General features: G+C 58.4%; 41 protein-coding genes, 3 tRNA genes and 6 pseudogenes (2 of these 50 running past the window's edge). 14 read left to right on the top strand and 36 right to left on the bottom strand.

Features of this window, described 5'->3' with window-relative positions; genetic code table 11:
* On the bottom strand, positions 1-938 hold the 5' portion of the coding sequence (locus tag AB4N76_RS18440; RefSeq protein WP_460163361.1) for a peptide chain release factor 3. Its footprint begins 646 nt before the window's first position; 938 of the gene's 1,584 nt are visible here — the first part of the coding sequence; it begins with the start codon at positions 936-938; its stop codon lies off the left edge, out of view.
* Positions 939-1,427: 489 nt separating this feature from the next.
* On the opposite strand from AB4N76_RS18440, the gene AB4N76_RS18435 reads away from it, so the two are divergent.
* The 6 genes from AB4N76_RS18435 (at position 1,428) to AB4N76_RS18410 (ending at position 7,566) form a co-directional block, all read left to right on the top strand.
* The gene (locus AB4N76_RS18435; protein WP_460163360.1) at positions 1,428-2,144 is read left to right on the top strand and encodes an ABC transporter permease; all 717 of its coding nucleotides are present in this window, start codon (positions 1,428-1,430) and stop codon (positions 2,142-2,144) included.
* A gap of 20 nt (positions 2,145-2,164) precedes the next feature.
* Complete coding sequence (locus AB4N76_RS18430) at positions 2,165-3,058, top strand: glycine betaine ABC transporter substrate-binding protein (RefSeq protein ID WP_046031951.1); 894 nt, start codon at positions 2,165-2,167, stop codon at positions 3,056-3,058.
* A 12-nt stretch (positions 3,059-3,070) separates the two neighbouring features.
* Complete coding sequence (locus AB4N76_RS18425; protein ID WP_460163359.1) at positions 3,071-3,718, top strand: ABC transporter permease; 648 nt, start codon at positions 3,071-3,073, stop codon at positions 3,716-3,718.
* Position 3,719: 1 nt separating this feature from the next.
* Positions 3,720-4,877: an osmoprotectant ABC transporter ATP-binding protein OsmV gene (locus tag AB4N76_RS18420; protein WP_046031949.1), complete on the top strand. Its 1,158-nt coding sequence runs from the start codon at positions 3,720-3,722 to the stop codon at positions 4,875-4,877.
* Between the two features lie 156 nt (positions 4,878-5,033).
* Complete coding sequence (locus AB4N76_RS18415) at positions 5,034-5,789, top strand: hypothetical protein (protein WP_046031948.1); 756 nt, start codon at positions 5,034-5,036, stop codon at positions 5,787-5,789.
* A 613-nt stretch (positions 5,790-6,402) separates the two neighbouring features.
* Positions 6,403-7,566, top strand: coding sequence for a type III PLP-dependent enzyme (locus AB4N76_RS18410; protein WP_027924486.1), 1,164 nt, complete (start codon positions 6,403-6,405; stop codon positions 7,564-7,566).
* A 59-nt stretch (positions 7,567-7,625) separates the two neighbouring features.
* On the opposite strand, the gene AB4N76_RS18405 is transcribed toward AB4N76_RS18410, so the two are convergent.
* The gene (locus AB4N76_RS18405) at positions 7,626-8,393 is read right to left on the bottom strand and encodes a tetratricopeptide repeat protein (RefSeq protein ID WP_046031947.1); all 768 of its coding nucleotides are present in this window, start codon (positions 8,391-8,393) and stop codon (positions 7,626-7,628) included.
* Positions 8,390-9,070: a Fe2+-dependent dioxygenase gene (locus tag AB4N76_RS18400; RefSeq protein WP_046031946.1), complete on the bottom strand. Its 681-nt coding sequence runs from the start codon at positions 9,068-9,070 to the stop codon at positions 8,390-8,392. The genes AB4N76_RS18405 and AB4N76_RS18400 overlap by 4 nt, the downstream gene beginning before the upstream one ends.
* A 207-nt stretch (positions 9,071-9,277) precedes the next feature.
* Between AB4N76_RS18400 and AB4N76_RS18395 the strand changes: the two genes are divergently transcribed.
* The gene (locus AB4N76_RS18395) at positions 9,278-11,596 is read left to right on the top strand and encodes a TonB-dependent receptor (protein WP_046031945.1); all 2,319 of its coding nucleotides are present in this window, start codon (positions 9,278-9,280) and stop codon (positions 11,594-11,596) included.
* A 130-nt stretch (positions 11,597-11,726) separates the two neighbouring features.
* Positions 11,727-14,252: a PepSY domain-containing protein gene (locus AB4N76_RS18390; RefSeq protein WP_077430888.1), complete on the top strand. Its 2,526-nt coding sequence runs from the start codon at positions 11,727-11,729 to the stop codon at positions 14,250-14,252.
* Positions 14,253-14,378: 126 nt separating this feature from the next.
* Here the strand turns inward: AB4N76_RS18390 and AB4N76_RS18385 are convergent, their stop codons facing one another.
* The 4 genes and pseudogenes from AB4N76_RS18385 to ptsP all read right to left on the bottom strand — a co-directional run bounded on the left by AB4N76_RS18385 (position 14,379) and on the right by ptsP (position 21,620).
* Positions 14,379-15,920: an alkaline phosphatase D family protein gene (locus AB4N76_RS18385; protein WP_460163358.1), complete on the bottom strand. Its 1,542-nt coding sequence runs from the start codon at positions 15,918-15,920 to the stop codon at positions 14,379-14,381.
* A 149-nt stretch (positions 15,921-16,069) separates the two neighbouring features.
* A complete protein-coding gene (locus tag AB4N76_RS18380; RefSeq protein WP_460163357.1) occupies positions 16,070-17,809 on the bottom strand; it encodes a PTS fructose-like transporter subunit IIB in 1,740 nt (579 codons plus the stop codon).
* Positions 17,810-17,820: 11 nt separating this feature from the next.
* Positions 17,821-18,760 (bottom strand): annotated as a pseudogene (gene pfkB / locus AB4N76_RS18375) (1-phosphofructokinase).
* Positions 18,760-21,620: pseudogene (gene ptsP, locus AB4N76_RS18370) on the bottom strand (phosphoenolpyruvate--protein phosphotransferase). Before ptsP ends, pfkB begins: the two co-directional pseudogenes overlap by 1 nt.
* Before the next feature lie 290 nt (positions 21,621-21,910).
* Between ptsP and cra the strand changes: the two are divergent.
* On the top strand, positions 21,911-22,906 hold the full coding sequence (gene cra, locus AB4N76_RS18365; RefSeq protein WP_046031939.1) for a catabolite repressor/activator: 996 nt from the start codon (positions 21,911-21,913) through the stop codon (positions 22,904-22,906).
* Positions 22,907-22,909: 3 nt separating this feature from the next.
* Complete coding sequence (locus AB4N76_RS18360) at positions 22,910-23,686, top strand: TatD family hydrolase (RefSeq protein ID WP_046031938.1); 777 nt, start codon at positions 22,910-22,912, stop codon at positions 23,684-23,686.
* Here AB4N76_RS18360 and AB4N76_RS18355 read toward each other — a convergent pair whose 3' ends face one another.
* The 4 genes from AB4N76_RS18355 to ampD all read right to left on the bottom strand — a co-directional run bounded on the left by AB4N76_RS18355 (position 23,687) and on the right by ampD (position 27,932).
* The gene (locus AB4N76_RS18355; protein WP_046031937.1) at positions 23,687-24,076 is read right to left on the bottom strand and encodes a hypothetical protein; all 390 of its coding nucleotides are present in this window, start codon (positions 24,074-24,076) and stop codon (positions 23,687-23,689) included. It lies immediately after the preceding gene.
* A 167-nt stretch (positions 24,077-24,243) separates the two neighbouring features.
* The gene (locus AB4N76_RS18350; RefSeq protein WP_460164624.1) at positions 24,244-24,948 is read right to left on the bottom strand and encodes a methyl-accepting chemotaxis protein; all 705 of its coding nucleotides are present in this window, start codon (positions 24,946-24,948) and stop codon (positions 24,244-24,246) included.
* A gap of 1,590 nt (positions 24,949-26,538) precedes the next feature.
* Entirely contained in the window at positions 26,539-27,375 is an 837-nt protein-coding gene (gene ampE / locus AB4N76_RS18345) for a regulatory signaling modulator protein AmpE (RefSeq protein WP_046031935.1), read from the bottom strand.
* Complete coding sequence (ampD, locus tag AB4N76_RS18340; protein ID WP_046031934.1) at positions 27,372-27,932, bottom strand: 1,6-anhydro-N-acetylmuramyl-L-alanine amidase AmpD; 561 nt, start codon at positions 27,930-27,932, stop codon at positions 27,372-27,374. Before ampD ends, ampE begins: the two co-directional genes overlap by 4 nt.
* 239 nt (positions 27,933-28,171) lie before the next feature.
* On the opposite strand from ampD, the gene nadC reads away from it, so the two are divergent.
* Complete coding sequence (nadC, locus tag AB4N76_RS18335; RefSeq protein WP_046031933.1) at positions 28,172-29,020, top strand: carboxylating nicotinate-nucleotide diphosphorylase; 849 nt, start codon at positions 28,172-28,174, stop codon at positions 29,018-29,020.
* Between the two features lie 51 nt (positions 29,021-29,071).
* Here nadC and AB4N76_RS18330 read toward each other — a convergent pair whose 3' ends face one another.
* Positions 29,072-29,377 carry a DUF6388 family protein gene (locus AB4N76_RS18330; RefSeq protein WP_046031932.1) on the bottom strand — a complete coding sequence of 102 codons (306 nt, stop codon included), beginning with the start codon at positions 29,375-29,377 and terminating at the stop codon, positions 29,072-29,074.
* Between the two features lie 315 nt (positions 29,378-29,692).
* Here AB4N76_RS18330 and AB4N76_RS18325 point away from each other — a divergent pair, with 315 nt between their 5' ends.
* Positions 29,693-30,733: a hypothetical protein gene (locus tag AB4N76_RS18325; RefSeq protein WP_460163356.1), complete on the top strand. Its 1,041-nt coding sequence runs from the start codon at positions 29,693-29,695 to the stop codon at positions 30,731-30,733.
* A 9-nt stretch (positions 30,734-30,742) separates the two neighbouring features.
* Here the strand turns inward: AB4N76_RS18325 and AB4N76_RS18320 are convergent.
* The 16 genes and pseudogenes from AB4N76_RS18320 to rlmE all read right to left on the bottom strand — a co-directional run bounded on the left by AB4N76_RS18320 (position 30,743) and on the right by rlmE (position 46,253).
* A tRNA-Thr gene (locus tag AB4N76_RS18320) sits at positions 30,743-30,818 on the bottom strand.
* Between the two features lie 130 nt (positions 30,819-30,948).
* Positions 30,949-33,052: pseudogene (gene pnp, locus AB4N76_RS18315) on the bottom strand (polyribonucleotide nucleotidyltransferase).
* A 198-nt stretch (positions 33,053-33,250) separates the two neighbouring features.
* Positions 33,251-33,520: a 30S ribosomal protein S15 gene (gene rpsO, locus AB4N76_RS18310; RefSeq protein WP_003177875.1), complete on the bottom strand. Its 270-nt coding sequence runs from the start codon at positions 33,518-33,520 to the stop codon at positions 33,251-33,253.
* Positions 33,521-33,637: 117 nt separating this feature from the next.
* Positions 33,638-34,555 (bottom strand): tRNA pseudouridine(55) synthase TruB, encoded by a 918-nt coding sequence (gene truB, locus AB4N76_RS18305; protein WP_027924464.1) that lies wholly within the window; start codon positions 34,553-34,555, stop codon positions 33,638-33,640.
* A 3-nt stretch (positions 34,556-34,558) separates the two neighbouring features.
* Positions 34,559-34,960 carry a 30S ribosome-binding factor RbfA gene (gene rbfA, locus AB4N76_RS18300; protein WP_008149016.1) on the bottom strand — a complete coding sequence of 134 codons (402 nt, stop codon included), beginning with the start codon at positions 34,958-34,960 and terminating at the stop codon, positions 34,559-34,561.
* A 159-nt stretch (positions 34,961-35,119) separates the two neighbouring features.
* Positions 35,120-37,652, bottom strand: a pseudogene (gene infB / locus AB4N76_RS18295) (translation initiation factor IF-2).
* Positions 37,653-37,679: 27 nt separating this feature from the next.
* Positions 37,680-39,158: pseudogene (nusA, locus tag AB4N76_RS18290) on the bottom strand (transcription termination factor NusA).
* Between the two features lie 47 nt (positions 39,159-39,205).
* Positions 39,206-39,664, bottom strand: a complete 459-nt coding sequence (gene rimP / locus AB4N76_RS18285; RefSeq protein ID WP_010463487.1) for a ribosome maturation factor RimP — start codon at positions 39,662-39,664, stop codon at positions 39,206-39,208.
* 139 nt (positions 39,665-39,803) lie between these two features.
* A tRNA-Met gene (locus tag AB4N76_RS18280) sits at positions 39,804-39,880 on the bottom strand.
* Between the two features lie 97 nt (positions 39,881-39,977).
* Positions 39,978-40,063: transfer RNA gene (locus AB4N76_RS18275), tRNA-Leu, on the bottom strand.
* Positions 40,064-40,085: 22 nt separating this feature from the next.
* Positions 40,086-40,470, bottom strand: a pseudogene (gene secG / locus AB4N76_RS18270) (preprotein translocase subunit SecG).
* Between the two features lie 4 nt (positions 40,471-40,474).
* Positions 40,475-41,230 (bottom strand): triose-phosphate isomerase, encoded by a 756-nt coding sequence (gene tpiA / locus AB4N76_RS18265; protein ID WP_046031929.1) that lies wholly within the window; start codon positions 41,228-41,230, stop codon positions 40,475-40,477.
* Between the two features lie 66 nt (positions 41,231-41,296).
* On the bottom strand, positions 41,297-42,634 hold the full coding sequence (gene glmM, locus AB4N76_RS18260) for a phosphoglucosamine mutase (protein WP_046031928.1): 1,338 nt from the start codon (positions 42,632-42,634) through the stop codon (positions 41,297-41,299).
* A 16-nt stretch (positions 42,635-42,650) separates the two neighbouring features.
* Complete coding sequence (folP, locus tag AB4N76_RS18255; protein WP_046031927.1) at positions 42,651-43,502, bottom strand: dihydropteroate synthase; 852 nt, start codon at positions 43,500-43,502, stop codon at positions 42,651-42,653.
* Between the two features lie 8 nt (positions 43,503-43,510).
* Complete coding sequence (gene ftsH / locus AB4N76_RS18250; RefSeq protein WP_046031926.1) at positions 43,511-45,421, bottom strand: ATP-dependent zinc metalloprotease FtsH; 1,911 nt, start codon at positions 45,419-45,421, stop codon at positions 43,511-43,513.
* Between the two features lie 202 nt (positions 45,422-45,623).
* The gene (gene rlmE, locus AB4N76_RS18245) at positions 45,624-46,253 is read right to left on the bottom strand and encodes a 23S rRNA (uridine(2552)-2'-O)-methyltransferase RlmE (protein ID WP_046031925.1); all 630 of its coding nucleotides are present in this window, start codon (positions 46,251-46,253) and stop codon (positions 45,624-45,626) included.
* A gap of 101 nt (positions 46,254-46,354) precedes the next feature.
* Between rlmE and AB4N76_RS18240 the strand changes: the two genes are divergently transcribed.
* Positions 46,355-46,663, top strand: coding sequence for a YhbY family RNA-binding protein (locus AB4N76_RS18240; protein ID WP_046031924.1), 309 nt, complete (start codon positions 46,355-46,357; stop codon positions 46,661-46,663).
* Positions 46,664-46,672: 9 nt separating this feature from the next.
* Here the strand turns inward: AB4N76_RS18240 and AB4N76_RS18235 are convergent, their stop codons facing one another.
* From AB4N76_RS18235 to grpE, 8 genes are all read right to left on the bottom strand, one after another.
* A complete protein-coding gene (locus tag AB4N76_RS18235; protein WP_460164623.1) occupies positions 46,673-47,077 on the bottom strand; it encodes an MFS transporter in 405 nt (134 codons plus the stop codon).
* 28 nt (positions 47,078-47,105) lie between these two features.
* Positions 47,106-47,582 (bottom strand): transcription elongation factor GreA, encoded by a 477-nt coding sequence (gene greA, locus AB4N76_RS18230; RefSeq protein WP_046031963.1) that lies wholly within the window; start codon positions 47,580-47,582, stop codon positions 47,106-47,108.
* A gap of 2 nt (positions 47,583-47,584) precedes the next feature.
* A complete protein-coding gene (gene carB, locus AB4N76_RS18225) occupies positions 47,585-50,806 on the bottom strand; it encodes a carbamoyl-phosphate synthase large subunit (protein WP_046031922.1) in 3,222 nt (1,073 codons plus the stop codon).
* Positions 50,807-50,925: 119 nt separating this feature from the next.
* Positions 50,926-52,062, bottom strand: coding sequence for a glutamine-hydrolyzing carbamoyl-phosphate synthase small subunit (gene carA, locus AB4N76_RS18220; protein ID WP_046031921.1), 1,137 nt, complete (start codon positions 52,060-52,062; stop codon positions 50,926-50,928).
* A gap of 259 nt (positions 52,063-52,321) precedes the next feature.
* The gene (gene dapB / locus AB4N76_RS18215) at positions 52,322-53,128 is read right to left on the bottom strand and encodes a 4-hydroxy-tetrahydrodipicolinate reductase (RefSeq protein ID WP_046031920.1); all 807 of its coding nucleotides are present in this window, start codon (positions 53,126-53,128) and stop codon (positions 52,322-52,324) included.
* 9 nt (positions 53,129-53,137) lie between these two features.
* Positions 53,138-54,262, bottom strand: coding sequence for a molecular chaperone DnaJ (gene dnaJ, locus AB4N76_RS18210; protein ID WP_046031919.1), 1,125 nt, complete (start codon positions 54,260-54,262; stop codon positions 53,138-53,140).
* A 297-nt stretch (positions 54,263-54,559) separates the two neighbouring features.
* On the bottom strand, positions 54,560-56,476 hold the full coding sequence (gene dnaK, locus AB4N76_RS18205) for a molecular chaperone DnaK (RefSeq protein WP_007942898.1): 1,917 nt from the start codon (positions 56,474-56,476) through the stop codon (positions 54,560-54,562).
* A 102-nt stretch (positions 56,477-56,578) separates the two neighbouring features.
* Positions 56,579-57,145: a nucleotide exchange factor GrpE gene (gene grpE, locus AB4N76_RS18200; RefSeq protein ID WP_046031918.1), complete on the bottom strand. Its 567-nt coding sequence runs from the start codon at positions 57,143-57,145 to the stop codon at positions 56,579-56,581.
* Positions 57,146-57,385: 240 nt separating this feature from the next.
* Here grpE and recN point away from each other — a divergent pair, with 240 nt between their 5' ends.
* On the top strand, positions 57,386-57,671 hold the 5' portion of the coding sequence (gene recN / locus AB4N76_RS18195) for a DNA repair protein RecN (protein WP_046031917.1). The gene runs 1,388 nt beyond the window's last position; 286 of the gene's 1,674 nt are visible here — the first part of the coding sequence; its start codon is at positions 57,386-57,388; the stop codon falls past the right edge of the window.

Genomic DNA, 57,671 nt, shown 5'->3' with positions numbered 1-57,671 from the left:
GCAATACGGTCGCGGTGTTTCGGGTCCATGTTCGCCTGGATCTTGAAGATGAAGCCCGAGAACTTCTCTTCCACCGGTTCGACGGTGCGCTCGTTGGCCACACGGGCCAATGGCTTCGGCGCCCAGTCCACAACGGCGTCGAGCACATGGTCGACACCGAAGTTACCCAGTGCAGTACCGAAGAACACCGGCGTCAGTTGGCCGTCGAGGAACTCCTGCTGGTTGAACTCGTGGCAGGCGCCCTGCACCAGCTCAAGCTGCTCGACAAAGCGGTCGTACTCGTCACCCAAATGGGCGCGGGCTTCGTCGGAGTCGAGTTTCTCGATGATCTTGGTTTCGGTGCGCTCGTGGCCGTGGCCAGCGGTGTACACAATGATGTAGTCATCGGCGAGGTGGTACACGCCTTTGAAATCACGGTAGCAACCGATCGGCCAGGTGATCGGCGCGGCCTTGATCTTGAGGACCGCTTCGATTTCGTCGAGCAGTTCGATCGGATCGCGGATGTCACGGTCGAGTTTGTTGATGAAGCTGACAATCGGCGTGTCACGCAGACGGCAAACGTCCATCAGCGCAATGGTCCGTGGCTCTACACCCTTACCGCCGTCGAGGACCATCAAGGCCGAGTCCACCGCGGTCAGGGTGCGGTAGGTGTCTTCGGAGAAGTCTTCGTGGCCCAGGGTGTCGAGCAGGTTGACCATATGGTCGCGATAGGGGAACTGCATGACCGACGTGGTAATCGAGATACCACGCTGCTTTTCCATTTCCATCCAGTCGGAGGTGGCATGGCGGTCGGATTTTCGAGATTTCACCGTGCCCGCAATCGCAATCGCCTTGCCCATCAGCAAGAGCTTCTCGGTGATGGTGGTTTTACCGGCATCGGGGTGGGAAATAATGGCGAAAGTGCGGCGTTTCGCGACTTCGGCGGCCTGTTTGGTCATGGGAAATCGCCTGGCAGGTGATTCAAAAAAGGGCGGCGAGTATAGCTCAAAACATGACCTACGAACCACCGTTCGCCTGTAGCAGCTGCCGAGCCTGCGAGGGCTGCGTCCGGCGGCGAAGCCGTCGTAAAACCAGGCGCCGCGGTGCCTCGGGCAGATAGCGATGGATGCCTTGACGACGACTTCGTCGCCGAACGCAGCCTCGCCGGCTCGGCAGCTGCTACAGGGGCAAAACGAGATGCGGGGTGGCTAAATGCTGTTAATTATGGAACCTTTTAAAAGGTGCAGACGTCCACTCCCCTGTTACGGCACTCGTACCAGGGGCTGAAAATTCAGCCAGTTAGCCTGACGAGGCTGCGCTTATGGCTCGATCTCATGCGGTTTCATCAGCATGAAGAGCTGCTTCTCGCGAACGTTGATAATCCCGGCAGCCAGGAATGGGATTGCCACTCGGGACTGCGTTCGCCGACAAAGAAAAAGAGTCCGCCTGTGGCTATCCACTATGGCAAAGGGCTGATAGGAGGCGCGCTGGTATTCGCCCTTCTGGCCCTGCTGATCCACTGGATCGGCATCAACACGATCGAACATTACCGCGACGATTTGTTGTTTTACCTGCAAGCTCATCTGGTTCTCGTCCTCGCCTCCATGCTGGCCGCCCTCGTTGTGGGCATCCCCGCCGGCATCTTCCTCAGCCGCCCGACCATGGTTGGCCGTGCTGAACGCTTCATGCAGCTCTTCAATATCGGCAACACCGTGCCGCCTCTCGCCGTACTGGCCATCGCCCTGGGGATCCTTGGCATCGGCAGCGGCCCCGCGATCTTCGCCCTGTTCCTCGCCTCGCTGTTGCCCATCGTGCGCAATACCTATGAAGGCCTGAAAAACGTCCAGGGCTCCCTCAAGGAAGCGGCCGTCGGCATCGGCATGACCCCGACCCAAGTGTTATGGCGGGTCGAATTGCCGAACGCCGTGCCAATCATCATCGGTGGTGTGCGCGTGGCGCTGGCGATCAACGTCGGGACGGCACCGCTGGCGTTCCTGATTGGTGCCAACAGCCTGGGCAGCCTGATTTTTCCCGGCATCGCCCTGAACAATCAGCCGCAATTGCTGCTCGGCGCGGCTTGTGCCGCCCTGCTGGCCTTGCTGCTCGACGGCCTGGTGACACTCGCCAGCCGCCTCTGGCTCGAACGCGGCTTGCGCCCGTCTTAAGCCTCGGCAAAGGAATCAACATGAAAACCTCAAGCTTTTTACTAGGCTGCATCCTGCTGTTCGCAGGATTTGCCCACGCCGCTGAAAAACCGGTCATCCGCATTGGCGCCCGGGTCTTCACCGAACAAACCCTGCTCGCGGAAATCACCTCCCAATACCTGCGCAGCAAGGGTTACGACACTCAAGTCACCGGCGGTTTGGGCAGCAATCTGGCCCGCAGCGCCCATGAAAGTGGCCAACTGGACATGCTCTGGGAGTACACCGGTGTGTCGCTGGTGGCCTACAACCATGTGACGGAAAAACTCGATAGCGAACAGTCCTACGCCCGGGTGAAAGAACTCGACGCGAAAAAAGGCCTGGTCTGGCTGACGCCGTCGAAGTTCAGCAATACCTACGCCTTGGCGCTGCCAAAAAACGTCGCGGATGAATACCCGCAGATCAATACCATCAGTGAGCTGAACACGGCACTACGGGACGAGGCCAAAGCCAACCACCTGGTGGCGCTGGACACCGAGTTCGCCAACCGTTCCGACGGTCTGGGCGGCATGGTGCAGTTGTACGACATGAACCTGACCCGCAAAAACATCCGCCAGATGGACGCAGGGCTGGTCTACACCGCCCTGCGCAATGGCCAGGTGTTTGCAGGTCTGGTCTACACCACCGACGGTCGATTGAACGCCTTCAAGCTGAAACTGCTCGAAGACGACAAGCATTACTTCCCGGACTACACCGCCGCGCCGGTGGTGCGCCAAGCCTTCCTCGATGAGCACCCGCAACTGGCTGAACAGCTCAAGCCACTGGCCCGACTGTTCGACGACGAAACCATGCGCCAACTCAACGCGCGGGTCGATGTCGATCACCAAAGCCCTTCATCCGTTGCCGCAGATTTCCTGCGCCAGCACCCACTCAACTGAGGAGGAAAAGCCATGGAATTTCTGAACGCCTTTTCCCATCTCGACTGGCCGCTGGTCCTGCACCTGACCTGGCAACACATCACGCTGGTCGGCATCGCCGTGACGCTGGCGATTCTGGCAGGCGTGCCGCTGGGCATCCTGATGACCCGCTTCCCGTCGCTGGCCGGCCCGTTGCAAGCCAGCGCCACGGTGCTGCTGACCGTGCCGTCCATTGCGCTGTTTGGGCTATTGCTGCCGTTTTACTCCAAGTTCGGCCAGGGCTTGGGCCCAATGCCTGCAATCACGGCGGTATTTCTGTACTCGCTGCTGCCGATCATGCGCAACACCTACCTCGCGCTGACCAGCGTCGAGCCGGGCATCCGCGAAGCCGCGCGCGGCATCGGCATGACCTTCGGCCAGCGCCTGCGCATGGTTGAACTGCCCATCGCAGTGCCGGTGATCCTCGCCGGCGTGCGCACCGCCGTGGTCATGAACATTGGCGTCATGACCATCGCCGCGACCATCGGCGCCGGTGGCCTCGGCGTCCTCATTCTCGCTTCCATCAGCCGCAGCGACATGTCGATGCTGATCGTCGGCGCCGTGCTGGTCAGCCTGCTGGCCATCTTCGCCGACCTGCTTCTGCAATGGCTGCAACGCTCGCTGACTCCAAAGGACTCCTGAAATGATCGAACTTCAAAACCTCAGCAAGACCTTCCAAAGCAACGGCAAAGATGTGAAAGCCGTGGACTCGGTAAGCCTGACCGTCAATGAAGGCGAAATCTGCGTGTTCCTCGGGCCATCGGGTTGCGGCAAAAGCACCACGCTGAAAATGATCAACCGCCTGATCAAGCCGACCTCGGGCAAGATCCTGATCAACGGCGAAGACACCACCGACCTCGACGCGGTGACCCTGCGCCGCAACATCGGCTATGTGATCCAGCAGATCGGCCTGTTCCCCAACATGACCATCGAAGAGAACATCGTGGTGGTGCCGAAACTGCTCGGCTGGGACAAGCAGAAATGCCACGACCGCGCCCGCGAATTGATGAGCATGATCAAGCTGGAACCCAAGCAATACCTGAATCGCTACCCGCGTGAGTTGTCCGGTGGGCAGCAGCAACGGATCGGCGTGATTCGTGCGCTGGCGGCAGATGCACCGCTGTTGCTGATGGATGAACCGTTCGGCGCCGTCGACCCGATCAACCGCGAAATGATCCAGAACGAGTTCTTCGAGATGCAGCGTGCGCTGAACAAGACCGTGATCATGGTCAGCCACGACATCGACGAGGCGATCAAGCTGGGTGACAAGATTGCGATCTTCCGCGCCGGCAAGCTGTTGCAGATCGATCACCCGGACACCTTGCTCGCCCATCCCGCAGACGACTTTGTCAGCAACTTCGTCGGCCAGGACAGCACCCTCAAGCGCTTGCTGCTGGTGAAAGCCGAAGACGCCGCAGACAACGCGCCGTCGGTCAGCCCGGACACCCCGGTGGCCGAGGCGCTGGAGCTGATGGATGAACTGGACCGCCGCTATGTCGTGGTGACCTGTGCTGACAACAAGGCATTGGGATACGTCAGACGCCGCGACCTGCACCGTCAGAATGGTACTTGCGGCCAGTACCAGCGCGAGTTCAACGCGACCGCAGCGTATGACGAGCATTTACGCATCCTGCTGTCGCGCATGTACGAGTTCAATCGCTCGTGGCTGCCGGTGATGGATGCCGAGCGAGTGTTTTTGGGTGAGGTGACGCAGGAGTCGATTGCGGCTTATTTGAGTTCGGGACGTTCTCGGGGGATGAAGACCAACATCGTGTCGCCTGCCGAGGCGGTGGTAGCCTGATGATCATAAGGGGCTGTCTGACAGCCCCGTTTCTAAACTGACACTGCAATTTTTGATCAATGGATGGCCTGATTGCCTGCAATAACGGCACCTAGATACCATCCCCCGATGGGCGGAGGCCAATACTCCGTAAGTTGAGATCAAAAGGATGCTGTAGTGATCGATCAAATTGTGGCGCTGAACGCATTGCGTAAAGAACTCCCAGATGCAATTGGCTGGACGACCTTAGGCCCTTATCTGTTTCATGCACCTGCAGAGATGGTTGATGGCGAAAATCGCTATGTTTGCACTCACATCGCTATTTACAACGAATCCAATACGACGCTGACAAATGTCAAAGTTCTGTATCGCGGAAACTTTGAGTTCACGCCCAGAGTTGCCTACTCTCGCCACGAAGCCGCGGTCAAATGGCAACACAATTCGGAGGACAAGGAACTCATACTCACGGATATCCCTCCCAACGAAACGGTTGAAATATCGATCTACAATCCGTTGGAGTTCGAGGTCGCGCAGGTTTTGGTGCATGGTAAAAAAATCACCGATTTCATGACTCGCAGAGCTCTGGCCAAAGCCTATCCAATGCCGCTGCGATGGCGGATTGCTTTGCCGCTGATGATCACTTTCGCGCTTTGCCTGCTGTCATACGTCAGTTGGCAGACGTACAACATCGTCAAAAGCAACAGCGATTACGAACTTCTTTCCACCGTGCCAAAGGGTTTTCCCAGCTGCCATCCGTATGTATTTGATAACCCTCCAGACGGCTCAGGTGAAAAAAAGCTCGAACGCTTCTTGAAGCAGCAGAGCCCATGGCTGCATTTCATTTTGGCGATGAACAACGTCACTGACACAGATGAACTACGCCTCAAAGATCGGGTAGTGCTCTGCAAAGCGGTCGATAAACCACAAGACTAAGCCTCTTGCTGGAATTCTTGTGCAGGGAAGTGAAGCGATCTGTCAGCTAGGGGTCCCATTGCACCTTAATCCGGCCTCAACCTAGCAGATTGCCTTCTTTCAAGATGGCGGAAAAAAATATCAACAGTGGCACCGAAAAAATTTATCCGACAGCATCCTTTGAAACAGCAGAAACCCGCTTCATCCTACCTTTTCGCAGCCAACGTCGCCGAAGTTGACGCTATCGTAGTTACTAGCGACTTGGCGCACAAAAGCATCGAACGTGCAGGTATTTTTAACACTTCACAATTCCTCGGGAACATCCGACTGTCATCTGAGTCGGTTACAAAGAGTGATGCTCGTAACGCGCGTCAGAAGAGTGCAAAAACGCGACATTTTTTGTTGATCTCAAGCCCCTCACGCCCTAAAGTTCGCGCCGAACGTCCATGCTGGAAACGATCCATCCGGCTCAAGTACTGACGACGAGACAGCAAGGCCAAGGGAAAGCTGCACTTCCCATGGCCTTTTTGCTTTCGGCGACATGCCTTGGGAAGTAGGCGAACCAAAGTGGGGATACGGAGGACGTTCATTTGCACCCATTGATTACTAATGTTTGCCACTAGGAGTCCCAAGTATGTCGATCAATGTCGAAGACTATTTCGCGCGCGATACTTTCAACAAAATGAAGGCCTTCGCCGACAAACAGGAAACCCCGTTCGTGGTGATCGACACCGCGATGATCAGCCAGGCCTATGACGACCTGCGCGCCGGTTTCGAATTCGCCAAGGTCTACTACGCCGTCAAGGCCAACCCGGCCGTCGAAATCATCGACCTGCTCAAAGAGAAAGGTTCGAACTTCGACATCGCCTCGATCTACGAGCTCGATAAAGTGATGAACCAGGGCGTCGGCCCGGATCGCATCAGCTACGGCAACACCATCAAGAAATCCAAGGACATTCGCTACTTCTACGAGAAGGGCGTGCGTCTGTATGCCACCGACTCCGAAGCCGACCTGCGCAACATCGCCAAGGCAGCACCAGGTTCGAAAGTCTACGTGCGCATCCTCACCGAAGGCTCGACCACGGCTGACTGGCCTTTGTCGCGCAAATTCGGCTGCCAGACCGACATGGCCATGGACCTGCTGATCCTCGCTCGCGACCTGGGCCTGGTGCCGTACGGCATCTCGTTCCACGTCGGCTCGCAACAGCGCGACATCAGCGTCTGGGACGCGGCGATCGCCAAGGTCAAAGTGATCTTCGAACGCCTGAAAGAAGAAGACGGCATCCACCTGAAGCTGATCAACATGGGCGGTGGCTTCCCGGCCAACTACATCACCCGCACCAACAGCCTGGAAACCTACGCTGAAGAAATCATCCGTTTCCTCAAGGAAGACTTCGGTGACGACCTGCCGGAAATCATCCTCGAGCCGGGCCGTTCATTGATCGCCAACGCCGGCATCCTGGTCAGCGAAGTGGTGCTGGTGGCACGTAAATCCCGCACCGCCGTCGAGCGTTGGGTGTACACGGATGTGGGCAAGTTCTCCGGCCTGATCGAAACCATGGACGAAGCCATCAAGTTCCCGATCTGGACCGAGAAGAAAGGCGAGATGGAAGAAGTGGTCATCGCCGGCCCAACCTGCGACAGCGCCGACATCATGTACGAAAACTACAAGTACGGCCTGCCGCTGAACCTGGCCATTGGTGATCGTTTGTACTGGTTGTCGACCGGTGCCTACACCACCAGTTACAGCGCTGTTGAATTCAATGGCTTCCCGCCGCTGAAATCGTTTTACGTTTAAGCGCTACGCGTAGAAATGAAAAAGCCCATGACGAGTCATGGGCTTTTTTTGTGCCTGCGCTACAGAGGCGCCAGCTGTCGTTCAAGCTCGTCAATGCGTCGGTTATACGCCGGTGCCAACTCGCGAAACTTTGGGTTCACGGCGCTCATCAATGCCTTGCTCGCCACTCGCAGGAAATTCAGATTGCCGCCGGCTAATGCCTTGTGCAACCAGGTCATTGCCTCTTCGACGCCCCCCTCCTCGGCCAGTACCGCGGCATAACTGAACTGCCCGCGAAAATCCCCGCCGACCGCCGAACGGCGATACCAGTCACGCGCCAATGCCGCGTCTGCCGGGCACACTTGTCCTTGCTCCAGATAACGCCCCAGCAGGTTCATCGATTTCGCGTGACCCAATTCAGCCGCTCGGCGATAGAAGCTGAACGCCTGTGCCTGGTCTTCGATCACACCTCGCCCGGTGGCCAGCAAATTGGCGTAGTTGTACATCGCCCAATCCAGCCCACCCTGTGCCGCGACCTGGTAATGCCGAGCGGCAATCGAGGCATCCGCCACGCAGCCCCAACCGTGCTCATGACAACGACCCAGCATGTTGCGCGCCATCAAGTGCCCACCTTGAGCCGCAATCGCGAACCAGCGCGTGGCCAGCGGCTGGTCCTGTGCGATGCCATTGCCGTCCAGCAGGATTTGCCCGAGCAGTGCCTGAGCATCGAGTACGCTTTCTCGGGCGGCGATCAAAATGGCTTGAGCCGCTCGCGCCGGACTTTCCTCGAGCATGGATTTGAGTCGGTCACCGTCGAGGACTTCCTCACGGCGCAGTTGATAACTCATACCTCGACCCAACGGCGCAGCAGGTTGTGATAAGTGCCGGTGAGTCGAATCAGCGACGGGTGATCCGGCATGTCCAGCGTCAATTGCTGGATCGCCCCATCCATCTCGAACAGCAAGGCGCGCTGACTGTCTTCACGCACCAGGCTTTGGGTCCAGAAAAACGACGCGTAACGCGTGCCGCGGGTGACGGCGTTGACCTTGTGCAGGCTGGTGCCGGGATACAAAACCATGTCGCCGGCAGGCAGCTTGACGCGCTGAGTGCCGAAGGTGTCCTGGATTTCCAGTTCACCGCCGTCGTAGTCCTCGGGTTCACTGAAGAACAGCGTCGCCGACAGATCGGTGCGCACCCGCTCGATGCTGCCCTTGGGCTGGCGCACGGCGTTATCAATATGAAAATCGAAACTGCCGCCGGCGGTGTAGCAGTTCACCAACGGCGGGAAGACCTTGTGCGGTAAAGCGGCTGACATGAACTGCGGATTTTTCCACAGCCGCTCGAGCATCGCCGCACCGACCTCCTTGGCCAGCGGATGACCTTCAGGCAGTTGCAGGTTGTGCTTGGCTTTGGCCGATTGATAACCGGCAGTGATCTTGCCATCCGCCCAATCGGCCTGTTCCAGAGCCTCGCGGATACGCTGCACTTCTTCTTTCGAGAACAAGCCTGGAATGTGCAGCAGCATGGCAGGGACACCTGAAACCAAAGGGGCGCTAATGGTATTGATTCTTATTGTCCGTGTAAAACCCTCACGACGAACGAAACAGCAAAAAGCGTAAGGTTAAATTGTAAAGAATGTAAATTCCTCGCGAATAGTAACGTTTCGCAATTGATACAAATACGCGTCTACCCTATATTCCGCCGCCTCAAATCCTTGGGGAGGGGAATTCAAATGTCGCGTCAACAAACACAAGTACCGGTCAGTTCACCACGTTTGCTCGCATCGGCCATTGGCATGGCGATTACCGCCGGCTCGGCGGGGCACATGGTTTTCGCGGCGGAAAAAGCTGACGAAAAAGCACCGAGTAATGTGATTTCGCTGGGCGCTACCGCCATCACTGGCGAGGCTCAGGACGAGACTTCCTACAACGTCGAAAAAGCGTCCTCGCCCAAGTACACCGCACCACTGGTGGACACACCGCGTTCGATTACCGTCATCCCGCAACAAGTCCTGAAGGACACCGGCGCGATGAACATGCAAGACGCACTGCGCACCGTTCCGGGCATCACCTTTGGTGCCGGTGAAGGTGGCAACCCACAGGGTGACCGTCCGTTCATTCGCGGCTTCGATGCCCAGGGCGACACTTACCTGGACGGCGTGCGCGACACCGGTTCGCAGAGCCGCGAGATCTTCGCCGTTGAATCGATTGAAGTCAGCAAAGGCCCGAACTCGGCCATTGGCGGCCGTGGCGCCGCTGGCGGCAGCATCAACCTGGTGAGCAAGAAAGCGCACCTGGGAGATTCGCTCGACGGTGGCTTTACCTGGGGCTCCGACCAGACCCAGCGCTACACCTTCGACGGCAACTACCAGTTCTCCGACACCGCCGCCGGCCGTCTGAACCTGCTGACCCACGAAAGCAACGTCGCCGGCCGCCAGAGCATCGATTACGATCGTTGGGGTATCGCACCGTCCCTGGCTTTCGGCCTGGGCACCGAGACCCGAGTCAACCTCGACTACTACCACCTCGAAAGCAACGACACGCCAGACTCGGGCATTCCGTACTCCATCCCGGTCGCTGGCTCGGCTGCGCGTACCAAGGCCAATCCTGACAAGCCTAATGACGGTGGCAACAGCAGCAACTGGTATGGCCTGAACGACCGCGATTTCCGCAAGACCCGTACCGACACCGCGACCTTCTCCATCGAGCACGATCTGAACGATGCGCTGACCGTCAAGAACACCCTGCGCCACGGCACCAGCATGCAGGATTACATCCTGACCCAGCCGGACGACAGCAAGGGCAACGTCAACAATGGCAGCCTCTGGCGGCGGGCGAATACCCGTGTCAGCAACACCGAGACCACCACTAACCAGACCGATCTGTTTGGTGACGTGTACATCGCCGGGTTCAAGAACAGCTTCGCCACGGGTGTCGAGTTCACTCACGAGGAAAACGAAAAATCCTCGTACAACGTCAACACCGATACCACCCCGCGCACCGCAGCGGTGACCACTAACTGCTCTCCGGCCTTGATCGGCGCGCCAAGCGGTTTCAACTGCACCTCGCTGTCCAACCCGAACCAGAACGATCCATGGAACGGTGCAATCTCGCGTAACTACGCCGGTACCGACACCAAGGCCAACACGTACGCGCTGTATGTGTTCGACACCCTGGAATTGTCTGAGCAGTGGCTGGTGAACATGGGTCTGCGTTATGACCATTTCGACACCGACTACAAGACTTTCAACAGTTCCAGCGTGACCACGTCCAAGGGCGATGACACCAGCGAATTCGTCACCGGTCAGTTCGGCGTGGTGTACAAACCGGCTGAAAACGGCAGCATCTATGCGTCCTACGCGACGTCCGCCACGCCACCGGGCAACACCCTGGGCGAAGGTTCGGAAGGCAACCCATTGGGTGGCACACCTGATCGCAACGGCAACCTGCTGAAAAGCGATATGGAACCGGAAACCACCAAGAACTACGAAATCGGCACCAAGTGGGACCTGATGAACGATCGTCTGTCCTTGACCGCCGATATCTTCCGCACCGAGAAAGAAAACGCTCGTGTGCAAACCAACACCACGACATACGAAAACGTCGGCAAGACTCGCGTTCAAGGTGTCGAACTGTCGGCCACCGGCAAGCTCACCGATAAATGGCAGGTCTTCGCCGGTTACGCCTACATGGACAGTGAGCAAGTCGATGGTGGCCCACTGGGTGCGGCCAACGACGGTAACGAGCTGCCTAACACGCCGAAAAACAGCGCCAGCCTGTGGACGACTTATCAAGTCACGCCGAAGCTGACCATCGGTGGCGGTGCGTTCTACGTCGACGATGTGTTTGGCAGCGCTGCCAACACCACCATGGTTGATTCCTACGTTCGTTACGACGCAATGGCGGCCTACAAGCTGAGCAAAAACGTCGACCTGCAACTGAACGTGCAGAACCTGACCGACGAAACGTACTACGACAAAGCGTTCTCGACTCACTTCGCCAACCAGGCGGCCGGTCGTACTGCCTTGCTGAGCACCAACTTCCACTTCTAATAAAAGTGTGAGGAAAAAAGCCCTGCTCATTCGTGAGTGGGGCTTTTGTGTGTAAAAAAGAATGCTTCTCGACAACCCACGGCATAATGCGCGCCGTGAAGATTATTTTTGAACGAACAAGGCGAGCGACGTGTTGAAGAAAACCCTGTTCCAGTTGCACTGGTTTTTCGGCATCAGTGCCGGACTGGTCCTGGCCCTGATGGGCATCACCGGGGCCATGGTGTCGTTTCAGGATGAAATCCTGAGCGTACTGAACCCTTCTGTGTTGCAGGTCCAGAAGCAGGTCGCTGGCGTCCTGCCGCCCGCTGAGCTGGTCGAGCGCATCGAAGCCGCATCCGGCAAAAAGGTCTCGATGCTCAACGTCGAAACCGACAGCGGCCGTGCCGCCAAAGTGTTCTTCACCCCGCCGCCGGGTGAACGCCGTGGCGAAATGCGTTACTTCGACCCGTACACCGCCGACTTCATGGGCGATGCCACCGGCCAGGACTTCTTCGGCTTCATGTTGCAACTGCACCGCTTCCTCGCCATGGGCGATACCGGGCGGCAGATTACCGGGGCCTGTACGCTGATCCTGGTGTTCTTCTGCCTGTCCGGTCTTTACCTGCGCTGGCCGCGCCAGTGGAAAAGCTGGCGTGCCTGGCTGACCCTGGACTGGAAGAAAAAGGGTCGTAGCTTCAACTGGGACTTGCACTCCGTGGCCGGCACCTGGTGCCTGGTGTTTTATCTCCTGGCAGCACTGACCGGGTTGTCCTGGTCGTATGAGTGGTACAACAAGGGCCTGACCCGATTGCTGTCCGACGCGCCACAAAACGAGCGCGTGCGCAATCGCGGCCCGGCCCCCAGTGGTCCGGCGCCGACTGCCGATTACTCGGCCATCTGGAGCAGCGTCTACAGCGCCGCCGGCCCGGCACTGAGCGCTTACAACATCCGAATGCCACCCGTGGCCGGCCAGCCGGCGACCGTGTATTACCTGCTGAAAACCTCACCCCACGACCGCGCCCAGAACCAGATCACCCTCGATCCGGCGACCGGCATCGTCAAACAGCACGACCGTTACAGCGACAAGAGCCTCAAGGCGCAACTGCTGACCAGCATTTACGCACTGCACGTTGGCAGCTACTTCGGCATTGTCGGGCGGATCATCCTGACGATTGCCTCGCTGACGATGCCGTTGTTTTTCGTCACGGGCTGGTTGCTGTACCTCGATCGTCGGCGCAAGAAAAAGCAGATCAAGGACGCGCGCAAAGGTCTCGATCATCCCGACAGCGATGCGCCGGCCTGGCTGATCGGTTTCGCCAGCCAGAGCGGTTTCGCCGAGCAATTGGCGTGGCAAACGGCCGGGCAGCTGCAAGCCGCCGGGTTGCCGGTTAAGGTGCGGCCACTGGCCAGTGTCAGTGAACAGGATTTGCTCGACTCCACTAATGCGTTGTTCGTGGTCAGCACGTTCGGCGACGGCGAAGCGCCGGACAGCGCGCGCGGCTTCGAACGCAAGATGCTGGGCCGGGCGTCGAGCCTGCAGAGCCTGAACTATGCGGTACTTGGACTCGGTGATCGCCAGTATCAACACTTCTGCGGTTTCGCCCGACGCTTGCACGCCTGGCTGGGCGAGCATGGCGGCAAGACCCTGTTCGCGCCGGTGGAAGTCGACAGCGGTGACCCGTACGCCTTGCGTCACTGGCAGCAACAACTGGGCCTGCTGACCGGGCAAGCACCGGTCGACACCTGGCAAGCGCCGAGCTACGACAACTGGACACTGACCCACCGCGAATTGATGAACCCGGACAGCAGCGGCTCGCCGGTGTACTTGCTGGGCCTTACCGCCCCGTCCACCAGCAGTTGGCTGGCGGGAGATTTGGTGGAGGTGTTGCCGCGTAACTGCCCGTGGGCGATCGAGCACTTCCTCGACGGCCTGGGCATCGACGGGCGCGCCGCGGTGGTGTTCGATGGTTTGTCACAACCTTTGGAGCAAGCGCTCGCCACGCGCCAGCTACCTGAAAACAGAGCCCATCTGGTCGGCCTGCACGCTCAGGCATTGGCTGATGCGCTGGTGCCGTTGGCCATGCGCGAATACTCCATCGCCTCGATTGCTGCTGATGGCTTGCTGGAGTTGATCGTGCGCCAGGAACAGCATCCCGACGGCAGCCTGGGCATTGGCTCCGGCTGGCTGACCGAACACGTGCCAGTGGGTGGCAACGTCAGCCTGCGGGTGCGACGCAACAGCGGGTTCCATCTGCCGGCCGAGCCGGTGCCGATGATTCTGCTGGGTAACGGCACCGGCCTTGCCGGGTTGCGCAGTTTGCTCAAGGCGCGCATTGCCGACGGCCAGCAACGCCATTGGCTGCTGTTTGGCGAGCGTCATCGGGAACACGATTACCTGTGCCGCAATGAACTGGAAGAGTGGCTGATCTCAGGCGACCTGGAGCGGCTCGACCTGGCGTTTTCGCGGGATCAGGCCGAGAAGATCTACGTGCAGGATCGCCTGCGGGAGTCGGCGGATGAGCTGAAGAAATGGCTCGCCGACGGCGCCGTGATTTACATCTGCGGCAGCTTGCAGGGGATGGCATCAGGGGTCGATCACGTACTCAACGAAGTGCTCGGGATTGCAGAGGTCGATCGCCTGATCGAACAAGGCCGCTACCGCCGCGACGTTTACTGACACACCCCACTCCGTGTAGGAGCTGAGCTTGCTCGCGATGACGGTTTAACAGTCAACAATGAGGGTGACTGACAGGCCGCCATCGCGAGCAAGCTCAGCTCCTACAGGGGGGCAGGTGTACAAACATTAGACCGGCGTCACCTTCTGCTCAAACACACTCACCCCATCCAGATCCCGCAACACCACACTCATCTCCCCCGTCTGCCCATCAATATTCACCTCGCCAAAAAACTGAAAACCGGCAAACGGTGACGCGTTCTGCACGGGCGGCGCCTTTTCGAACACCACTTCAGGGCCAAAGGTTTTATCCAACTGATCAGGCCCGAAACTCCCCGCGTTCAAAGGCCCGGCGACGAACTCCCAAAACGGTTCAAAATCCTGAAACGCGGCACGATCCGGGTGGTAGTGATGCGCCGCGCAGTAATGCACGTCCGCCGTCAAAAACACGAAATTACGCACCTGCTGTGCTCGCAGGAAACCCAGCAACTCAGCGATTTCCAGCTCACGCCCCTGAGCCGGCCCCGGGTCACCATTGGCCACCGCTTCCCAGCGCGTCACACCGGGGCTGATCTCGCCGTCGGGCGCGCCAAGGCCTAACGACATGTCGGCGGCTATGACTTTCCACTGGGCGGTCGAGCCTTTCAATTCGCGCTTGAGCCAGTCCAGTTGCTCGCGCCCGAGAAAGGGTTTTGCGGCGCCGAGGTTGTCATCATTGGCACCGCGATAACTGCGCATGTCGAGTACAAATACATCGAGCATCGGCCCATAGCCGAGCTTGCGATAAATCCGCCCACCATTGTCGGCGTCCTGCCAACGCATGGGTGCATATTCGAGCCAGGCCTGCCGCCCGTGGCTCACCAGGCTGTGGATATCTTTCTCCTGATAACGCGCGTCGAGTTGCTTGCCCGGCGACCAGTTGTTCACCACTTCGTGGTCGTCCCATTGCCAGATCTGCGGCACCTCGGCATTGAAGCGACGGATGTTTTCGTCCATCAGGTTGTAGCGGTAATTGCCCCGAAAATCGTCGAGATTTTGTGCGACCTTGCTCTTGGCTTCGCTGGTGATGTTTCGCCACACCCGACCGTTTTCGGTGGTCAGTTGCACAGGGATGGGGTTGTCGGCGTAGATCGTGTCGCCGCTGTGGATAAAGAAGTCCGGCAAGCGCAAACGCATGGCTTCATAAATGCGCATACCGCCGATGTCCGGGTTGATACCGAAGCCTTGGCCGGCGGTGTCGCCACTCCAGACAAAACGAATGTCGCGGCGGGTTTGCGGCACGCTGCGCAAATGGCCGAACCAGGGTTCGCTGGCGACACCGCTTTGAGCGTCCTCGAAGGTCACGCGATAGAAAATCGCCTGATCGGCGGGCAACCCGGTGAGCTCGACACGCGCGGTGAAATCGGTGCGGGCATCGGCCAGCGGCGAGACAAATCGGCGCGGGTTGCTGAACAGGCTGCGCGTGTCCCATTCCACGACCATACGGGCCGGGCGATCGCTGCGACTCCAGACCATCGCCCGGTCACCCAGCACATCACCGGACTGCACGCCGTCGCTGAGTTGCGGACGATCCTTGACCGAAGCGATCACCGCCGGTGCCAGGCTTGGTAACAACAGCCCGGCCCCCACCGCTTGGATGACACGACGACGACCGAGGTCGAATTCGCTCATGGTGTTCTCCCTGAAACGGAAAAACATAATGGACTGTGACACACACCTGTAGGAGCAGAGCTTGCTCGCGATGTCGGTTTAACATTCAACGAAAATGCTGGCTGTTACACCGCCATCGCGAGCAAGCTCGGCGCCTACAGAAAAGGGCGTCAGGCGTTGGCGGGTTCCAGTGCCAACTCGACCGTTTCAGGCCTTTTGACCAGCGCATACGCCACCGCCGTCAACAAACTCCCGGCCACAATCGCCAGCAAGTAAAGCAGCGCATGGTTGATCGCATTCGGGATCGCCAGCACAAACAAACCACCATGCGGCGCCATCAGCTTGCAGCCGAAATACATCGACAACGCCCCGGTCAGCGCACCACCGGCAATGCTCGCCGGGATCACCCGCAACGGGTCTTTCGCGGCAAACGGAATCGCCCCTTCCGAGATGAAGCATAGCCCCAGCACCAGCGCCGCTTTACCGGCCTCGCGCTCGGTCTGGGCAAATTTGCGCCGGGCAATGAACGTGGCGATGCCCAGGCCAATCGGCGGCACCATGCCGGCGGCCATGGTCGCGGCCATCGGCGCATAGCTTTGCGAGGCCAGCAGCCCCACCGAGAACGCGTAAGCCGCTTTGTTGATCGGCCCGCCCAAGTCGACGCACATCATGCCGCCCAGCAGTACACCGAGCAGAATCGCGTTGGTGGTGCCCATGCTGTCGAGGAAATGCGTCAGCCCTTCGAGCATCCCGGCCACGGGTTTGCCCACCACGTAAATCATCACCAGTCCGGTGAACAGGCTCGCCAGCAACGGGATGATCAGGATCGGTTTCAGCGCCTCAAGGCTCTGCGGCAAACGCGCATAACGGTTGATCGCCTGCGCCGCGTAACCGGCGATGAAACCGGCAATGATCCCACCAATAAAACCGGCACCCAAAGTGCTGGCCAACAGACCACCGATCATCCCTGGCGCCAGGCCCGGCCGGTCGGCAATCGAGTAGGCGATGTAACCCGCCAGCAGCGGCACCATCAGTTTGAACGCGGTGTCGCCGCCGATCTGCATCAAGGCTGCCGCCAACGTGCCGGGCTCCTTGAACGCGGTGATGCCGAACACGAAGGACAGCGCGATCATCAAGCCGCCCGCCACCACCATCGGCAGCATGAACGACACGCCGGTCAGCAAGTGTTTATAGACGCCGGTTTTCTCTTGCTTGGCCGGGCCTTTGGAGCCGCTGGCGGCGCTTTCCTGCTGACCTTCGACCAACGCTTTGTTCAGCGTCGCTTCGGCTTGCTTCAGGGCAATGCCGGTGCCGCAACGGTAAATCTTCTTGCCGGCGAAACGCTCGGTGGCGACTTCAATATCACACGCCAACAGCACCACATCGGCCTCGGCAATCGCGGCGGCGCTCAATGGATTGCGCGCGCCGACCGAGCCCTGGGTTTCCACTTGCAGGTCATAGCCCAGACGCTTGGCCGCTTGCTGCAAGGCTTCGGCGGCCATGAACGTATGGGCGACCCCGGTGGGACACGCGGTGATCGCAACCAGTCGTGGCGCGTTTTTAGTGATAGCGACAGGCTCGACAACCGTTTCGGGGGCCACGTACACCTGAGCTTCTTCAGCGCCGCGCCGCAGCACCGCTTCAACATCCTGCAGGGCTTGCGCCGGGGTGCTTTGAAACACGCGCTTGCCGACAAACCGCGCCATATCCACCGGCGCGCTGGTCACCAGCAGGACCCACTCTGCGGCGTCGAGAGTGGCCGCCGACAATTGCCGCTCAGGATGCGTGGCATCCACCACTTCAACGCAGGTCATCCAGCCCTGACGCTGGGCCGCTGCATCGAGCAAACGGGCGCACAGCACACTGGTGACCATGCCGTTCGGGCAGGCCGTAACAATGGCTAACTTCATGACAAACCCTCTTATTGTTCTGTCAGGGGACGCACGCGTACACCCTGTTCGAGCTGCGCCAATTGCGCGGTATCGCCGATGCCGAAACCGATTTGAGTGACCGCCATCGCGGCAATCGCCGTGGCGGTGCGCAGGGTCTGCTCTGGCGTATCGGGCTTGAGCAAACCATGGAGCATGCCGGCCAACAACGAATCGCCCGCGCCCACGGTGCTGGCAACGCTGACCTTGGGGTGTGGCATGCAGCGCCGAGCCGACACTGAACCAGTTCACGCCCTCGGCACCGTGGGAAATCACCACGTGCTCGATGCCTTGCGCGTGCAAGCGGCTCGCGGCGTCGGCTTGTGCCGCGACCGACACAACCTCGCAGCCCAGCGCTTCCGCCAGCTCTTCGGTGTTGGGTTTGATCAGCCACGGACCGGCCTTGAGCGCCGCGCGCAATGCCTCGCCGCTGGTGTCGAGGGCGACGTTCAAGCCGAGTTCTTTCAAACGCACGATCAGTGCCTGCAACCACTGCGCGCTGACGCCCAGCGGCAAACTCCCTGCAACGACGACGGCGTCATGACCGGGTGCAATCTGCTCCAGGCGATCCAGCAGCGCTTGCTGCGCGGCGTCACTCACCCTCGGCCCCGGACCGTTGACGTCGGTGATGCGCCCGTCGCTTTCCGCCAGCTTGATGTTGCTGCGAATCTCGCCGGGAACGCGGATAAACGCGTCGACAAAACCGCGTTTGGCAAACAGCGTTTCGAACGCCTGCAGATTGTCTTCCCCGAGAAACCCGCTGACGGTCAACTGATGCCCAAGGTCGGCCAGCACCTGCGCCACGTTTATGCCTTTGCCAGCGGCGTGGGTGTGCATGGCGTCGCTGCGGTTGACCTGGCCGGGTTCAAGGCGCGGCAACTGGACGGTCAGGTCCAGCGCCGGGTTGAGGGTCAGGGTTAAAATCCGGGCCATTACAGAGCCTCCACTAATGCGCGCACTTCATTGGCGCTGCCCACGGCCAAGGCCTCTTGGGCGAGAATTTGCGTCTGGGCGAGGCTGAGTTCGCGAATACGCGCCTTGACCTCGGCAATGCTGCGCCCCGACACGCTGAGTTCGTCCACGCCCAGCCCGACCAGCACCGGCACCGCCAGCGGATCGGCCGCCAATTCGCCGCAGACGCCAACCCATTTGCCATGGGCATGCGCCGCACGCACGGTGATGTCGATCAGTTGCAGCACCGCCGGGTGCAAGCCGTCGGCCTGGGCGGACAAGGTCGGATGACCACGGTCGATGGCCAGGGTGTACTGGGTCAGGTCGTTGGTGCCGACGCTGAAGAAGTCGACCTCTTTGGCCAGCACCGGCGCCAGCAAGGCAGCCGACGGCACTTCGATCATGATCCCCAGTTGCAGATCGGCGACCGGGATTTCCAGGCGCAGGCGCTCGGTCATGTCCCGCGCCTGGCGCCATTCATCGACACTGCCGACCATCGGAAACATGATCCGCAGCGGACGGTTGTCGGCGGCCCGCAGCAAGGCACGCAATTGCGCTTCCATGATTTTCGGACGTTGCAGCGTCAGGCGAATGCCGCGCACGCCAAGGAACGGGTTTTCTTCTTTGGCGATGGGCCAATACGGCAGCGGTTTGTCGCCACCGACATCGAGGGTGCGCACCACCAGCGGCCGACCGGCCAGGCCGTCGAGCACGCGACGGTATTCAACTTCCTGGGTGGCCTCGTCCGGCGCCTGCGGGTGGGCCATGAAAATCAGTTCGGTGCGCAACAGGCCAATGCCTTCGGCACCCTGCTCCACCGCGCTGGTGACTCCGGCGCTCTCGCCGATATTGGCGAATACTTCGACCGCATGCCCGTCGATGGTCAGCGCCGGTTGATGACGTTGTTCAGCGGCCACTTTCAGGCGCTGTTCGCGGGTGTCGCGTTCTTCGGTGGCGCGTTGCAAGGTCAACGCATCAGCGTCTACGTGCAGGCGACCGCGCTGGCCGTCGATCAGCAACGGCGTGCCCGGCGCCAGCAGCAACACCGCCGCACCGGCACCGACCAGCGCCGGAATACCCAAGGCTCGGGCCACGATGGCGCTGTGCGCCGTCGCGCCACCGCGCGCCGTGAGAATACCGGCGACACGTGCCGGATCGAGACGCGCCACGTCGGACGGCCCGACTTCGTCCATCACCAGAATGTAAGGCTGATCAGGCTCTTTCGGCGTTTCGACGCCGCTCAGTTGCGCCAGCACGCGCCGACCGATGTCACGCAAGTCTGCCGCACGCTCGGCGAGCAAGGCGTCCTGCAACGACTCCTGTTGCCGGGCCGCCGCTTCGATCACCGCCATCCACGCCGCTTCAGCGCTTTCACCTTGCTTGAGGCGGGTGTCGACTTCATCGCTCAGTTCCGGGTCGTCGAGCATTTCCTGGTGGGTGATGAAAATTTCGCGGATGGCCTTGGACGTGCTGCGTTCAATCAAGCCTTCGATGTCTTGGCGCACCTGCGCCAGCGCCTGTTTGAGACGCTCGCGTTCAGTTGCGGCGGACTCACCGCGCAGCGCGTAATCAATGGTTTGCAGCACTTGAATATGGGCCGGGCCAATGGCAATTCCGGGCGCCGCGGCGATGGCTTGTATCAGGCTGCCGGACGCCGGGGCGAGCAGTACTTCGGCCATCTCTGCGATTTCTTCGCGCTGTTGGCTCACGGCTGGCAAAGGCTCGATTTCTTCGCCGAGGCCTTCTTCGATGGCGGCCAACAAGGCCGGCAAGGCATCGGCGGCGATGCTCGGTTCGGCAATGAATTCCAGCACCTGACCCCGATGGGCGCCGAGGCTGAGCAGTTTGCTCAGCTTTTTACCGACACCGCGCTGTCTTGGCCGTCGACGATGCGTACGCGAATTTCACCTTCAAAACTTTTCGCCAGTTGCGCGAGGATCTTCGCCGGGCGCGCATGCAAACCATGGGCGTTGGCCAGGGCGATGCGCGCGCTCGGCCAATCCGCCGGCAGTTCGCCGCCGAGGACTTCGAGCACTTTGCGACTGCTGGTGGCGCGGCCCAATTCGTGGCCGCGACCCTCAATCAGCAACGCACACAGACGTTCGAGCAAGGCCTGATGGGCTTCACCGAGGCTGGCCAGGCAGAACAGCCCGCTGAGCGGCTGGCCGAGGTAGCGTATCGGTTTGTCCGGGGTGACGAAGGCCAGGCCCGGACGCTTGACCGTTTGTTCGCTGTGCAACCACCACAAGCCGTCGCCCAGCGGCAACGCTTCGACCTGTTGCAACACGGCGGAGAAGCCGTTGCTCACGCAATCGGCCTGGCGCAACAAGCGCGCACCGCGCCAGACCAGTTCTTCGAAGTCATCGGCGGATACACCAAGACCGATCATCTGTGCATCCAGCGCCAATTCCTGCGGCGCGCCTTGCAGCAGTTTCAACAAGGCCTCGGCGGAACTCGCACGGCGCAAGGCCTGGCCCAGATCGGTTTCGCCGAGGGCGCGGGTCAACAGTTGCAACAAACGCAAATGCTCATCGGACTTGGCCGCGATACCGATCGCCAGGTAAACAATCTGGCCGTCCCCCCAATCCACGCCCTCGGGGAACTGCATCAGCCGCACGCCGGTGGAAAACACCAGGTCGCGGGTTTGCGGTGTACCGTGGGGGATGGCAATACCTTGTCCGAGAAAGGTCGAGCCCTGAGCTTCACGCGCCTGCAAACCGGCCAGATACCCCTTGGCAACCAGGCCATCGGCGACCAGATGCTCGGCCAATAGCTGTAACGCAGCGGACTTATCCACAGCCGACTGGCCCATGGAAATCTGCTCTAGGGTGAGCTCGAGCATGCTTTCTCCTTTTTGGCGTCTGATGGCGCCAGGTATTGTTTTGAATGAATCAGCTTAGGCGCTTAGCCTTCACTTTTGGCGGTATCACGGCAGAACCGGCCAAAGGTGTTTATAACGCTGAAAATACGCCTGCTGAAACGTTTAATCTAGAATACTTGGCACGTTACTCGATAATGTCCCATCCTTGAAGCCCAACTTGTCGGATGTGGTTGGACAATAGTCGTCTGCCTGATTCGGGTAGGATTGGCGAAAATGTCGGGGCAAGCTCGAAAAAACAAGGAAATCCCGAGTTGAAACTCAGTGATATCGCACAGTTGGCCGGTGTGTCCGTAACCACCGCCAGTTATGTCATCAATGGCAAGGCTGAACAGCAACGCATCAGCAGTGCTACCGTCGAACGCGTGCGCGCGGTCGTCGAACAACATGGCTTTACGCCCAATCCTCAAGCGGCCGGTCTGCGCAGTCGGCACACCCGCACCCTGGGTTTTATTCTGCCGGACCTGGAAAACCCCAGTTACGCACGAATCGCCAAATTGCTGGAACAAGGCGCCCGGGCACGCGGCTATCAATTACTGATCGCCAGTTCCGACGATGCGCCAGACAGCGAACGACAATTGCTGCAACTGTTCCGCGCCCGGCGCTGCGATGCACTGATCGTTGCCAGTTGCCTGCCGGCCGGTGACGACAGCTACCGCCAGTTGCAGGCCAAAGGCATCCCGATCATCGCCATCGACCGGGTCATGGAGCCTGAGCATTTCTGTTCGGTGATCAGTGATGACCGCGAGGCCAGCCTGCAATTGACCCGCAGTCTACTGGACCCGCAGCCCAAGCAGATCGCCTTGATCGGCGCGCGCCCCGAGTTGAGTATCAGCCAGGAGCGCTCGGCCGGCTTCAAAGAGGCACTCGAGGGGTTCAAAGGCCAAGTATTGATCGAGCATGGCGAGTCGTTCAGCCGCGAATGCGGCAAGCAGTTGATGGAAGAAATGTTGCAGCGCCTGGGGCATCTGCCTGATGCGCTGGTCACCACTTCCTACGTGCTGCTCCAGGGTGTGTTCGACGCCTTGCACGACTTCCCGTTGAAAACCCGTCCGTTGCGCCTCGGTACGTTTGGCGACACGCAGTTGCTGGACTTCCTGCCGCTGCCAGTCAACGCCATGGCACAACAACATCAACTGATTGCCGATAAAGCCCTGGCCCTGGCACTGGCCGCCATCGAGCAGTCCGATTACCAACCTGGCGTGCAAGCCATCGCACGGACCTTCAAGCAGCGCATTCACCGGGACTGAACCGTGGAGCTGATCGACAGCCACACTCATCTGGATTTTTCCGATTTCGACGAGGATCGTCAGGCGCTGCTTGCCGAAAGCCGGGCCTTGGGCGTGCGACGGATGGTCGTGCTGGGGGTGTATCAGGCCAATTGGCAGCGGGTCTGGGACCTTGTGCAAAGCGATCCCGACCTGCATGCAGCATTCGGTTTGCACCCGGTGTACCTGGAAGATCACCGGCCTGAAGATCTGCGTGAACTGGCTGACTGGCTGACGCGTCTGGCTGGCCATCGACAGGTGTGCGCCGTGGGCGAGATCGGTCTGGATTACTTCATCGAAACCCTGGATCGCGAGCGCCAGCAGGCGCTGTTCGAGGCGCAACTGCAACTGGCGGCGGACTTCCATCTTCCGGCACTGATCCACGTTCGACGCAGCCATGCGGCGGTGATTGCCACGCTTAAGCGCTTTCGGTTGAAACGTGCCGGGATCATCCATGCCTTTGCGGGCAGCAAGGAAGAAGCTCGCGAATACATCAAGCTCGGGTTCAAACTGGGTCTGGGGGGCGCCGCGACCTGGCCGCAGGCGCTGCGCATGCACCGTGTGCTCGCCGAGTTGCCACTTGACTGCGTGGTGCTGGAAACCGACTCACCGGACATGGCCCCGGTCATGTTTCCCGGTCAACGCAACAGCCCGGCGCACCTGCCCGCAATCTGTGGCGCATTGGCGCAAATCATGGCAATCAGCCCCGAGCAGTTGGCCGCCGTCAGCACGGCCAATGCCTGCGAGCTGTTCAACTGGTAATCAATCGGCGTGGGCTTTGGCGGCTTCCAGAATCAGCGTGATGTGTTGCCGGCGCCGAGCAAATTGAATGACCAGAAAGTAAGCCAGAATCGCGATCAGTGAAAAATTCAGCTGTTCGACCACGCTGAGCATCCCGATCCATTCCATAACCAATGCCACCAGAATCGCCGAACACACCGTCACCCGCGTGCTTGCCCGCAGCATGGAAAGTGAGTCCAGCGACTTGAAGCGCTTGATCTGTTTCGGATCACGCAACTGCAAGGCTTTATGGCAGTGAGTACAGGTAAACGATTCGTTGATAGCAATAGCGTTGAGTTGCCAGGCCTCGAGCACACGCGTGCTCCCGCAATGGGCGCAATGCCCCTGGACTCCAATTGTTGCGGCCGACATAACCGGGCCTCCTCAGGGCAGGTCAGAGTGATTGATCTTCCTCCATTGAAGACGAAAAATCTGAACACGCAGGAAATCAGGACCTTACCTACTCACAAAGGTAAAAGTTACTACAGATTATGCGCAAAAACTGTGGGAGCGAGCGTGCTCGCTCCCACAACTTTTACTCAAACCCTGAACGCGCTGATCAGGTGTTTGAGCTCCACCACCTGAGCGGACAATGCGCGGCTGGCATCTTCGGTCTGGTGCGCACCTTCGGCGGTCCGTTCCCCGGCCCGGTTGATCTCGACGATGTTCTGATCAATGTCGTGGGCGACGGCAGTCTGCTGCTCGACAGCGGCGGCGATCTGCTGGTTCTGGTCAACGATCATGCCGACAGCACCGAGGATGTTTTCCAGCGCCTGCTGGACCTTCTCCGACTGCCCGACCGTGCCATCGGCCACCTGATGGCTGATGCCCATGGCTTTCACCGCCGCGCCGACGCCGCTGTGAAGCTTGCTGATCATCTGCTCGATTTCTTCGGTCGATTGCTGGGTGCGCTTGGCCAGCGTGCGGACCTCATCGGCCACCACCGCAAAACCACGCCCCTGTTCCCCGGCCCGAGCGGCTTCGATGGCGGCGTTAAGGGCCAACAGATTGGTCTGCTCGGCGATGCTTTTGATCACTTCCAGTACGCGGCTGATGGACTGGCTGTCGCTGGCCAGTTGATTGATCACCAGCACCGACTGATCGATCTCGCTGGCCAATTGCGCGATGCTGCCCTGCTGGGACGCCACCAGCCCGCGACCGCTGATGGTCTCGTCGTTGACACTGTGGGCACTGCTGACTGCAGCGGCGGCACTGCGCGCCACCTCAAGGGAGGTCGCCGACATTTGGTTCATGGCAGTGGCGACCTGTTCGATCTGACTACGTTGCCCGGCCACCGCCTGGTTGCTCTGGGTAGAAACGCTTTGCACCTGCCCGGCCTGGCGCTCGACCTCGTTGACGGTCTGCCCGACGCGTTCGATCAGGTCATGGATTTTCTTCACGGTGCCGTTGAACACCTCGCCCAACTCACCGAGTTCATCACGACTTTCGGCGCGGAAGGTCACCGTCATGTCGCCTGCAGCGACCGTGTCCATCATGGCGCCAAGTCGTTTGAGGGTGGTGCGGGTGGACGCGTAAAAGCCGCCGTAAAGGTAAAAATCAATACAAACACCACTGACAACGCCACGGCCTGCAAGACCATGTGAGTGCGGTTCTGCTCCAGTCGCTGCTGCAACTGGGGAACCCAGGAACTTCAGCGTGGCTTCGTTGAGTTGGTAGGTCTGGTCCATCAGGGCAGTGACTTGATCGTAAAAACCCTGCCAGGGTGCATCGAGGGTGTCTGCCATCACCACTTTTTCTTCGAACAGCTCACTGGCTTTTTTCAGGGAGGCTTTGCTGCTATCGGCTTGAGCGGCCAGGGTTTCATGCGCCGCTTTGCTGGAGCCCAGTGCATCCTGCAATTTCAGGCTGTATTCGCCCTGGAGTTTTTCGATCTGCGCCAACAACTCATCGAACCGAGTGCTGGATGCCGAGTTGAGAAAGCCCTGCCCCAGGGAATAGGAACCCATCGCCCGGCCATCGCCCAACAGTTGGGTCACAGGCGGGGTGACGTTGGTGATCAGTTCGCTCAGTTGACGCATGTCGCTTTGGCTGTCACGGCTGAGGCCAGCCTGAGTGGCGATGATCTGGCTGAAAATCTGCGCGTTGCCCAGCAGCTTGCCGATCATTCCACTTTTGCTTTGCAGGGAGGTTTCCGATTGCTGGGCCTTGAACGCAGCGATCATTTCATCGCGCTTGCCGTCGAAAACGGTGATCTGCTCCGGATCTGTGGTCATCGCCGTCAGTCCTTGCAGGCGCGCCAGGATACTTTGCTCCAGCGTGCCGATCTTCGACTCGATATTGCCGGCCTTGCCAGACTGCCCGAGTGTGACGTTGATCTGCACCAGATTGTTCAGGGTTTCCAGGTCTCGCCGCAGCGTCAGGCCGCTGCCCAGCAGGTCGAGGCTCTGCAGTTCAACTTGTGTGCCCTGAAACTCACGATAGGAATCGCGCACCAGATAGAAGTTGGTGACTAGCATCGGCACCAAAAACAGCACACTGATCAGGCTGAACTTCATGCCGAAGCTCAGTCGATTCATCAGCGCGACGGCGGGATAGAGCAAGCTCTTCACTGGAAGTCTCCCTTTGCATTCTTATTTTTATTTGGCAGGCGCAGCTCAGCGGCAGATAGCCACTATTCAGCGCTATCCCTGTATATCTTAAATCGGCAGGTGGTTTTGTAACTTAAGGTTAACGGGAGGAGGCACAGGCCCGCAGCAGCCTGCGTGCGGCTGCGAAGCATGCACCGTGGTTTGGCAGGTTGAACGCGTCGTTTGGATACATGGTGGCTGTCCAGCCGGACGCAGGCTGCGCCAGCTGCTACAGGCATCGGTGGGTTACGGCAGGACAGTCCACAGCGCGAAACCGGCGTACCAGAGCACCGCCGCGCGCAATAGCAACTCCCAGATCCGGTCCAGATTGTTGATGCCATCCGGCCCGACGACCGGTGCAGGAATTTCACCGGCCACCAGCCCAACCTTCTCGATCAACTGGGCGGCGCTGATGTTCCAGTTCAGCAACTCATGCAACATCACCCGACTAACGGCGACAAAATTGCCGACCAGCGAAAAACTCGCCGCCAGCAACCGCACCGGCACCCAATCAAAGGCATGACGCAATTGTGCCGCGCGTTCGACCACGCCCGGGTTCTGCCCATGCTCTTCGGCCAGCGCCAACAGGCGATAACTCAGGGCCGCGACCGGTCCGAGCAGGAAGTACCAGAAAATCACCGCAAAGAAACTCTGGTAGGCCTCCCACAGCAAGTGCGCTTCGACCCGCTCCAGCAATTGCTCGCCGCTGTCGGCGCAAATATCCAGGTCCCGTTTGGCCACATGCGCGGCAGCTTGCAGGTCTTCGCGGCGCCAGGCATCGCGAAACGGACCGAGACCGGCCAGCAAGTCACCGCGTCCCAAGCTGTAAATCACCACCAGCAAATGCACCGGTAATGCCAGCAGACCGTAAGCCACCGGATCCAGCACCACCAGCAGCAAGCCCAGCAGCGCGACCGGCAACAACACCAGGATGACCAATATCAACCATGGCCGGTCGATCAGACGTGGCGTGACCTCAAGCTTGTTCAGCTCGCGCACCCAACCGCCATCACGCTGGACCCGATGACGCAGGGCCGAGAATTTCTCGATCCATACCGCCAACAGCAACACCAAAAAACTCATTGTCCTTCCTCTTTTGCCAGGGCTGCGCGATAGCGTGCCCAGTCGAACGCGGGTCCTGGATCGGTCTTGCGCCCCGGTGCAATGTCGCTATGTCCGCAAATACGCTGCGCGGTGATGCCGGGATAGGCACTTTGCAGTTGGCGGGTCAAAGCTGTCAGCGCGTGATATTGAGCATCAGTGAACGGCAGATCATCCGTGCCTTCGAGCTCGATGCCCACGGAAAAATCGTTACAGGTTTCCCGGCCCTCGAAACTTGAAACACCAGCATGCCAAGCCCGATCAAGACAAGAGACAAACTGAGTGACAGTACCGTCACGCTCAATCAGAAAGTGGGCCGACACCCGCAAGTCAGCAATACCTTCAAAATAAGGATGCTCCGTGACATCCAGACGATTCTGGAAGAATTCCTGCACTTTGCCAGTGGCGAACTGCGCTGGCGGCAAGCTGATGTTGTGGATCACCAGCAGGGAAATCTCGCCCGAGGGGCGCGCATTGTGGTTGGGTGAGAGGCATACATGCACGTCCTGACACCAACCGCTCGCGAGGTCCAACTGCATACAGGTTCCTTCAACGAAGTCTGTGTTGGCGCTCAGTATGCCGCGATAGCCCCTCGGGACGCGATCATTTGCCGCCATTGAGTCGGCGCTTCGCACTGAAATAGACGCTGCAGGCGGGCATCGACTTAGCCAGCGAATCGACCAATTGCAGCCCTCAGCGTCAACGGAGCACCTCGGACACCTTGGGTTGATTCGTGCCATGGCCCTATAATCGGGGCACTTTGTTTGTGGAGTCCGTTATGCCGAATCTACGCCTCGCCGATTTGACTGCCGAAATCGAAGCCAACGTACGCCGTGCGTTGCGTGAAGACATCGGCAGCGGCGATATCACCGCGCAGTTGATCCCGGCCGAGCGCCTGGCAAAAGCCACCATCATCACCCGTGATGCCGCCGTCATTGCCGGCACGGCGTGGGTCGATGCTGTGTTCCGGCAACTGGACCCGCGGGTTGCGGTGCATTGGCAGGTCAAGGATGGCGAGCGGGTAATACCCAATCAGATTCTGTTCCACCTGGAAGGTCCGGCGCGCTCACTGCTCACCGGCGAACGCAGTGCGCTGAACTTCCTGCAAATGCTGTCGGGCGTGGCCACGCGTGCGCAATACCTGGCGGACTTTGTCGCCAAGACTCAAGTGAAGCTGCTCGACACCCGCAAAACCCTGCCTGGCTTGCGTCTGGCGCAAAAGTACGCAGTCACCTGCGGCGGTTGCCATAACCATCGTATCGGCCTTTACGACGCCTTCCTGATCAAGGAAAACCATATCGCTGCCAGCGGTGGCATCCCGGAAGCCATTAACGCCGCCCACAAGATTGCCCCGGGTAAACCGGTGGAGATCGAAGTGGAAAGCCTGGATGAGCTCAAAGAAGCGCTGGCGGCGGGTGCCGACATCATCATGCTCGATGAATTGAGCCTGGATGACATGCGCGAAGCCGTGCGTCTGAACGCAGGCAAGGCAAAACTGGAAGCCAGTGGCGGGATCAACGAAAGCACGCTGCTGCCCATCGCCGAAACCGGGGTGGATTACATCTCGATTGGCGCGATGACCAAGGACGTGAAGGCTGTCGATCTGTCGATGCGGTTAAGCCTCTGATCGAGCCTTGTAGAACGAAAAACGCCAGCCTTGTTCAGGCTGGCGTTTTTGTCAGACCACCAGATTGTTCATCTCGCAGTACTCTTCCCACTCAACGCCCAACACCTCGGCCGCCTCCTTGTGCAGTGCCAGGCGTGCAGCCTCGTACTCTTCCGGGGTCGAGGTGTACTTGAGCGTCAATTCCCACGGCTGCAAGCCCTGGGCCTCGGCCTCGTCTTCGAACGCCCACTGGATCTGGTCTTTCTGATCATCGGCGGGCAGGTCTTTGATTTCGTCCATCAATTCAGGCGCGTCCAGCACGTACTTCTTCAGCGCTTCTGCGTGCCTGGCTTCCTGGGTCAACTCTTTAACGGTCATGTCGTTCTCGCTGATCTGGGGAATGGAAGATGGATCTGGATCATCAAGGATCTCTCTGACGCAAAAACCGGTTGAAGCCCGGTTTATCTGGCCTTCAGAACCATTCGGGGATCATCTGAAAACTGCAAAGCGGTGCTTGTGCAAGCTTCGAATATAGGACGTTTGCTTGCCGATTTATATGGACTTTTACATCAAATCTACAAAAAAAGACTGGAGGGGCCTTTCTGAAAATTATGTCTCACGTCGCAGGAACAACACGTAAAAGGTAAAGTCATAGCGATGTGCCATATAAGCACTTCACAAGGAACCCTAGTGATGTCCAGTCTTACCAAATGTTCGTCTGCCCTTCTCTCTGCTGGCACGGCCGCCCTTCTTCTTGGCAGCCTGGCGCTGTCAAATACCGCTCAAGCCTTGGAGTACAACACCGACAGCGCTTCGACTTCCGATAAATTTCTCGCTTTCCACAACTATTACGGCAAAGACGTGATGGTCAGATCCAGCGTCAGTACCGAGGATGTGGAGAAATTACAAAGAACCATAAAAACCAATACGGCTGATCTGGAAGAGCTGAAGAAAACCGTCAGTGAACAAGCGCGCCTCATCGAAGAGCTCAAGCGTAACAACGGCTCCAGTTCCAGCTCCAACGCCAGCGAAGTGACCAACCTCAAGCGTACCCTCGGCGAACACGAAACCGGCCTGAAAAATCTCGCCAAGGCAATGGACGAACTCAAACGCAACAGCGGTTCGAGCTCCAGCACCAACACCAGCGAAATGACGGACCTCAAGCGTACGGCCAGCGAACAGGAAAATGGTCTGAAAAACCTCGTGAAGACGGTGGACGACCCAAAGCGCAACAGCGGCTTAAGCACCAGTTCCAATTCCAGCGAAGTGACCGACCTCAAGCGTACCGTCAGCGAACAGCAGAACGGCCTGGTCGCCATGGCCAAGCAGTTGGACGAGCTCAAGCGCAACAGTGGCCAGAGTTCCAGCTCTAGCTCCAGCGAAGTTTCTGATCTCAAACGCAACGTCAGCGAGCAGGATAACAACCTGAAAAAGCTCGCCAGTCAGATGGACGACCTCAAACGCAGCAGCAGTTCGAGCTCGGGCTCCAGCTCCAGCTCCAGCTCCAGCTCCAGCTCCAGCGAAGTGGCCAGTCTCAAGCGCTCAGTCGACGAACAGGATAATGACCTCAAGAGACTCGCCAGCCAGGTCGAAGACCTCAAGCGCAGTGCTGGATCGAGTTCCAGCTCAAGCTCCAGCGACCTGTCCAGCCTGAAGCGGGAAGTCAGCGATCAAGACAATCAACTGAATCAGCTCAAACGCGAGGTGGATGATCTGAGCAGAAAGGTGAAATAAACGGGGGAATGGTGCCCGAGACAGGAATCGAACCTGCGACCTTCGCGTTACGAGTGCGCTGCTCTACCGGCTGAGCTACACGGGCGGTGGGCTAAACCTAGCACCGGTCGCAAGGTCCGGCAACTTGAGGCTCGCCACAGTCATTTCAACAGACAAAAAAATGCCCCGCCGTTTGCACGGCGGGGCATTTTTATTGCGCTAAGGAATTGGGCTGATTAAACGCCCGAAGCCTTGGCTGCTGCTACGTCTTTGATGGACAGCTTGATACGGCCGCGGTTGTCCACGTCCAGTACCAGTACTTCCACTTCCTGGCCTTCTTTCAGGATGTCGGTCACTTTCTCAACGCGAGCGTCGCTCAGCATCGAGATGTGAACCAGACCGTCCTTGCCTGGCAGGATGTTGACGAATGCGCCGAAGTCGACGATGCGCTCAACCTTACCTACGTAGATCTTGCCGATTTCAGCTTCAGCGGTGATACCCAGAACGCGCTGGCGTGCCGCCTCAGCCGCTTCCTTGGTTTCGCCGAAGATCTTGATCGAGCCGTCGTCTTCGATATCGATCGAAGCCTTGGTCTCTTCACAGATCGCACGAATGGTCGCGCCGCCTTTACCGATGACATCACGGATTTTGTCGGTGTCGATTTTCATCGCGATCATGGTCGGAGCGTTTTCCGACAGTTCGGTACGCGACTGGCCAATGATCTGGTTCATCTGACCGAGGATGTTCAGGCGCGCTTCCAGGGCTTGGCCCAGAGCGATCTCCATGATTTCTTCGGTGATGCCTTTGATCTTGATGTCCATCTGCAGCGCGGTAACACCCTTGGCGGTACCGGCTACTTTGAAGTCCATGTCGCCGAGGTGGTCTTCGTCACCCAGGATGTCGGTCAGGATGGCGAATTTCTCGCCTTCTTTAACCAGACCCATCGCGATACCGGCAACCGGTGCCTTCATCGGAACGCCAGCGTCCATCAGGGCCAGGGAAGCGCCGCAAACGGAAGCCATCGAGCTCGAACCGTTGGACTCGGTGATTTCCGACACAACACGAATGGTGTACGGGAACACGTCAGCGGCAGGCAGCATGGCTGCAATCGAACGACGGGCCAGACGGCCGTGACCGATTTCGCGACGACCAGCGCCACCCATGCGACCACACTCACCTACCGAGAACGGAGGGAAGTTGTAGTGCAGCATGAACGGGTCTTTTTTCTCGCCTTCCAAGGTATCCAGCAGTTGTGCGTCACGGGCGGTGCCCAGTGTTGCAACAACCAGAGCCTGGGTTTCGCCACGGGTGAACAAAGCCGAACCGTGGGTCTTAGGCAGAACACCGACTTCGATGTTCAACGGACGTACGGTCTTGGTGTCGCGGCCGTCGATACGTGGCTTGCCGTTAACGATGTTTTCGCGAACGGTGCGGTATTCGATTTCGCCGAAAGCCGCTTTGACTTCGCTGGACGAAGGTTGGCCTTCTTCACCGGACAGCTTGGCAACAACCTGGTCTTTCAGCTCACCCAGGCGAGCGTAACGGTCGGCCTTGATGGTGATGGTGTAAGCCTGGGAGATCGCGTCGCCGAACTCGGCACGGATAGCGCCCAGCAGAGCAGTGGCTTCGGCTGTGGAGCCCAGGTCCAGGTCGGCTTGGCAGCTTCGGCAGCCAGTTCTTTAACGGCGTTGATCACAACCTGGAACTCGTCGTGAGCAAACAGTACCGCGCCCAGCATCTGGTCTTCGGTCAGCTCTTTGGCTTCCGATTCAACCATCAACACGGCTTCCGAAGTACCGGCAACGACCATGTCCAGGCTCGAAGCTTTCTGTTGTTCGTAAGTCGGGTTCAGCAGGTAGCCGGTGCTTTCGTGGAACGCAACGCGGGCAGCGCCGATCGGGCCATCGAAAGGAATGCCGGAGATGGCCAGGGCAGCCGAGGTACCGATCATCGCAGCGATGTCCGGATCGGTCTTCTTGCTGGTGGAAACGACGGTGCAGACAACCTGCACTTCGTTCATGAAGCCTTCTGGGAACAGAGGACGGATCGGACGGTCGATCAGTCGGGAAGTCAGGGTTTCTTCTCGGAAGGACGGCCTTCGCGCTTGAAGAAACCGCCAGGGATCTTACCGGCAGCGTAAGTTTTTTCCTGGTAGTGAACGGACAGAGGGAAGAAGCCCTTGCCTGGATCGGCTTGCTTGGCACCGACTACGGTCACCAATACGCTGACGTCGTCGTCAACGGTGACCAATACTGCGCCGGAGGCCTGACGGGCGATACGGCCAGTCTCGAGGGTAACGGTCGACTGACCGAACTGGAATTTTTTGATTACCGGGTTCACGGTGTCCTACCTTCTTTGTGGCTCTTGGGGAACTTGTCTTCTTGCGAAATTCTTGGGCAACGCCGGGAATCGGCCCGACAGTGATTGTCCAGGGTAAAGCAGGTATCCAGATAAAACTTGAGGCTGGGAGCCTCGCCATGCGCCAGCAGGAAACCCACTGACGAACGACAGACAACCAACCTCTAGCGCAATCGCTTATTAGCGACGCAGACCCAGGCGACCGATCAGAGTCTGATAGCGACCCAGATCCTTGCCTTTCAGGTAGTCCAGCAGCTTACGACGCTGGTTTACCATGCGGATCAGACCACGACGGGAGTGGTGATCTTTACCGTTGGCCTTGAAGTGACCTTGCAGCTTGTTGATGTTGTGGGTCAGCAGTGCAACTTGCACTTCTGGCGAACCAGTGTCACCAACAGCTTGCTGGTAGTCAGCTACGATTTGAGCTTTTTCTTGAACGTCGAGAGCCATGAGGCAATCCTTTTATCAGGAAACTGTTTCAGAAAAACAGTTTCAACAGGCCAGGGACAAATCCCTGTATCTAAAAATGAGTAGTGACCGTGCCTGTTAACAGCCACCCTCGTCCGGTCATTCTGACCGAATCAGTCGACGCGGCGCGATGCGCCCGTCTTCGCTCACTTCACCGATACCGATGAAACGACCGTTGTGATCCTGTACCCGCACCATGCCGAACTTCGGTGCATCCGGGGCTCGTACCGGTTGGCCGTTAAGCCAGTAGAACGAGCTGTGCTCCGAGAACTGCAACAGCGGCCAATCCAGCAAGCCACTGTCCGATGGCATCAGGAAGCGATCAACCGCTTCATTGCCGCCTTCGGCATGTACTGCTTCCAACTCTTCGAGCGTGACCGTCTGCGCCAGCGTGAAAGGCCCGGCCTGGGTACGTCGCAATTCAGCAACGTAAGCGCCACAACCGAGTTTCTCACCGATATCCTCCACCAGGGTGCGGATATAGGTGCCTTTGCTGCAATCCACCGCAAGCCGCGCAGTATCACCCTCAAAGGCCAGCAATTCCAAGCGCGCAATAGTAACAGAACGCGGTTCGCGCTCCACTACTTCGCCTGCACGGGCCAGCTTGTACAGCGGCTGCCCATCACGCTTGAGCGCCGAGTACATCGGCGGTATCTGACTGATTTGCCCACGAAAACCGGGTAAAACAGCTTCGACATCGGCGCGACCAACGGTCACCGGACGCTCCTGCAAAACTTCACCCTCGGCATCGGCCGTGGTGGTGGTCTTGCCTAATTGCGCCAGGGTTTCGTAACCCTTGTCGGAATCGAGCAGGTACTGCGAGAACTTGGTCGCCTCACCAAAGCACAACGGCAAAACACCGGTGGCCAGCGGATCGAGACTGCCGGTGTGCCCGGCCTTCTCGGCATTGAGCAACCAGCGAACCTTTTGCAGCGCCGCGTTGGAGGTGAACCCCAGCGGTTTGTCGAGCAGAATAATACCGCTGACGTTACGACGGATACGTTTGACCTGAGCCACCGATTACTCCTTGGTGTCTTCGGCTTCAGCCGCTACCGGGTGCTGATTGTCTTCAGCGACCGCACGCTCGATCAGGGCCGACAGATGCGCGCCACGCACGACGCTTTCGTCGTAATGGAAGTGCAACTGCGGAACGCTGCGCAACTTCATTTCGCGAGCCAACTGCATGCGCAGGAAACCGGCAGCAGAGTTGAGCACCTTGATGCTTTGCGCGATGTCTTCGGCGTTGTCCTGGCCCATCACGGTGATGAAGATCTTGGCGTGACCGACGTCACGGCTGACTTCAACAGCGGTAATGGTGACCAGACCGACGCGCGGGTCTTTGACTTCACGACGGATCAGTTGTGCCAGCTCACGCTGCATCTGATCGCCGATACGTTGGGTACGGCTGTATTCTTTTGCCATGTCTTGTTACCTGTTACTGCCCCACGGTGAAACCCGAGGGGTCTGAAAGTGGCAAACGCCCGGCCTGACAAAAGCCAGACCGGGCGTTGCGTTTAGAGTCCTGACGCTGCGCCGCGCATCTGCATGCGGCGGCTCGACGTGGCCCTTGAAGTGCGCGAGTTAGAGGCTGCGAGCAACCTGAACCTTCTCGAAGACTTCGATCTTGTCACCGACTTTGACGTCGTTGTAGCTCTTCACGCCGATACCGCATTCCATGCCGGCACGTACTTCGGAAGCGTCATCCTTGAAGCGGCGCAGGGATTCCAGCTCGCCTTCGAAGATAACGATGTCTTCACGCAGTACACGGATTGGACGGTTACGGTGAACAACACCTTCGATAACCATGCAACCGGCGATCGCGCCAAACTTCGGCGAACGGAACACGTCACGCACTTCAGCAGTACCCAGGATGTTCTCGCGAACATCGCTGCCCAGCATACCGGTCAGGGCTTTCTTGACGTCTTCGATGATGTCGTAGATCACGTTGTAGTAACGCATATCCAGACCTTCCTGCTCGACGATCTTGCGAGCGCCAGCATCGGCACGCACGTTGAAGCCGAACAGTACAGCGTTGGAGGCCAGTGCCAGGTTAGCGTCGGACTCGGTGATACCACCCACGCCGCCACCCACAACACGCACTTGCACTTCGTCGTTACCCAGGCCGTTCAAGGCACCGTTCAACGCTTCCAGCGAACCACGGACGTCGGATTTGAGGACGATGTTGAGCGTCTTCTTCTCTGCCTGACCCATGTTTTCGAAGATGTTTTCAAGCTTGCCGGCGTGAGCACGGGCCAGCTTGACTTCGCGGAACTTGCCTTGACGGAACAGAGCCACTTCACGGGCTTTCTTCTCGTCCGACAGCACGCTCATCTCATCGCCAGCGTCCGGGGTACCGTCCAGGCCGAGGATCTCGACAGGGATGGAAGGACCGGCTTCTTTGATCGGCTTGCCGTTCTCGTCGAGCATGGCACGTACACGGCCGTAGTTCGAACCGACCAGCACCATGTCGCCTTGGCGCAGGGTACCGTCTTGAACCAGAACGGTTGCAACCGGGCCACGACCTTTGTCGAGACGCGATTCAACCACGACGCCGCGGCCAGGAGCCGATGGAGTCGCTTTCAGTTCCAGAACTTCAGCTTGCAGCAGAACAGCTTCGAGCAACTCGTCCACACCAGTACCGACTTCGCCGAAACCGATACGAACGGGGTGTCGCCGCCCCACTCTTCCGAGGTCACGCCGTGAACCGACAGCTCGCTACGGATGCGATCGAGATCAGCGCCCGGCTTGTCGATTTTGTTCACTGCAACAACCAGTGGAACACCGGCAGCCTTGGCGTGCTGAACGGCTTCAATGGTCTGCGGCATCACGCCGTCGTCCGCTGCAACCACCAGGATCACGATGTCGGTCGCCTTGGCACCACGGGCACGCATTGCGGTAAACGCGGCGTGACCCGGGGTGTCGAGGAAAGTGACCATGCCGCGATCAGTTTCAACGTGGTACGCACCGATGTGCTGGGTGATACCGCCGGCTTCGCCAGCAGCTACCTTCGCACGACGGATGTAGTCGAGCAGCGAGGTTTTACCGTGGTCAACGTGGCCCATGACGGTCACAACCGGTGCACGGGAGAACGTCTCACCTTCAAACTTCAGGGACTCGGCCAGGGAATCTTCCAGGGCGGTGTCGCTGACCAGGGTCACTTTGTGGCCCAGTTCTTCGGCTACCAGCTGAGCAGTTTCCTGATCAAGCACCTGGTTGATGGTCGCTGGAGTACCCAGTTTGAACATGAACTTGATGATTTCAGCAGCCTTGACCGACATCTGATTGGCGAGATCGCCAACAGTGATGGTCTCGCCAATCTGCACATCACGCACGACAGGGCCGGTTGGGCTCTGGAAACCGTGGGCGTTGCGTTTCTTCAGCTTGGCCTTGCCGCGACCACCACGACGGAAGCCATCGCTTTCTTCGTCGGTAGTACGTGGCGCAACACGTGGCGCAGGCGCTTTCTCTTTGACCGAAGCACGATGCGGAGCGTTTTTGCGCTCGCCATCACCACCGCCGCTGCGACGATTGTTATCGTCGGCACGTGGTTTGTCCGGACGGCGCTGTTCGTTCTGCTTGTTGCGAACGTCAGCAGACGGTGCTGGTGCAGCCGCTACAACCGGCGCGCTTTCACGCACAGGTTCAGCAACTGCAGCAGGCGCTGCAACAGCGTCAGTCGAACCGTTTTGCGCAGCAGCAGCAGGCTGGCGACGCGCTTCTTCTTCGGCGCGACGCTTGGCTTCTTCTTCAGCCTTCTGACGAGCAGCATTTTCTACTGCGCGACGTTCATCCAGTTCGCGTTTGCGCTCGGCTTCGATTTCTTCCGGGCTGCGTTGTACGAAAACTTTCTTTTTACGGACTTCAACGCTGATGCTCTTGCTGCCAGCAACACGCAGGGTGCTGGTGGTTTTACGCTGCAGCGTGATCTTGCGTGGTTCTTCCACTTTCGCCTTGTGGCTGCTTTTCAGTGAGTCAGCAAAGATTGCTTCTCACTGTCAGTCACACTTTCTTCGGCGGCGGTGTGCGGCAGACCTGCCTCACGCATCTGCTGCAACAGGCGCTCTACCGGTGTTTTGACCTCATCGGCCAGTTGTTTCACCGTGACTTGCGTCATGCACTTCTCTCCTCAGGCCGCGCCTAATTACTCGAACCAGTGGGCTCGGGCGGCCATGATCAACTTGCCGGCACGATCATCGTCAATGCCGTCGATGTCGAGCAGGTCGTCAATAGACTGCTCGGCCAGGTCTTCGCGGGTAATTACGCCGCGCACCGCCAGTTCCATCGCCAAATCCTTGTCCATACCCTCAAGCGAGAGCAGGTCTTCGGCCGGATGGGCGTCTGCCAGCTTTTCCTCAGTAGCGATGGCTTTGGTCAACAAACGATCCTTGGCACGAGCGCGAAGCTCGTTGACGGTTTCTTCGTCAAAGCCGTCGATGTTGAGCATTTCTTCCAACGGTACGTAGGCAATCTCTTCCAGGCTGGTGAAGCCTTCATCTACCAGCACCTGCGCCAGGTCTTCGTCGACTTCCAGCTCGTCGATGAAGTTGCGCAGGATGTCGCCGGTTTCTGCTTGCTGCTTAGCCTGGATGTCCGATTCGGTCATCACGTTCAGGGTCCAGCCAGTCAATTGGCTAGCCAGACGCACGTTCTGACCACCACGACCGATGGCCTGAGCCAGATTGTCTGCGCCAACGGCGATGTCCATTGCATGGGCATCTTCGTCAACGATAATTGCCGCAACTTCAGCCGGGGACATGGCGTTGATTACGAACTGAGCCGGGTTGTCGTCCCACAGGACGATGTCCACACGCTCACCGCCCAACTCACCCGACACTGCCTGGACGCGCGAACCGCGCATACCGATGCAAGCGCCCTGCGGGTCGATGCGTTTGTCCTTGGAGCGGACCGCGATCTTGGCGCGCGAACCCGGATCACGGGATGCAGCCATTACTTCGATCAGGCCTTCAGCAATTTCCGGCACTTCGATGCGGAACAACTCGATCAGCATTTCCGGCGCGGTGCGCGACAGGATCAACTGCGGGCCGCGGTTCTCGGTGCGGATTTCTTGAGCAGCGCACGCAGACGTACGCCAACACGGAAAGTTTCGCGAGAAATGATGTCTTCACGAGCCAGCAGCGCTTCAGCGTTGTTACCCAGGTCGACAATCACATTGTCGCGGGTCACTTTCTTCACGGTGCCGGAGATGATTTCCCCCAGGCGCTCGCGATAGGCATCAACGACTTGAGCACGCTCGGCTTCGCGAACTTTCTGCACAATGACTTGCTTGGCAGTCTGTGCAGCGATGCGACCGAACTCGATGGACTCGATCTTTTCTTCGACTACATCACCAACCTTGGCACCAGGATGCGTTTCCGCAACCTTGCTCGGCCAGGTTTCGATGGCCGGATCGTCCAGATCTGCTTCTTCGACGACCGTCCAACGACGGAATGTCTCATAAGCACCGGTGTGGCGATTGATTTCCACACGCAGATCGACTTCGTCCTCGAAACGCTTTTGGTAGCAGTGGCCAGGGCCAGCTCCAGCGCTTCAAAATTACGTTTGCCGGTACGCCCTTTTCATTGGATACCGACTCAACAACCAGCAGTACTTCTTTGCTCATCGTACGCCTCGCCTTTCGCAAGCCATTGGATCCGCGGGATCCGCGTCTCAGTCAAAACTGGGAATAATGTTGGCCTTGTCGATCATATCGATCGGCAACAGGAACTCATGGTCTTCCACCTGCACCACGACGTCCTGTTCTTCTACACCGCGCAGAAGGCCCTGAAAGTTGCGTCGTCCTTCAAAAGGCGAGCGCAGCTTGATCTTCACTTGTTCACCGGCAAATTTTGCAAACTGCTCAATAGTGAACAGAGGGCGTTCCATGCCAGGCGAGGAAACTTCAAGGGTGTATTCAACGGCGATGGGATCTTCAACATCCAGGACACCGCTGATCTGACGGCTGACAATGGCGCAATCGTCCACCAGCACGCCGCCCTCTTTATCAATATAAACGCGCAACATCGAGTGACGACCCTGAGCCGAAAACTCGATACCCCAGCATTCATAGCCCAGGGCCACGACCACCGGGGCCAACAAGGCCTGCAACTCTTCTAGCTTGCTCGACACCTGAACCCCCCTCGTGCATGTATGTGCATGCTATGCAAAATAAAAAAATGGGCGAAACGCCCATCCTTGAAACGCCGTCGAACAGCGGCGTTGAAAGTGTCCAGCTAACAAAAAGCCCCTTAAAAGGGGCTCCTTAAACTGGTTGCGGGGGCCGGATTTGAACCGACGACCTTCGGGTTATGAGCCCGACGAGCTACCAGACTGCTCCACCCCGCGACAAAGCTGGGGCGGAAGTATACGACCGATCCCCTACAGGGTCAATGTAACCTTCCACCTGCAAGAAAGCCCGCAACAGCGGGCTCTCCTGACTAATTGGTACCGAGAAGGGGACTCGAACCCCTACACCCTATGGGCACAACCACCTCAAGGTTGCGTGTCTACCAATTCCACCACCTCGGCGATACTACGTTTGAAACCCTTCTTACTTCTGCTCTTGAGCTGGAGGCACATCAGTCGCTGGAGTAGCCGACTTTTTGCTCTTGAAGCACCGGGACATCATCAGAAGCCGGTTGTTGCTTTGGAACTTCCAACACCGCTGGGTTTGGCAAACCTACTTGAGTCAGCTGGTGAGCTTTCTCTTTAGCAAAGTAACCTAACCCTAAGCTGGTTATGAAGAAACCTGCGGCAAGTATAGCAGTAAACTTACTAAGAAAGGTAGAGGAACCTTGGCTTCCGAACACAGTATTTGAAGCACCTGCTCCGAAAGACGCACCAGCATCCGCACCTTTACCCTGCTGCAGCAATACCAGAGCAACTACGCCCAATGCACCCAGCAGATGAAAAACGACTACGACTGTTTCCAGCATTTTTTCAGTTTCCCGCGGCGCGACAGATCGCACCGAACTCATCTGCATTCAGGGAAGCCCCACCAATGAGACCCCCATCGATATCCGGCATGCCGAACAGTTCGACCGCATTGGCCGCCTTCACGCTGCCGCCGTATAGAAGCCGCACACCTTGTGCGATTTCAGAATTCTTTTCCGCCAACTGCGCCCGAATGGCTGCATGCACATCCTGCGCCTGTTGCGGCGAAGCCGTCAGCCCGGTGCCAATGGCCCAGACCGGCTCGTAAGCGATCACAGCCTTTGCAAACACACCAACACCCAGCTCGTCGATAATGCTGTTCAGCTGAGCTGAGACAACTTCGATCGTTTTCCCGGCTTCACGCTGCTCAAGGGTCTCCCCTATGCACAACACCGGAATCAAGCCAGATGCCTGTGCCGCTGCGAACTTGCGAATCAGCACTGCATCCTGCTCGCCCATTATCTGGCGGCGCTCGGAGTGCCCGACAAGCACCAGGGAACAACCTGCATCCACCAACTGACTCGGCGCAACCTCACCGGTCAACGCACCTTGCTCGGATTCCACCGCAGAGTCCTGCGCGCCGACCGAGATCGACTTTCCTTGCAAGCCATCAATCACTTGATTGATATGCAGGCAGGACGGGAATACCGCTACATCAACACCGCTCGGCAAGGCCAAGTCACGAAGGCCGTTGATCAGCTCAGCGACGCTGGCGCGGGTACCGTGCATCTTCCAGTTACCAGCTACCATAGGGCGACGCATGCTGTACCTCGTCGGTCAAAGTGGGCGCAGATGTTACCCAACACAATCAAGGCTGGCAAGCCGAATTCAGGCAGAAACTTCAGTAACCAGTTTTGCCAGCTCTTCTGCGTAACCACGAACCTGCGTTTCGTCTTCGCCTTCGACCATGACACGTACCAATGGCTCTGTACCGGACTTGCGCAAGAGCACACGACCACGACCCGCCATAGCCTTGGTGACACGGTCGCTGGCTTCCTTGACCGCCGGATGATCGAGCGGGCTGGCACCACCGCCAAACCGGACATTGATCAACACCTGAGGGCACTTGCGAAGCGCTTGACGAGCCTGGGCCAGGCCCTCGGAGCGCCTTTTAAGCGCCATCAGCACCTGCAAGGCAGCAATGATCGCGTCACCTGTAGTGGTGTGATTGAAGCAGACGATATGACCCGAGTTTTCACCACCCACCAGCCAGTTACGCTCCAGCAAGTCCGCGATGACATAACGGTCACCAACATTGGCGCGAACAAAAGGAATCGACAAGTCCGCCAAGGCCAATTCCAGCCCGAGGTTACTCATCAGCGTACCAACCACGCCACCTTGCAGCTTGTCGCGCCCATGCAAATCGCGGGCGATGATGTACAGCAGCTCGTCACCATCAACAATGGCACCGGTGTGATCGACCATCAGGACACGATCACCATCACCATCAAAGGCGATACCCAGATCGGCATGCTCGGCCAATACCGCTGCCTGCAGTTGCCCCATATGAGTTGAGCCACAGTTGTCATTGATGTTCAGGCCATTGGGCTGGGCGGAAAGCACAACGACTTCAGCACCAAGCTCACGGAATACGCTAGGTGCAACCTTGTAGGTCGCGCCATGGGCACAGTCGATCACGATCTTCAGCCCAGTGAAGCTGGTGCCGGTCGGAACGCTGCTCTTGCAAAATTCGATGTAGCGACCCGATGCGTCGTTGATTCGCGAGACCTTACCGATCTTGCTCGACTCAACCACGGTCATCGGAGTATCGAGCAACTCTTCGATCATCAACTCGATTTCGTCAGGAAGCTTGGTACCTTTTCCGGAGAAGAACTTGATGCCGTTGTCGTCGTGAGGGTTGTGCGAGGCACTGATCACGATACCGGCTTCAGCATGAAATGTGCGCGTCAGGTACGCGATCGCCGGAGTTGGCATCGGCCCCAGGAGCATCACGTCAGCACCCGCCGACGTCAGGCCGGCCTCAAGCGCGGATTCAAACATGTAACCCGAGATCCGGGTGTCCTTGCCAACCAACACCTTGCAGGCGCCCATTTTGCGGAACGCCATACCAGCAGCCCAGCCTAGCTTGAGCATGAAGTCAGGAGTAATCGGGTATTCACCAACACGGCCACGAATACCGTCAGTACCAAAATATTTTTTGCTCATAAGTGCTCCATCATTCTTATTCGGCTGATTCCACTGCGGCGATCATCCGCACCACGTCCACTGTTTCGGCTACATCATGGACGCGCAATATACGCGCCCCCTTGGCCGAAGCCAGCGCCGCAAGCGCCAGACCACCGTACAGACGCTCTCCAACCGGACGATTCAAGGCTTGACCAATCATGCTCTTTCGCGAAACCCCGACCAACAGGGGCCGCCCCAAGGCATGCAAGGCTTGCATATGCTTAAACAAGCTTAGATTGTGCTGCAAGGTTTTCGCGAAGCCAAAACCCGGATCCAGAATAATTCGCTCTGGCGGGATACCCACCGATGCACACTGCTCCATGCGCCCGACGAGAAATTCGCCTACTTCTCTGGTTACGTCCTGATAATGCGGATTATCCTGCATGTCGCCCGGCTCGCCGAGCATGTGCATCAGACACACCGGCAGCCCGGTAGCCGCCGCTGCATCCAGGGCACCGTCCCGACGCAACGAACGCACATCATTGATCAACCCCGCACCCAACCGCGCAGTCTCGCGCATGACCGCTGGCGTGGAGGTATCGACAGAAATAATCACATCGAGCTCGCGATTGATTCGCTCAACGATAGGCGCTACGCGCTCCAGCTCCTCAAGCGGTGAAACCGCACGGGCACCAGGGCGGGTCGATTCGCCACCGACATCAATCAGCGTCGCACCCGCCGCCACCATCGACTCGGCATGACGCAGCGCAGCATCGAGCTGACTGTATCGACCACCATCAGAAAAGGAATCGGGTGTGACATTGAGGATACCCATGACATGCGTCTGGGCCAAATCAAGAACCCGGTTGCCGCAAGGCAACCGGGTCGAAGACGGAACTAAAGTCATTTCAAACCTTATACGTCAGCAGCCGGACCGCCGATCGGTGTTTCCGGACGCTCATCCTGCACCACCGGAGGTGTACCGGAAGTACCGGTGCCACCCGACCAGTCACGAGGCTCGCGAGGCGCACGACCCGCCATGATGTCATCGATCTGATCGGCATCGATCGTCTCGTACTTCATCAAGGCATCGGCCATTGCATCAAGCTTGTCACGGTTGTCCGTGAGGATCTGTTTGGCCGTACCGTAGCACTGGTCAATGATGCTGCGCACTTCGGAGTCAATCAGCTTGGCTGTCTCACCAGAGAAACTTGCACTCTGGCCGCCACCGCCGCGACCGAGGAATACTTCACCCTCTTCTTCGGCATACATCAATGGACCGAGTTTTTCCGACAAGCCCCACTTGGTGACCATGTTCCGCGCGATCTGGCTGGCACGCATGATGTCGTTGGACGCACCTGTGGTGACACCATCGAAACCCAAGGTCATTTCTTCAGCGATACGACCACCGTACAGCGAGCAGATCTGGCTGATCAGCGCGCGCTTGGACAGGCTGTATCGGTCTTCTTCAGGCAGGAACATGGTCACACCCAGCGCACGACCGCGCGGGATGATCGAGACTTTATAGACCGGATCATGCTCAGGCACGACACGACCAACAATTGCGTGGCCAGCTTCGTGATAAGCGGTGTTCTGCTTTTCCTTCTCGGACATGACCATGGATTTGCGCTCGGCACCCATCATGATCTTGTCTTTCGCCAGCTCGAACTCTTTCATTTCAACAATGCGCTTGCCGGCACGTGCAGCGAACAACGAAGCTTCGTTCACCAGGTTAGCCAAGTCAGCACCGGAAAAACCTGGTGTACCACGCGCGATCACCGCTGGAGCAACGTCGTCACCCATTGGCACTTTACGCATGTGCACCTTGAGAATCTGTTCGCGACCACGAATATCCGGCAGACCGACCACAACCTGACGGTCGAAGCGGCCTGGACGCAGCAACGCAGGGTCCAGTACGTCCGGACGGTTGGTTGCCGCAATAACGATGATGCCGTCATTCATTTCAAAGCCGTCCATCTCCACCAGCAACTGGTTGAGAGTCTGCTCGCGCTCATCGTGACCGCCGCCCATGCCGGCGCCACGATGGCGACCGACGGCGTCGATTTCGTCGATGAAGATGATGCATGGCGCATGTTTCTTGGCCTGCTCGAACATATCGCGAACACGGCTGGCACCGACACCAACAAACATTTCAACGAAGTCGGAACCGGAAATGGTGAAGAACGGTACTTTCGCTTCGCCGGCAATCGCCTTGGCCAGCAAGGTTTTACCGGTACCCGGAGGGCCGACCATCAGCACACCACGAGGAATACGGCCGCCCAGGCGCTGGAATTTGCCCGGATCACGGAGAAACTCGACCAGTTCGCCGACTTCTTCCTTGGCTTCGTCGCAACCGGCAACGTCAGCCAGAGTGGTTTTCACCTGATCTTCAGAGAGCAGGCGCGCCTTGCTCTTGCCGAAGCTCATCGGCCCACCCTTGCCACCGGCTCCGCCCTGCATCTGCCGCATGAAGAACATGAACACGGCGATGATCACCAGGATCGGGAAGCTTGCGACCAGGAGTTGAGTCCAGATGCTTTGCTGTTCAGGCTGCTTGCCCTCGACCACGACGTGGTTGTCCACGAGGTCGCCGATCAGACCGTTGTCCTGGATTGCCGGACGAATGGTCTTGAAGCTGTCGCCATCGGTGCGTTTACCGGTAATCACGTAGCCGTCAACCGCTACGCGCTCGACCTTGCCATCCTTGACCTGCTGGATGAAGTCGGAATAGTTGAGGGTCTGCGGCTCGTTAGGGCTGGAGAAGTTGTTCATCACTGTCACCAGGACAGCCGCGATGATCAACCACAGGATCAGATTCTTTGCCATATCGTTCAATTAACTACCCTCTGAAGCAAGCTCCGCTAATGGCGCGCGCTTCGCATGATATTCACCGGCCTAACTTACTACATTACCTACGGCTCTGGCAGGCGCCGTCTGTAACCCTTTGTGAAACACTTTCTACACAATATTCGCTAATGCTCACGGGGCGAAATACGAAAAACCTATCGCCCCGCCAAAAAACCTCGTTTTACTCACTACGCCCGCGGTAACCCCAAGCCAGCATGTATTGCTCGCGGGAACTGCCACGAGAAGAGTCTGGCTTGATCATCTGGATCTTGTCGAATTTCCGACGAGCATCCTTCAGGTAAACATCAAACCCTTCGCCCTGAAAAATCTTGATCACGAAATTACCACCCGGCTTGAGTATCCGTTCCGCCAAATCAAGCGCCAGCTCGCAAAGAAACATGGCTTTTGGCATGTCCACTTCAGGCGTACCACTCATATTGGGGGCCATATCGGAAATCACAAGGTCCACCTGCGAATTACCCACGGCTTCAAGGATCCGCGCGAGCACTTTGTCCTCGGTGAAGTCGCCCTGGATGAAAGTCACGTCCGGAATGCTGTCCATTTCCAGAATGTCCGAGGCGATCAGGCGCCCCTGACCACCGATCAGACGGCTAGTCACCTGCGACCAACCCCCGGGCGCCGCACCCAGGTCGACAACGCTCATGCCGGGACGGATCAGATTGTATTTCTCCTGGACCTCCAGAAGTTTGTAACTCGCACGCGAGCGGTAGCCATCCTTCTGCGCCTGCTTCACATAGGGATCGTTGACATGTCTTTTCAGCCAACCAAGGCTTGTCTTGGAACGCGCCATTGGGCACCTCGATGATAAGGGTCGTGATTAATTGGGCGGATCCACGAGCCCTCGGGTAAAATGGCCGCCATTTTACAGAATCCAGACGAAAGGGTCAGATTATGCCGCTCACTCAAGAGCAGAAGAAACAGTACAAATCCATTGGCCACCATCTGAAACCAGTTTTGATTGTGGCTGACAACGGTTTGACTGAAGGTGTGTTAGCCGAATTTGAACGCGCTTTGGCGGATCACGAGCTGATCAAAATCAAGCTCAACATCCTCGATCGCGAATCGCGCCTGGCGACCATTGCAGAACTCTGCAAGGTTGGCAAAGGGGATCTGGTTCAAGTCATCGGCAAGATGGCACTGATTTACCGCAAGAACTTCAGCGTCAACAAGCAGCTGTCGAACGTCCATCGCTTCAAGTGATGACAAGGGTCAAGGGTGTGCCTCGCGCACCCTGCCACTCCCTCCTGGCACCGGTTGTAACACCAGCAGCAGCCCGGAAAACCCCAACACCAGATAGCTGAACACCTGCCAACGCACCGCATCCGGCCAAGCAAAGCGCACCGCGAAAAACATCGCACACGCATACAGCGCCACCAGCAGCAGTTGCCCGCGAATATCGCGCCATAGACTGGCAAGGCCCTTGGTCTGAACCAGCACCAAAGCCTGAAAAATCACACACGCTGCGGCAAATCCCACCATCAGCGCATTCAGCATGCCTGCAATTTCGTCGATCAGCAGCGGCGCCAGGCCTAATTGACCCAGCGCCGGCGCCAGACCGATGTGTAACAGCCACAGGCCGCCAACCCACAACATCTGAGTCAGCTGCCAAACCATCGCGCCCGCACGTAGCGGGCGCAGGTCTTTAGATGTGGCGAACTTCGACAATCTCGTACTCGATGACGCCGCTTGGCGTTTTCACCGCCACCACATCACCCTCTTCCTTGGCAATCAAGGCGCGGGCCAGTGGCGATCCAACCGAAATCTTGCCCAGTTTGAAATCAGCCTCGTCTTCACCAACGATGTGGTAAGTCACGCGCTCATCCGTCTCAACGTTGGCAATCTCAACGGTGGTACCGAAAATCACTTTGCCTGTGTGAGGAATGCTCGTAACGTCGATGATGACCTGATTCTGAATCCGGCCTTCGATGTCACGAATACGCGCCTCGACCATACCCTGCTGCTCACGAGCAGCGTGGTATTCGGCGTTTTCCTTCAAGTCACCCAACTCGCGGGCCGTACCGATGTCCTGGCTGAGCTTCGGACGGACGACCTTGGTCAGGTGAGTATGTTCTTCTTCCAGGGCGCGAGCGCCCTGAACAGTCATTGGGTACTTGGTTATGCTCATGCCTTCAATCCTGCGTGTAGATCCTGCAAGCGGCGCACGGTCTTCTCGGGACCGAACTTCAGCGCTTCGCAGATAGCTTCGCCAGCAGCAATAGTCGTGGTGCAGTAGATCTTGTGCTGCAAGGCATTACGACGAATGGAGTACGAATCAGCGATCGACTGACGGCCTTCGGTGGTGTTGATGATCAGGGTGACTTCGTCATTCTTGATCATGTCGACCACGTGCGGACGACCCTCGGTCACCTTGTTCACACGACGCACTTTCAGGCCTGCGGCTTCGATCAGCTTGGCAGTACCGGCGGTGGCAACCACTTCGAAGCCCAAGTTGATCAGATCACGAGCCACGCCTGCAACCAGTGGCTTGTCGTCATCACGCACGCTGATGAATGCGGTACCGCCGGTCGGCAGCACTTCGCTGGCGCCCATCTGGGCCTTGGCGAATGCTTCGCCGAAGGTATCGCCCACGCCCATCACTTCACCGGTGGACTTCATCTCTGGGCCCAGGATCGGGTCCACGCCAGGGAATTTGGCGAATGGGAACACCGCCTCTTTCACGCTGTAGAAGTTCGGAATGATTTCTTTGGTGAAACCGATTTCTTTCAGGGTTTTACCAGCCATCACGCGAGCGGCGATCATGGCCAGGGACACACCGATGCACTTGGACACGAACGGTACGGTACGGGAAGCGCGCGGGTTGACTTCGATGACGTAGATGTCTTCGCCTTGCAGCGCCAACTGAACGTTCATCAGGCCGACAACGCCGAGTTCCAGGGCCATTTTCTTGACCTGTTCGCGCATCTCGTCCTGGATGTGAGCAGGCAGCGAGTACGGCGGCAGGGAGCACGCGGAGTCACCGGAGTGAACGCCAGCCTGCTCAATGTGCTGCATGATCGCGCCGATCACCACGTCGGTGCCGTCGCAAACCGCATCCACGTCCATTTCGATGGCGCAGTTGAGGAAGTGGTCGAGCAGCACAGGGCTGTCGTTCGACACTTTCACCGCATCACGCAGGTAGCGCTTGAGCTCTTCTTCTTCGTAGACGATTTCCATCGCGCGACCGCCCAGTACGTAGGACGGACGAACCACTAGCGGGTAACCGATCTTGGTGGCAGCACGAATCGCTTCGTCTTCGCTGCGCACGGTGGCGTTTGGCGGCTGACGCAGGTTCAGACGCTCGACCATTTGCTGGAAGCGCTCACGGTCTTCGGCGCGGTCGATGGCATCAGGGCTGGTACCGATGATTGGTACGCCGGCTTCTTCCAGGGCACGCGCCAGTTTCAGCGGGGTTTGGCCGCCATACTGGACGATCACGCCTTTGGGCTTCTCGACGCGAACGATTTCCAGCACGTCTTCCAGGGTAACCGGTTCGAAGTACAGGCGATCGGAAGTGTCGTAGTCGGTGGAAACGGTTTCCGGGTTGCAGTTGACCATGATGGTCTCGTAACCGTCTTCACGCAGGGCCAGTGCCGCGTGTACGCAGCAGTAGTCGAACTCGATACCCTGGCCGATACGGTTTGGACCGCCGCCCAGGATCATGATCTTGTCGCGGCCCGACGGCGCGGCTTCGCACTCTTCCTCGTAAGTCGAGTACATGTAGGCGGTGTCGGTGGCGAACTCGGCCGCGCAGGTGTCAACGCGCTTGTAGACCGGGTAGATTTCCAGCTTGTGACGGTGACGACGCAGCGCCTTCTCGGTCACGCCCAGCAGCTTGGCCAGACGCATGTCGGAGAAGCCTTTGCGCTTGAGGCGGAACATCAAGTCGCGATCGATGCTAGTCAGACCGAGGGTCTTGACCTTCTCTTCTTCCTTGATCAGATCTTCGATCTGTACCAGGAACCACGGATCGATCATGTTCATGCCGAAGATGTCTTCGACCGACAGGCCGGCACGGAAGGCATCAGCCACGTACCAGATGCGCTCGGCGCCCGGCACGGTCAGTTCGCGCTTGAGCACGCTCATGCTTTCCGGGTTGCCCAGGTCGAGCTTCTCGTCCAGACCGCAAACGCCAACTTCCAGCCCGCGCAGGGCTTTCTGCAGGGATTCCTGGAAAGTCCGGCCGATGGCCATGACTTCACCGACCGACTTCATTTGAGTGGTCAGGCGGGCGTCGGCTTTCGGGAATTTCTCGAAGGCAAAACGTGGCAGCTTGGTCACGACGTAGTCGATGGACGGCTCGAAGGACGCAGGCGTAGCGCCGCCGGTAATTTCGTTCGACAGTTCGTCGAGGGTGTAGCCGATCGCCAGCTTGGCAGCGATACGCGCAATCGGGAAACCAGTGGCTTTCGAGGCCAGTGCCGAAGAGCGGGATACACGCGGGTTCATCTCGATCACGACCATACGGCCAGTGTCCGGGCAGATGCCGAACTGAACGTTGGAGCCGCCGGTTTCCACGCCGATCTCACGCAGTACCGCCAACGAGGCGTTACGCATGATCTGGTATTCCTTGTCCGTCAGGGTCTGTGCTGGCGCAACAGTGATCGAGTCACCGGTGTGCACGCCCATCGGGTCAAAGTTTTCGATCGAGCAGACGATGATGCAGTTGTCCTTCTTATCGCGGACAACCTCCATCTCGTACTCTTTCCAGCCGATCAGGGATTCGTCGATCAGCAGCTCTTTGGTCGGAGACAGGTCCAGACCACGGGCGCAGATTTCTTCGAACTCTTCACGGTTGTAAGCGATACCGCCACCGGTGCCGCCCATGGTGAAGGAAGGACGAATGATGCACGGGAAGCCCAGGCGCTCGAGAACGGCGTTGGCTTCTTCCATGCTGTGGGCGATACCCGAACGCGGGCAGTCCAGGCCGATGGACTTCATCGCCTTGTCGAAGCGCGAACGGTCTTCAGCCTTGTCGATGGTGTCCGCGTTGGCGCCGATCATCTCTACGCCGAACTTCTCCAGGACGCCTTCGCGCTCCAGGTCCAGTGCGCAGTTCAGAGCGGTCTGGCCGCCCATGGTTGGCAGCAGCGCATCCGGACGCTCTTTCTCGATGATCTTGGCAACGGTCTGCCACTTGATCGGCTCGATGTAAGTCGCGTCGGCCATGTCCGGGTCGGTCATGATGGTCGCCGGGTTGGAGTTCACCAGGATGACGCGGTAACCCTCTTCGCGCAGGGCCTTACAGGCCTGGGCGCCGGAGTAGTCGAATTCGCAGGCCTGGCCGATAACGATCGGGCCAGCGCCGAGAATCAGGATGCTTTTAATGTCTGTACGTTTTGGCATGGGTTTGTCACTCAAATCCGCAGGTCAGTCGGCAAGCCGTCTTGTTCAATCTTTGAAGCCTTGAGGGGGCCGCCGGTGTCGGGACCGCCCTCAAGCCTTGCACCAATAAAGGTGAGCGATCAGCGTCGCTTGGCCATCTCATTGATGAAGCGATCAAACAATGGCGCTACGTCGTTCGGGCCAGGGCTGGCTTCCGGGTGACCCTGGAAGCTGAAGGCGCTCTTGTCGGTACGCTCGATCCCTTGCAGGGTGCCGTCGAACAGCGATTTGTGGATCGCACGGACGTTGGCTGGCAGGGTCGCTTCGTCTACCGCAAAACCGTGGTTTTGGCTGGTGATCATCACCACACCGCTGTCCAGGTCCTGGACCGGGTGGTTGGCACCGTGGTGGCCGTGACCCATTTTCAGAGTCTTGGCGCCAGAGGCCAGGGCCAGCAGTTGGTGACCAAGGCAGATACCGAAGACCGGAATCTCGGTTTCCAGCACATCCTTGATCGCCTGAATCGCGTAGTCGCACGGCTCAGGGTCACCAGGACCGTTGGACAGGAACACGCCGTCCGGCTTCATCGCCAGAACGTCTGCGGCCGGAGTTTGTGCTGGCACCACGGTCACGCGGCAACCGCGCTCGACCAGCATGCGCAGGATGTTCAGCTTGACGCCGTAGTCGTAGGCAACCACGTGGTACGGCAGCTCGGAAGCTTCGATCGTCGCGTGGCTGTCGGTTTTCAGATCCCAGACAGTCGAGCGCCATTCGTACTGTTCTTTGGTGCTGACGACTTTTGCCAGGTCCATGCCTTTCAGGCCAGGGAAACCCTGTGCGGCGGCGATGGCGGCGGCTTCGGAAATGTTGTCACCGGCCATGATGCAGCCGTTCTGTGCGCCTTTCTCACGCAGGATGCGCGTCAGGCGGCGGGTGTCGATACCGGCGATAGCCACAACGTTGTTGGCTTTCAGGTAATCGGACAGGGACATCGTGTTACGCCAGTTGCTCGCAACCAGTGGCAGGTCACGGATGACCAGGCCAGCGGACCAGACGCGGTCGGATTCGGCGTCTTCCGGCGTGGTGCCGGTGTTGCCGATGTGCGGATAGGTCAGGGTAACGATCTGTTGGGCGTAGGAAGGATCGGTAAGGATTTCCTGATAGCCGGTCATTGCGGTGTTGAACACCACCTCACCAACGGTTTGACCGTCGGCTCCAATGGCTTCGCCGCGAAAAATGCTGCCATCAGCAAGGGCGAGTATGGCTGGCTTAGTCAAGAAGACCTCCCGTAAATAAAGCCTGAAAGGGCGATCGCAGGTTGTAAAAAAGCGGAGTGACGTATGGACACGTCACCCCGCTTCTTCACTGAATTATTCTGCGCGCTTTTAGTGGACACACTAAAGCTGTAGCTTACAGAAAAAGGCATTTTTGGTCTACCGCCAATGAGCCCGAAAGGCTGGAGAATGCGACAGGACGTCGCTTGGCGGTGTAAAACCGGGCTCAAACACTGTGCTTGAACCCGATTTCGGGCACATCTTAACGCAGATCGAGCACGTCTTGCATGTCGTAAAGGCCTGGCTCACGACCATCCAGCCACAACGCCGCTCGCACCGCGCCTTTGGCGAAGGTCATGCGACTGGACGCTTTATGCGTGATTTCCAGACGCTCGCCCTCACAGGCGAACAGCACCGTGTGATCGCCAACCACGTCACCACCGCGAACAGTGGCAAAGCCGATCGTTTCACGCTCACGCGCACCGGTATGACCTTCGCGACCATAGACCGCGACCTTTTGCAGATCACGATCCAGGGCGCTGGCGATCACTTCACCCATGCGCAACGCGGTGCCTGAAGGCGCGTCGATCTTGTGTCGGTGATGCGCTTCGATGATTTCGATATCCGCCTCATCACCCAGCACGCGTGCGGCCATGTCGAGCAACTTCAGCGACAGGTTGACGCCGACACTGAAATTGGCCGCGAACACGATCGGAATCTCCTTGCCCGCCTCAGCCAGCAACTGCTTCTGCGCCACATCCAGCCCGGTAGTGCCGATTACCATGGCCTTGCCGGTCTTGCGGCAGAACGCGAGGTTTTTCAGCATGACTTCCGGGAGCGTGAAGTCGATCAACACATCGAACTCGTCAGCGACCGCGTCCAGATTGCCGGACAACGGCACACCAATACGCCCCAGCGAGGCCAGCTCACCGGCATCCACACCAATCAGCGTGCTGCCGGGGCGCACGATGGCCGCCGTCAGACCGGTCAGCGGCGCGCGCTGCTGCACGGCCTCGACCAGGATTTTGCCCATGCGCCCGGCAGCGCCCATCACAGCTATACGTCGCATGCCGACTCCTTACAAATCGCCGAAAAAGCGCTTCACGCCTTCAAACCAACCGGTGGTTTTCGGCGAATGGCTGTTGTCGTCCGCCAGGGAGCTACGGAACTCTTCCAGCAATTCACGCTGACGACGACCCAGATTGACAGGGGTTTCGACCGCGACACGGCACATCAGGTCACCCGCACCGCCGCCACGCACCGGCGCGACGCCTTTGCCGCGAACGCGGAACTGCTTGCCGGTCTGGGTCCCCTCAGGGATCTTCAGTTTGACTCGACCATCAAGGGTCGGAATCTCCAGCTCACCGCCCAACGCCGCATCGACAAAACTGATCGGCACTTCGCAGAACAGGTGTTTGCCATCACGCTGGAAGATCGCGTGCTCGCGCACATTGATCACCACGTACAGGTCGCCAGTCGGCCCACCCTGAGCGCCCGCCTCGCCTTCGCCGGACAGACGAATGCGGTCACCGGTATCGACACCGGCCGGCACTTTCACGGAAAGGGTTTTGTACTCTTCAACACGGCCTTCGCCGTTGCAGGAGTTGCACGGGTCGGAAATGATCTTGCCCTGGCCATGGCAACGCGGGCAGGTCTGCTGCACCGAGAAGAAGCCCTGCTGCATGCGGACCTGGCCGATACCGCCGCAAGTCGGGCAGGTAACTGGCGAGGAGCCTTTCTTGGCACCCGAGCCGTCGCACGGCTTGCAGTTGACCAGCGTCGGAACGCGGATGTTCACGGTGGTACCGCGCACCGCCTCTTCCAGGTTCAGTTCCAGGGTGTAACGCAGGTCGCTGCCGCGCTGGGCACCGCCACGGGAACCGCCGCGACCGCCACCGAAGAAGTCACTGAAGACATCGCCAAAGATGTCGGAGAAGTTCTGACCGCCAAAACCGGCACCGCCGCCACCCATGCTCGGGTCGACACCGGCATGACCGTACTGGTCGTAGGCCGCGCGCTTGCTGGAATCGGACAACACTTCGTAGGCTTCGTTAGCCTCTTTGAACATTTCTTCCGACGCTTTGTCATCGGGATTACGGTCCGGGTGATGCTTCATCGCCAAGCGGCGGTAGGCCTTCTTCAGGTCTGCTTCGCTTGAGCCACGCTCAACACCCAATACTTCGTAATAGTCACGCTTTGTCATAAGTCTTTGCACTCTTGAGGACGTTCGGCAAACCTCTCCTGAGCCTTGCCAAACTCGTTGAGCCCCAATACAGGCCCGGACCCAACTCACGTCAATTCAACGATCCTGGTCTTTGATTCATTGCGGTACTTGCGGCTCGAAAAGCAGGAGCATTCCCGGCCATACCAGCAGCACGCGAACGCTGTCGCATGCTGTAAAAATTCGCGTATTCCAGACACGCCAACGCGGGAGCAAGCTCCCGCGCGGCGACATCCTACCAGTCACCGCCTAAAGGCAGTCAACCGGGCGACCAACAACTTACTTGTGGTCTTTGACTTCTTCGAACTCGGCATCGACAACGTCGTCAGCCTTTTCAGCTTTTTCGTCGTGCGGTGCCGCGCCTTCAGCAGGCTGAGCCTGTTCGGCGTACATCTTCTGCGCCACTGGAGCAGAGACTTTCGACAGTTCTTCAACCTTGGCTTCGATTGCAGCTTTGTCGTCGCCTTTGACAGCGGCTTCCAGAGCAACAACAGCAGCTTCGATCGCAGTCTTCTCTTCGGCAGTCACTTTATCGCCAGCGTCAGCGACCATTTTGCGAGTCGAGTGAACCAGCGCATCGCCCTGGTTGCGAGCGGTTGCCAGCTCTTCGAACTGGCGGTCTGCGTCGACGTTGGCTTCAGCATCGCGAATCATCTGCTGAATTTCTTCCTCGGACAGACCGGAGTTGGCCTTGATCACGATCGACTGAGTCTTGCCGGTGGCCTTGTCTTTGGCGCCTACGTGCAGAATGCCGTTGGCGTCGATGTCGAAGGTCACTTCAATTTGTGGCACGCCACGTGGTGCTGGTGGAATGTCGGCCAGGTCGAACTTGCCCAAGGACTTGTTCTGAGCCGCTTGCTTACGCTCACCTTGCAGCACGTGAATGGTCACAGCGCCCTGGTTGTCATCGGCAGTCGAGAACACTTGCGATTTCTTGGTAGGAATCGTGGTGTTTTTCTCGATCAGCGCGGTCATCACGCCGCCCATGGTTTCGATACCCAGGGTCAGCGGGCTGACGTCCAGCAGCAGAACGTCTTTGACGTCACCGGCCAATACCGCGCCCTGGATAGCAGCACCCATGGCAACAGCTTCGTCCGGGTTCACGTCTTTACGAGCTTCTTTACCGAAGAACTCGGTTACCAGTTTCTGAACCAGTGGCATACGGGTCTGACCGCCTACCAGGATCACGTCGTTGATTGCGCCAACGTCGATACCGGAGTCTTTCAGAGCGATGCGGCAAGGCTCGATGGTGCGCTGAACCAGGTCTTCAACCAGTGCTTCCAACTTGGCGCGAGAAATCTTCACGTTCAAGTGCTTCGGACCGGTGGCGTCTGCAGTGATGTACGGCAGGTTCACGTCGGTCGACAGAGCAGAGGACAGCTCGATCTTGGCTTTTTCAGCGGCTTCTTTCAGGCGCTGCATGGCCAGCGGGTCACCTTTGAGGTTCATGCCGCTTTCTTTCTTGAATTCGTCAACGAGGTAGTCGATCAGACGAATGTCAAAGTCTTCACCGCCCAGGAACGTGTCACCGTTGGTGGCCAATACTTCGAACTGGTGCTCGCCATCAACTTCAGCGATTTCGATCACGGAAACGTCGAAAGTACCGCCGCCCAAGTCGTAAACGATCACGGTGTGATCGCCCTTCGCCTTGTCCATACCGTAAGCCAGTGCGGCTGCGGTTGGTTCGTTGATGATACGTTTTACGTCCAGACCCGCGATGCGGCCGGCGTCTTTGGTGGCTTGACGCTGGCTGTCGTTGAAGTAGGCCGGAACGGTGATGACCGCTTCAGTCACTGGCTCGCCGAGGTAGTCTTCGGCGGTCTTTTTCATTTTCTTCAGAATTTCAGCCGAGATTTGTGGCGGCGACATTTTCTGGCCGTTCACTTCTACCCACGCGTCGCCATTGTCAGCCTTGGCGATTTTGTAAGGGACCATCTTGATGTCTTTCTGTACGACTTCTTCGTCGAACTTACGACCGATCAGACGCTTCACCGCATACAAGGTGTTGTGCGGATTGGTCACAGCCTGACGCTTGGCCGACTGGCCAACGAGGATTTCGCCATCGTTGGCGTAAGCGATGATCGACGGCGTGGTACGCGCGCCTTCAGCGTTTTCAATAACTTTGGCTACGCCGTTTTCAAGTACGGAGACGCAGGAGTTGGTGGTCCCCAGGTCGATACCGATAATTTTGCCCATGTTCACTCTCCCGAAACTTTGGATTTGGTTGCCGCAGCAGTGGTGGCTAACTGCGGTAGCACTTAAACGCTTGACTTATAAATGGGGGCCTTGCGGCCAATTTCAAGCCTGCTCGTCAATCGAAGGCGAAACTGGCGCAGGCGCCTTGCTGACCACGACCATGGCCGGGCGCAGCAGGCGGCCATTGAGCTGATAGCCCTTCTGGAACACCTTGAGCACGCTGTTCGGCTCGACATCGGCGCTTTCCTGCATGGCCATTGCCTGATGCTGAACGGCGTTGAACGGTTCGCCATGCGGATCGATCACTTCCAGCTGATAACGCTTCAGGGTGTCCTGGAACATTTTCAGGGTCAGCTCGATGCCTTCGCGCATTGGACGGATGCTTTCGTCGTCCGGGTTGGACAACTCCAGACCGCGCTCAAGGCTGTCGATGATCGGCAGCAAATCGCCCGCGAATTTCTCCAGGGCAAATTTGTGAGCCTTTTCTACATCCTGCTCGGCGCGACGGCGGACGTTCTGCAGATCGGCGGCTACACGCAAAGCCTGATCCTGCGCGCCTGCCAGTTGCTCTTCGAGCACTTGTACACGAGCCGTCAGGTCATCGCCCGAAGCTTGTGGAGCCTGATCGGCGTCTAGATTTTGCGTATCCACTGTCTGTTCGTCAGCCATAGATTTCTCCTTTCAATATCGTCCGCGAGCTCAACTCGCGCTTCTGTCCCGGTATATGGGGCCGCAAAATCCAGCTTCAAGGGGATTCGTGCGATTACCCTTACAAAAAGCGCTGCATTGCGATTACCCGATGCACCGGGCATTTCGTCAGGCCAAGCAAATCGAGCCAAGCGAGGCCATTGTCAGGCACAAATAAAACACTGTATAAATAACCAGACCTAAAGCCTGGGAGCGGCCTTTATGCTGGTGCACCTGTCCGTACATAACTACGCCATCGTTGAACATCTCGATCTCGAACTCGATCGCGGGATGAGCGTGATCACCGGGGAAACCGGCGCTGGCAAGTCGATCATGCTCGACGCCCTGGGCCTGACTCTGGGTGACCGCGCCGACAGCGGCGTGGTCCGCCCAGGCGCAGACAAGGCTGACATCCTGGCCACCTTCGACCTTGTTGATATTCCGGAAGCCAGTGCCTGGCTCGCCGAGCGCGACCTCGAAAGCGATGGTCCCTGCATCCTGCGTCGGG

The sequence above is a fragment of the Pseudomonas sp. S2_F03 genome (assembly GCF_054668335.1).
Note: the sequence above shows the minus strand (reverse complement) of the source record. Positions and strands in the feature narration are given on the sequence as shown.

Excerpts from the sequence above, each read along its gene's own strand:
- AB4N76_RS18430 (WP_046031951.1), top strand. The coding sequence starts at position 2,165 with ATGAAAACCTCAAGCTTTTTACTAGGCTGCATCCTGCTGTTCGCAGGA.
- AB4N76_RS18425 (WP_460163359.1), top strand. The coding sequence starts at position 3,071 with ATGGAATTTCTGAACGCCTTTTCCCATCTCGACTGGCCGCTGGTCCTG.
- AB4N76_RS18420 (WP_046031949.1), top strand. The coding sequence starts at position 3,720 with ATGATCGAACTTCAAAACCTCAGCAAGACCTTCCAAAGCAACGGCAAA.
- AB4N76_RS18410 (WP_027924486.1), top strand. The coding sequence starts at position 6,403 with ATGTCGATCAATGTCGAAGACTATTTCGCGCGCGATACTTTCAACAAA.
- AB4N76_RS18405 (WP_046031947.1), bottom strand. The coding sequence starts at position 8,393 with ATGAGTTATCAACTGCGCCGTGAGGAAGTCCTCGACGGTGACCGACTC.
- AB4N76_RS18400 (WP_046031946.1), bottom strand. The coding sequence starts at position 9,070 with ATGCTGCTGCACATTCCAGGCTTGTTCTCGAAAGAAGAAGTGCAGCGT.
- AB4N76_RS18395 (WP_046031945.1), top strand. The coding sequence starts at position 9,278 with ATGTCGCGTCAACAAACACAAGTACCGGTCAGTTCACCACGTTTGCTC.
- AB4N76_RS18385 (WP_460163358.1), bottom strand. The coding sequence starts at position 15,920 with ATGAGCGAATTCGACCTCGGTCGTCGTCGTGTCATCCAAGCGGTGGGG.
- AB4N76_RS18380 (WP_460163357.1), bottom strand. The coding sequence starts at position 17,809 with ATGAAGTTAGCCATTGTTACGGCCTGCCCGAACGGCATGGTCACCAGT.
- AB4N76_RS18355 (WP_046031937.1), bottom strand. The coding sequence starts at position 24,076 with ATGTCGGCCGCAACAATTGGAGTCCAGGGGCATTGCGCCCATTGCGGG.
- AB4N76_RS18350 (WP_460164624.1), bottom strand. The coding sequence starts at position 24,948 with ATGTCGGCGACCTCCCTTGAGGTGGCGCGCAGTGCCGCCGCTGCAGTC.
- ampE (WP_046031935.1), bottom strand. The coding sequence starts at position 27,375 with ATGAGTTTTTTGGTGTTGCTGTTGGCGGTATGGATCGAGAAATTCTCG.
- ampD (WP_046031934.1), bottom strand. The coding sequence starts at position 27,932 with ATGCAGTTGGACCTCGCGAGCGGTTGGTGTCAGGACGTGCATGTATGC.
- nadC (WP_046031933.1), top strand. The coding sequence starts at position 28,172 with ATGCCGAATCTACGCCTCGCCGATTTGACTGCCGAAATCGAAGCCAAC.
- AB4N76_RS18330 (WP_046031932.1), bottom strand. The coding sequence starts at position 29,377 with ATGACCGTTAAAGAGTTGACCCAGGAAGCCAGGCACGCAGAAGCGCTG.
- AB4N76_RS18325 (WP_460163356.1), top strand. The coding sequence starts at position 29,693 with ATGTCCAGTCTTACCAAATGTTCGTCTGCCCTTCTCTCTGCTGGCACG.
- rpsO (WP_003177875.1), bottom strand. The coding sequence starts at position 33,520 with ATGGCTCTCGACGTTCAAGAAAAAGCTCAAATCGTAGCTGACTACCAG.
- rbfA (WP_008149016.1), bottom strand. The coding sequence starts at position 34,960 with ATGGCAAAAGAATACAGCCGTACCCAACGTATCGGCGATCAGATGCAG.
- tpiA (WP_046031929.1), bottom strand. The coding sequence starts at position 41,230 with ATGCGTCGCCCTATGGTAGCTGGTAACTGGAAGATGCACGGTACCCGC.
- glmM (WP_046031928.1), bottom strand. The coding sequence starts at position 42,634 with ATGAGCAAAAAATATTTTGGTACTGACGGTATTCGTGGCCGTGTTGGT.
- folP (WP_046031927.1), bottom strand. The coding sequence starts at position 43,502 with ATGACTTTAGTTCCGTCTTCGACCCGGTTGCCTTGCGGCAACCGGGTT.
- ftsH (WP_046031926.1), bottom strand. The coding sequence starts at position 45,421 with ATGGCAAAGAATCTGATCCTGTGGTTGATCATCGCGGCTGTCCTGGTG.
- rlmE (WP_046031925.1), bottom strand. The coding sequence starts at position 46,253 with ATGGCGCGTTCCAAGACAAGCCTTGGTTGGCTGAAAAGACATGTCAAC.
- AB4N76_RS18240 (WP_046031924.1), top strand. The coding sequence starts at position 46,355 with ATGCCGCTCACTCAAGAGCAGAAGAAACAGTACAAATCCATTGGCCAC.
- AB4N76_RS18235 (WP_460164623.1), bottom strand. The coding sequence starts at position 47,077 with ATGGTTTGGCAGCTGACTCAGATGTTGTGGGTTGGCGGCCTGTGGCTG.
- carB (WP_046031922.1), bottom strand. The coding sequence starts at position 50,806 with ATGCCAAAACGTACAGACATTAAAAGCATCCTGATTCTCGGCGCTGGC.
- dapB (WP_046031920.1), bottom strand. The coding sequence starts at position 53,128 with ATGCGACGTATAGCTGTGATGGGCGCTGCCGGGCGCATGGGCAAAATC.
- dnaJ (WP_046031919.1), bottom strand. The coding sequence starts at position 54,262 with ATGACAAAGCGTGACTATTACGAAGTATTGGGTGTTGAGCGTGGCTCA.
- dnaK (WP_007942898.1), bottom strand. The coding sequence starts at position 56,476 with ATGGGCAAAATTATCGGTATCGACCTGGGGACCACCAACTCCTGCGTC.
- grpE (WP_046031918.1), bottom strand. The coding sequence starts at position 57,145 with ATGGCTGACGAACAGACAGTGGATACGCAAAATCTAGACGCCGATCAG.